The following is a 56,425-nucleotide window of genomic DNA, read 5'->3' as shown; positions in this document are numbered from 1 at the left end:
GAACCCACCGAAGGCATTCAGCCCTCGGTGATCAAGGAAATCGGTGCGGTCATCAGCAAACTTGCCGCACGGGGCGACATGGCGATCTTGTTGGTCGAGCAGTTCTACGACTTTGCCGCCGAGCTGGCCGATCAGTACCTGGTAATGTCCCGAGGCGAGATTGTTCAGGCCGGACGCGGTGAAAACATGGAAGCCGAAGGTGTGCGCGGGCTGGTAACCATTTAACCTGAGCGACACTTCGTAGACGTTCGAGAAACTGCCATGACCTACCTGATTCGTGATGCCGTATCTGCCGATCTGCCGGGCATTCGCGACATCTACAACGATGCCGTGCTCAACACCACGGCGATCTGGAATGAACAACCGGTCGACCTGGCTAATCGCCAGGCCTGGTTTGACGCCCGCCAGGCGCAGCACTATCCGATTCTGGTGGCGGTGGACGCTGCTGATACAGCAGAAGTGCTCGGCTATGCTTCATTCGGTGACTGGCGCCCTTTCGAAGGCTTTCGCCATACCGTCGAACATTCGGTGTATATCCGCAGTGACCAACGCGGTAAAGGCCTGGGGCCGCTGCTCATGCAGCCGCTGATCGAACGCGCCCGCCACTGTCACAAACACGTCATGGTCGCGGCCATCGAAGGCGGCAACAGCGCCTCGATTCGCTTGCACGAACGCCTGGGTTTCACCCTCAACGGGCACATGCCGCAAGTGGGGGTGAAATTCGGTCGCTGGCTCGACCTGACGTTCATGCAGTTGATCCTCAACCCTGGTGCGACCCCACGGTCACTGGAGTGAAGCCTTTATGAATCCTGGGTACCTCAACCGCGTCACCCACGAAAGCCTCGCCCATTACCGCGACGGCCTGGTGGCGTTGCTACTGGATGCTGTGCGCCAGGGGGCTTCGGTTGGTTTTCTGGAAGATATCGATGCCCAACAGGCCAACAGCTACTTCGATGAAGTCAAACAGCGCCTGGCCAGTGGCGAGCTGTTGCTGTGGGTGGTGAGCAAGGATCAGGAGGTACTGGGCAGCGTGCAATTGGGGCTGTGCCAAAAGCCTAATGGCCTGAACCGGGCTGAAGTACAGAAGCTGCTGGTGCACAGTGAAGCGCGACGACGAGGCCTGGGTCAGCAGTTGATGCAAGTACTGGAACTGACCGCGCAGCAGAAACAGCGCGGCCTGTTGTACCTGGATACCGAAGCAGGTTCCGCGGCCGAGGCGTTCTATCAGTCGCTGGGGTACGCCAAGGCTGGGGAGATTCCGCAATATGCCTGCGGGCCGGATGGCACCTACCGGGCGACGGCGTTGTACTACAAATTGATTTAAGGTCCGCGAGGCAAATCGGCCTAATTGATTCGCAGGTACCGCCTTGCCCGATGCGGGGCAAGACGGTACCTGAGGCTTCAAGACTTGTTCATTGCCAACCCCACGTCATCAATGATCGCCTTGGCGAACCCGCTGAGGTAATAGGCTGCCAAAATCGTATCTTCGTCTCTATCCGTGACACCGATCAAGATCAGTTTATGCACACACCCGAGCAGCGTTGAGGCTTCTTCCAGCGCGTAGTCGCAGGGCACGCCCGGTGAAATTCGAAACAGGCCCATGGGTGGATGCTGACTTTGAATGAAGCTCGCAATGCCTACCGTCTCGTCAGTCTTGGCTGATGAATTGGTACTCATGTCATCGCTCCTCTGTCCATGCCTTGCAGCCTGCTCAGCGCATGCTCGACCAAGGCTCTAGCCATTTCAGCCGAATACAGCACATTCACCAGCATGCCCTGGCCGGGTTCATTGGCGTGGACGCGGCAGAATTCGTCGGTGGTTTCGTGTATGCCACGCAGCAGTTCACTGGCGTAGGCCAGGGAGTCTGGGGGGATCAGATCGCTATGGATGGAGAAGTAGGGGGTGGTGATGAGGGGACGAGGTGGATCTGGAACGATCTTTTTCATGACGTAACTCCTATATCTATCAGGAGCTACCTCCGTATCCCTCTCACAGGATAAGGGTGGCAGCCGTACGCGGGGTGAGAGACCGGTAGACATAGGAAACCCGGCCAGACCGAGGTCTGCCCGCGCACAGCTGCCATAACTAGCTGCATCTATTATCTACACGGGCTCTCACACCCGGTCGCCAATGTAGCGACCCGAGGAAACTAGCCCTGTAGCGCCTTTCTAACAACAGAGAAAAGGCGGCAGCGTGCGTAGGATAGTTCCGAAAGTGACTAACACTGAAATTTTCCGAGTGTTTTCAGTTTTAGTCAGTCTTGCTTGGGCGGCCCTCTACGCTATGAGCAATCGAAAAAATCATCTACTGACAAAAATGCTAGGTAGCGCTTCGATTCACCCCTGCACAAAACGCCTCAAACGCTGCTGGAGCATGCTGTTCTCACGGCGCAACTGCTGAACCTCTTCCAACAACTCCAGCGCCAGCGCCACCCCTTCCCACTCCAGTTCCAGCTCGCGCTGCAGCTTCGCTGCACGCTTGGCCAGTACTGGCGCCTGATCGTCAAACAGCCATTCTTCCGGGGTTCGCCCGGAAGGTTCAACAATGCCGTGTTCGACAATTTCGATCACGTAGGCCGCCGGGAGATCGGCTTCCCGACAAAGGGTCTGCATGTCCAGTTGAACGACCAGGGTGCTCATAGTCAGCTACTCCATTGTGTCCTCGGATTGAACGCCGCCTTTTCTGCCAACTTGCTCCACAACTCACGGGTTGTGTCGTCGCTCTGGCTGGGCATCACCACTTTCAGTTGCGCATACAGATCACCACGCTGGCCCTGCTTGTTGGCCAGGCCCATGCCCTTGACCCTCAGGCGTTGGCCGCTCTGGCTGTCTGGACGGATGGTCAGGTTGATCTTGCCAGTCAGGGTCGGCACGGCGACCTTGGTGCCCAACGCTGCCTCCCACGGTGCCAGCGGCACGGTGATGATCAGGTCATGACCTTCGACATCGAACAGCGGATGCGGTGCCATGCGAATGGTCAGGAACAGATCACCGTTGGCGCCCCCGCCAATACCCGAGGCGCCCTGGCCTTTCAGGCGAATCTTCTCACCATCGGTAACGCCGGCCGGGATCTTCACGTTCAGCGTCTTGGTGGTAAAACCGGTTCGCTGGCCATGGGCGTTGTGCTGCGGGACCTGGAAGCTGATCTGCTTCGACTCGGCGGACAAGGTTTCCTCAAGGAAAATCGCCAGTTCCATTTCCACGTCCTGCCCTCGCCGACCGGCGCTGCGTTGCTGGCCGCGGCCAAAAGGATTGCCGTTGCCGTTACCGTTGCGCGCACCAAAGATCGAGCTGAAGAAGTCGGAGAAATCACCGCCTTCAAAACCACCGGAACTGCGGCTTTCCCAGCCTGGCGGGCCCTGGAACGGCCGGCCGTGCTGGCCGTACTTGCGCAGCTCATCGTATTCAGCGCGTTTTTCCGGGCTGCTCAAGGCCTCGTAGGCCTCGTTGGCCTCCTTGAATTTTTCTTCCGCGTCACGCTCTTTGCTAACGTCGGGGTGATATTTGCGCGCGAGCTTGCGGTAGGCGGTCTTGATCGCCTTGTCGTCCGCCGTCGGCTCTACGCCAAGTATCTTGTAATAGTCTTTGAAGTCCATCTAAGGAATCACCATCAAGTTGTTCGATGCTGCTGAAGATTGGGGTCAAGCATAGCCTTTCAAGTCGCCCTTGGGTTTGCTGTAAAGCAGATAATCGGTCTTGATTCTGCTGACAGCTGGCATAAACTGCGCGGCCGTTTTTCCCCCGGACAGTACATCCCATGAGTGACGCATCCCCGGCCCGTGCCTGCGGCATCGACTTTGGCACCTCCAACTCCACCGTCGGCTGGCATCGCCCCGGCGTTGAGTCGTTGATCGCCCTGGAAGACGGCAAGATCACCCTGCCGTCGGTGGTGTTCTTCAACATCGAGGAGCGCCGCCCGGTCTACGGCCGGCTGGCCCTGCACGAATACCTCGAAGGTTATGAAGGCCGGCTGATGCGCTCGCTCAAGAGCCTGCTGGGCTCCAAGCTGATCAAGCACGACACCAGCGTGCTTGGCACCGCGCTGCCGTTCAAGGACTTGCTGGGCATGTTCATCGGTGAGCTTAAAAAGCGTGCCGAAGCCAACGCCGGCCGCCCGTTCGACGAAGTGGTACTGGGTCGCCCGGTGCATTTCGTCGATGACGACCAGGCTGCCGACCAGGAAGCCGAAGACACATTGGCTGAAGTGGCAAAGAAAATCGGTTTCAAGGAAGTCTCCTTCCAGTACGAGCCGATTGCCGCCGCCTTCGACTACGAGTCGAACATCCAGGGTGAAGAACTGGTGCTGATCGTCGACATCGGTGGTGGTACCTCGGACTTCTCCCTGGTACGCCTGGCCCCTGAGCGGCACATGCTCGATGACCGCCATGACGATATCCTCGCCACCGGCGGCGTGCACATCGGCGGTACCGACTTCGACAAGCAGTTGAGCCTGCAGGGCGTGATGCCGCTGTTCGGCTACGGCAGCCGGATGAAAAGCGGTGCCTTCATGCCCACCAGTCACCACATGAACCTGGCCACCTGGCACACGATCAACTCGGTGTACTCGCAAAAATCCCAGCTGGCCCTGAGCAGCATGCGCTACGACATCGAAGACACCGACGGCATCGACCGCCTGTTCAAACTGATCGAACAGCGCGCGGGTCACTGGTTGGCCATGGAAGTGGAAGAAACCAAGATCGAACTGACTCACAACGACCGCCGCCTGGTCGACCTCAAGCGGGTCGAGTCGGGGCTGAACGTCGAGCTGACCCGGGCGTTGTTCGAAGAGTCGATCGACAACCTGCTGGAACGTGTGCGGGGCAGTGTCAGCGAGCTGTTGATCAAAGCCGGCGTGGGTGTGGCCCAGGTCGATACGGTGTTCTTCACCGGTGGTTCGAGCGGTATCCCGGCCCTGCGCCAGAGCGTGGCGGCGATGCTGCCAAATGCGCGCCATGTTGAAGGCAATATCTTCGGCAGCATTGGTAGCGGTTTGGCGATCGAGGCGCGCAAGCGATACGGTTGAGGATATTGGGCCGCTATGCGGCCCTTTCGCCGGCAAGGCCGGCGAAACGCTTCACACCAGCTCAGCCTGCCGCAGTTCACTCTTCAGGTAGGCATAGTAGATCGGCCCCGCCACCACTCCCGGCAACCCGAACGCCGCCTCGCAGACCAGCATCGCCAGCAGCAATTCCCACGACTTGGCACTGATCTGCCCACCAACAATCCGCGCGTTGAGGAAGTACTCGACCTTGTGGATAACAATCAGATAGCCCAGCGCCGCCATAGCCACCCAAATCGACAGCGACAAGCCAACGATAGTGATCAGCGTATTGGACATCAGGTTGCCGATCACCGGCAGCAGACCAAGCAGGAAGGTCAGCACGATCAGGGTCTTGGTCAGCGGCAGGTGCACGTCGAACAGCGGCAATACCACGGCCAGGAAAATTCCGGTAAAGAAGGTGTTGAGCAGGGAAATCTTGATCTGCGCAAAGACGATATTGCGAAACGCCTGAACCAGTAGCGCCAGCCGATTGAACAGCGCCGCCGCCAAAGGCTTGCGCCGAGAAATATCCGGAATCCGCTGCAAGGCAACAATGGCCCCGAGGATCATCCCGATCAGCAGGGTAACGAACATGTGCGCCGCGCCCTTGCCCACCAGTTGCAACTCGCCCAGATGGGTCTTGAGCCATTCGCCGATGGCGACTTTGAACTCCGCCGCACTGGCAGGCAAGTAGGCATCGATAAAGGGCGGCAGCTGGCCGCGGGCTTGATCGACCAGCAGCATGAACTTGTCCAACGAAGCGCCAGGATTCTCGGCTTCGTGCAACAGAAAGCTGATTGCGCCGGCAAACAGCAAGGTCAAGGTGCTGACCACCAGCGTGCCGAGCAACGCCACCGCCACCCAACGCGCGCGCTCCCCGGCGATCAGGTGCTGCAGTTTTGGGGTGAGCATGTTGACCAGTTCGAATACCAGCAGACCGGCCAACAGGCTCGGCAACAGCTTGAGCGGCAACGCCAGCAACAGACCGGCGAAGACAATAATCCAACTGGCCATTTTGATCTGGCGCGGGGTAAAGGTCATACAACCTCAGGGGCAACTGCGGGGGGAAACGCGCAGTCTGCCAGCCTTCACTGGGCAGGCATAGTGGCAGAGCGGGCCTGGCGTCGATATTGCTCCGGCGTGCAGTGGGCATGGCGCTGGAACATGGCAATGAACGCCGAGGGGCTGCTGTAGCCCAGGTCGAAGGCAATCTGCTGGATTGGCAGGTTTTGCTCTAGCGCATCGATAGCGCGCAGAAAACGTAGACGCAGGCGCCACTCTCCAAAGCTGATGCCCAGCTCACGCAAGAACTGACGCGCGAGCGTACGTTCACTGACATGCACAGTCGCCGCCCATTCAGCCAGCGGCCGGTTGTCACCGGGTTCGGCGTGCAACGCTTGCAGTACACCCTCCAGGCCGCCGCTGCGGGCATAGGGCAGAAAGCAGCGCTGGGTCGGCGCTTGGCGCAGTTGGTCGACCAGGACCTGAGCCAGCCGATGATCGGCGGGGTCTTCAGGGATCTTCACGTCGCGCCGGGCAAAGTCGCCAAGAATGGCCTTGAGGATCTCACTGATCACCAGGGTACAGGGCTGCGCCGGCAATGCCTGGCACAAGGCACGGTCCAGATACACCGAGCGGTAGACGATGGCCTGGGGGTTGTAGCAGCTGTGTTCCGTGTCCGGCGGCACCCATACCGCATAGTGCGGGGGCGAGACAAAGCGCTGGCCGTCGATCTCCAGGTGCATGATGCCGTGGGCCGTATAGTTGAGCTGACCCCAGGTGTGACGATGCGCAGCGCTGTGGGTATCGGCGCCAAACTCGTCGTAGCGAAAGTACACTGGCGACGGCAAAGCAGCGAATTGCGGGATATTGAGGTATTTGCGCGACATGCTGTCTGGATCGATGGGTAGGTTGTCTGGATGCAAGTATAACTAACAGGACAGACAAGCGGATAATAGCGCCCTGTATCCTCAAGAGTTGCTGCTTCATGAATTATGCGTTTCCCCTGCTGGCCATTCTGATCTGGGCCGGCAACACCGTGATCACCAAAATGTCGGCCGGTGCGATCTTTCCCGCCGAGATCGGCTTCTATCGCTGGTTGCTGGCCGGGCTGTTGTTCACCCCATTCCTGCTGCGGCCGATGCTGCGCAATTGGCCGCAGATCCGCCCTAACCTGGGCAAGATCTTCGTGCTTGGCGTTCTGGGCATGGCGGTCTACCAGAGCCTGGCCTACTTCGCGGCGGCGATCACCAGTGCCACCAACATGGGCATCATCCTCTCGCTGATGCCATTGATGTCGCTGGCATTGGCCATCATCAGCCTTGGCCAGCGCCTGACTTACGGCGCATTGATCGGTGCAGTGGTGTCGTTTGTCGGCGTACTGCTGGTGGTTTCAGCCGGCAACCTCGCCGCGCTGCTGCAACATGGCGTCAATGGCGGCGATGCAATGATGCTGATCGCTACCCTGGCCTATGCGCTGTACAGCACCTTGTTGAAGAAATGGCAGCTGCGCTTGCCGCCCCTGGTTCTGCTCTACTTGCAGGTACTGGTAGCTATCATCGTGCTGTTTCCGCTGTTTCTGTTCTCGGAGAAGACCGGCCTTGGCATGGGCAACATCGGTTTGGTGCTGTATGCCTGCGTGCTGGCTTCGATGGTTGCGCCGCTGGTGTGGATGCAGGCCGTCAGCCGCCTCGGCCCCAGCCGCACGACGTTGTTCTTCAACCTATTGCCGGCCGTCACCGCAGTGATTGCTGCCCTGGTGCTGGATGAGCAATTAGCCATGTACCACCTGTTCGGAGGCCTGCTGACCCTGGCCGGGGTGATCCTTGCCGAGCGTTGGAAAACTCCGATGCGCCGCGTCAGCGCTACAGTCCCGCAGCCTTGAGCCGCTCGGCATGCTCGGTAAACAGACGCACCGGGTCGGCGCCCTTGCCCACCGCACCGAGTGACTGATTGACGATATCCAGATGGTCGAGCGGATAGTCATCGCCGATCACCTGGCCCAGATGCGAGCTGTAGCGCCCGACCATGCCATCACAGTGCCCCGCCTCACGGACGAAGGTTCGCGCAAACAGCCGACAGAAGCGATTACTGCCATCCAGGCGGTTCAGGCCAGTGTCGGTCAACCCCGGTTGCAACGTGCCTGACCAGGAGTAGTAACGTACGCCGTTGACCTCGGCAGGCCCCTCACCACCCCAAGTGCTCGGCAAGCCCTGTGGATAAGCCTGATTGAACAGGGCAACCCCGGCGCAGGTCAGGGAGTGGTGCGAGGCGTGCACATCAATCGGCAAGCTTGGCCCGCGCCAGCCGGTCTCCAGCCACCCCATCAGTACGCCAAGCGCATGCAATACCGCCTTGAGCAAGCGCCCACGGGCAGAATCGGCCGGGTATTTCTCGTGAAGGTAATCGGCCAGCTCAGAGCCATGATTGGGACCGGCAATGGAGGTCACCGAAGCCACCCATTCCGGCCGTTTGGCTGCCGCATAGCGCGCCGTCAGTGCGCCCTGACTATGGCCGAGCAAATTGACCTTGTCGGCACCGGTGCGCTGGCGGATGTCTTCGATGATCTGCAGCAACTGCTCGCCGCGCACCTCACAGGAGTTGAGCGGCGACACCTGGATGGCAAAGACCTTGGCCCCACCGCGGCGCAACGCCGAGACAATGCCAAACCAATAGGGATACAACAGCAGGCGGACGAAGCCGAGCATGCCTGGCACCAGCACCAGTGGATAACGCGTGGCAAGCCCTTGGGCCATGGCTGCAATCCCCATTCCGTGGTCAATCACCCAACACTACAGGCACTGCAATAACAACCGCAATCGAACTCCCGGCGTTACTTGCGGTTCCAACCTTGTAGACCCTCAGCAAGGAGCTGGACCATGTACAAACAGACCCTGGCAATCCTCCTGACCACCACCGCCCTGGCCGCCTGCGGTAGCCGCCCGGAGAACCCGGTGGACTATGTCACCTACCGTGACGAACCCTTGGTCAAACAGGTAGAAGATGGCATGACCATGCAACGGGTGATCGCCATCGGTGGCAGTCCGTCGACGGTCATCGACCTGCCCCACGGCGGCACCTGCAACAACTACATCCTCAACCGCGATGGTCACCAACAGCCCTACTACGTGCGCTTTGACGCCACTGGCCATGTCGATGCCAAGGGCTTCAAGAGCTGTGAACAACGTCAGCAAGATGACAAGGCCGTCGAGCAAGCCGAATCCAAGGTGTAAACCCGATAGCTACAGCAAATCCCCGTTTTCAGCCTGGAGATGATGATGAGCACCGTCGAACTTACCGATGTCAAAACCCTGCGCGAGCGAGCCCGTCAGCATGTCGAGCAAGGCGCCGTGACCGAGGGCTACAATGCCGACCGGGAAAAAATCCTGCGTCTGCTCAACGAGTCGCTGGCCACCGAATGGGTGTGCGCCCTGCGCTACAAACGCCACTACTACATGGCCAGCGGGATCAAAGCCAGCGTTGCCGCCGAGGAGTTCCTCGAGCATGCCACCCAAGAGCTGGAGCATGCCGACAAGTTGGCCGAACGCATCGTGCAGTTGGGTGGCGAACCGGATCTGAACCCCGACAACCTGAGCAAGAACTCCCACGCTCAGTACGTCGCGGGCAAGAACCTCAAGGAAATGGTGCTCGAAGACCTGGTGGCCGAACGGATCGCCATCGACAGCTATCGCGAGATCATTCAATACATCGGTGAATCAGACCCAACCACCCGACGCATTTTCGAAGATATCCTGGCTCAGGAAGAAGAGCACGCGGACGATATGGCGGATCTGCTCAAGGGTCTTTGAGCCTCTTCGTGGGGCAAGCCCCGCACAGGTCCAAATAGCTTGTTGTGGGTGCGGATTCACCGGGACGTCGGACCGGTGAATCCCCACCCACATAACTTTTAGCCCGCCTTCACCGCCCGCGGTGCTTTCCCCGACTTCATCTGCTCTAGCAATGGCGTGCATTGGTTGGGCACATCACCGCCCGGTGCGACCAATGCCAGCAGCCCCGCCGCCGGGCCGATCACCACCCCTAGCGGCAACCATTCCGGCGCCGCGCAGGGCCAGCGGCACCGCCTGCACACCCGCACTGGGCTTGGCAAACGGACCGCGTACGTACAATGGCGAGCGCAGCGATAACAGGCGCACCCCCTTGGACTCAGGATTGATCTTCAAGTCCAGCTGTTCGCTGGCGAAGTTGGCCGTGCCATTGATGTAGATAATCGCGTTCTCGGTATCGAAGACAAACAAACGGGTGGTCGCCAAGCCATCTTTGATACCGAAATCGGCGGCGGCACAGTTGATCTTCACTTCCTTGTCACCGAACAGTTGACCCACAACATAGTTGCCGACATTAAGCCCGGCGATCTCCATCAAGCCGCGGCTGATGGCGCCATCGTTGATCAACATCTTCAGATTGCCATTGGAGGTGGCCAGCAATGCCGCCACCGAATTACCCCGACCGCTGAGGTCGGCGTCACCGTTGAGTTGACCAAAGCTGGTCTTCATGGGCTCGAAGGTCGGGAACAGTTGCTTGAGCTTGAACCCGCGCGCGCTGAGTTGGGCGCGACCTTGCAAGGGCACCGCTCGCCCGTCCAGACGAACCTGGGCATCCAGCGTGCCACCCGCCACGCCAAAGCGCAGGGGTTCCAGACGCAGGACACCATCGTCCAGAACAAAGTGACTGGAGAGATCGGTGAACGGCAATTCCTCGCTGTGGACGATGCGCTTGCCACTGAAGGTCACGTCGGCATCCATGGTCCGCCAGCGTTCGGTGCGAAATTCCTCGACCGGCAGCACCTTGCCCGCCGGCTGCTTGCTGGCCCCGCCACGCGCCTTTTGCTCGGCGTTGGAGTCGGCACCGATCAGCGGCGCAAGGTCTTTGAACAGCAGCTGATTGGACACCAGCTTGCCACTGAGCTTGGGCCGCGGCTGACTGGAGACAAAACTCAGGTCGCCATGGATATCGCTGTCGCCGATCTTGCCGTTGAAGCCTTGGTAGCGGAACACCGCACCGCCTGGCTCGTGCAGCCTGGCCAACAGATGACCGTCGGTGGAATACGCCGGAGAGTCAGGCAGGGTCACGCCGGTCAATGGATAGAGGTTGCCCAGGCTCGCACCCGATAAACGCAGGCGCAGATCCAGTGCGCCTAAATTGCGCGGATCTGTCAACGTACCGGCCAGAGCGATGCGGGTGTCGGCGATCTGCAGGTCGGCCTGCAGCGGGAACGGCTGCGAGGCATCTTGCAGCGCCAGCAGGCCACCGATCTTGCCATTACCAGAGAGCGGCTGGCCCTTGTAGCGGCCTTTGACCTTGAGACCAAAGGCGTAATCCTGAGCAGCCCCAGACTTCTGCACGGTGGCTTTGCCGACAATGTCGCTGAACGGAATCGGCTTGCCTAACGGGTCGATCACCACATCGATGCTGGATTTCAGCGTCTGGTCGTCAACGCTCACCCGGCCCTGGTCGAATCCGATAGCACCGATATCCAGCACCCATGTCGACGGCTCGGCCTGCTCGTCCTTGGGCCCGAAATCAAACGTCCAGTTGGCCCGGCCATCGGCCAGGCGTTTGAGTTTGGCGCTCGGTTGGTTGAGATCGATGCGCGGGATGACGATCTGCTGGAACAGCAGCGGCAATGGCGCCAGGCGAAACTCGACGCGTTTGAGGCTCACCATTTGCGGCTCTTTGAGCCAGTCCGGGTTGCCCAGAGCCAGGTCCTCGGCGATGAAGTGCGGCCACGGCAGCCAGGCTCGCCAACCGCCCTGCTCTGGCTCCCGTTGCCAGCGCACGTCAAGGTTACCGTTGATGGCAAAAGGGCGATGCAGCGCTTCAGAGACCTTGGCATTGAGGGTCGGTTTGATCCGGTTCCAATCGAACGTCGCGATGACGATTACCAGGAGTGTCAGCACCAGCAGCAGGCTGGTAAGGGTCCAGATGAGGATTCTGGCGGGACGCGTCATTGCAAAATTCTCCTGACGCCCAGACAGCACAACTGGGCGAATTGATGGCACTTAATCATCGGACTGATGAAAACCTGAGGGGTTTAATTGATGAGGGAATTTCGTTGGTTTTTCCCGTTCCCCCATTAACCAGCGCCAGGTCAAACCCTTGCAGCAGCGGCCGAAAACGGCCGGTAGTCAACTTGAAAGCATTGATTTAGAGCCTTAGCCGCAAAGCATCAATTCCATCGATTGTCACCATTATCCTTATGAACTTCTATCTCTCGCCCCCAAGCGTAGCATTGGCCCCGTACCCACTTTCCAGCCCCATCAAGGAGCACCAAACCATGAAACGCCAATTGCTGCTGAGTCTGTCCCTGTCCCTCCTGGCTGCCAATGCCTTCGCCGTTCCCGCCAGCGAACAAAGTCTGACCGCCGAATCCCGCTCCAGTACCACAGTGATCTCGCAACCGCTGAACACCCTGGCCGAAGGTGGCTCGGATCGCTTGCTGGAACGCAATCGTGTCGCCGAAGGTGGCTCTGACCGCCTGCTGGAGCGCAACCGCGTCGCCGAAGGTGGCTCTGACCGCCTGCTGGAACGCAACCGCGTCGCAGAAGGTGGTTCTGACCGTCTGAAAGAGCGCTATCAAGTTGCCGAAGGGGGTTCTGACCGTCTGATCGAAAAGAACCAACGGGCGAGCTGAAGCCTATGCCAGACAACAAGAGATACCAGCGCTGTAGCAGCTCCCCTCCCAGCCCGGTCCATTGACCGGGCTTTGTTTTTCCGCGCGCAGGCTATTAGAGTGCAGGGCTGTTTCACTGCCAGCCGATACTCGCCATGCTGCCGCGCGCCGAACAAAAGCAACAAACCCGCCAAGCCCTGCTGGATGCCGCCCGCCACCTGATGGAAAGTGGCCGAGGCTTCGGCAGCATCAGCCTGCGTGAAGTGAGCAAAAGCGCCGGTATCGTGCCGACCGGCTTCTACCGCCACTTTTCCGATATGGACCAACTTGGCCTGGCCCTGGTCAATGAAGTCGGTGAAACCTTTCGCCAGACCATTCGCCTGGTGCGCCAGAACGAATTCGAACTTGGCGGCATTACCAACGCCTCGGTGCGGATCTTCCTCGATGTGGTGGCGGCCAATCGTCCGCAGTTCCTGTTCCTTGCACGCGAACAATATGGCGGCTCACAACCGGTACGCCAGGCGATTGCCACCCTGCGCCAGGGCATCAGCTCGGACCTTGCCACTGACCTTGCGCGCATGCCGCGTTGGCAGCACCTGGACAGCGACGCGCTGTCGGTCATTGCTGACCTCGTGGTGAAAACCGTGTTTGCGACCTTGCCAGAGCTGATCGATGAACCGGCTGATGGCGGTGCAGAGCCACTGAGCGCCCAGGACAAAATCATCCAGCAACTGCGCTTCATCTTTGTCGGCGCCAAACATTGGCAAGGGCTCAGCACCCTCTAGGGCTGAGCCATTTCCTGCTACCATGCGCGCAAACGCCTTGATTGCGACGATTTTTCTCCATGCCCGACCTTCGTACTGCCCAGCCCGAACTGCCCGCCCTGCTCGAACAGGCCCAGGCGCATTTTACCCAGCGCATAGTGCCGCTCTGGCAAGGCCCTGGCTGGAATGCAGAGATGGCCCTGCCTTACGAAGCGCTCGACCCGCAGCAGCAACCTCTGCCGGTGCAACGCTACCGGGCCATGGCTTGCGCTCGACAGTTGTACCTGTTTAGCAGCCGCATCGAGCAACCCGGGGCTCGTGAGCGCGCTGCAGCGCTGTTTCGTTCGTTGCAACGGCACTTTCACGATGCCGAACATGGCGGTTGGTTCTACAGCATCGATGCCCAGGGCAAACCACTGGATCGACGCAAAGACCTCTACACCCACGCCTTCATCACCTTTGCCTGCGCCCATTACTGGGGACAGGTTCGTGAGCAATTGGTCGAGTCCACCCTCAATGCCGCACTGAGCGTGGTCGCCGAACAATTCGCACGTGATGACGGCTTGTATGAAGCCAGCCTCGCTGAAGACTGGTCGGATCTGGCCAGCGGCCCCTTGCAGAACCCGCTGATGCATTTGGCTGAAGCCTTCCTCGCCACCCTCTCAGTACGCGACGACGCCGCTGTTGAAGACGCCTTGGTAAACCTGGCGACCGCCATGCAAACGCACTTCATCGACCCTGAACATGGGGTGATGCTGGAAAAGCCGCGAGGTGCTGTGGATAACTGGTTCGAGCCGGGCCATCAGTTCGAATGGTTCTACTTGCTGGAGTCTTCGCCGCTGCTGCGCGGTAGCGACCTGCATGCTTCGCTCAGCCGCGCGTTTGCCTACGCCGAACAACACGGCGTGAAACACACCGCAGTGCTGGCCACACTCAGCGCCGACGGCCAGATCCTTGATGCCACTCAGCGTATCTGGGCCCAGGCCGAGTACCTGCGCGCGCTGGCCTTGCGCTCGGACAATGCTGAGAAGGTCCTGGTCCAGCTCCAGGCGCTGCAGCAGCGCTTCCTGCATGCCGGAGGCTGGTATGAGTGCCGCGACGCCAGCGGCGCAGTCAGCCGCAGCGATATGCCGTCGACTACGCCCTACCATTTGGCGACCTGCCTACAAGGATTGCAAAAGCAGGTCTGACGCTATCGCCGGCAAGGCCCTCAAGCCTTGCCGGAACGATCGATCGAAAAACCGGCCCAGGCCTGACTCACCGGCATCAACTCAAGGCTGTTGATGTTGATATGCGCCGGCTGGTTCATGATCCAGAAGATGGTTTCAGCAATATCCTGCGGCTGAATCGCCTCGGCGCCGGCATAGGTTGCGTCATAGCGCGCCTGGTCGCCACCGAAACGCACCAGGGAAAACTCGCTTTCGCACAACCCCGGCTCAATGTTGCTGACACGTACACCCGTGCCTTGCAGGTCACAGCGCAAGCTCAAGGAGAACTGCCCAACAAACGCCTTGGTACCGCCGTACACATGGCTGCCCGGGTACGGATAGTTACCCGCCACTGAGCCGACGTTGAGAATGGTCGCGCCGCGGCCATGGGCGATCAGCCGGGGCAACAGCAGGCGGGTGCTGTACATCAGGCCTTTGATGTTGGTGTCGACCATGGTGTCCCAATCATCCAGATCGCACTGGGGCGCCGGGTCGGCACCCAGGGCCAACCCAGCGTTGTTGATCAGCCCGCGCAGTTTGGCGAATGCGGGTGGCAGCGTGGCAATCGCCGCTTCCATCGCCTTGCGATCACGTACGTCGAGGACCAGGCCATGTACTTCGGTCGTCTTCGACAGCTCTTCGCACAGCGCATCCAGGCGCTCCTGACGGCGACCGGTCAGCACCAGCGACCAGCCGGCTTCGGCGAACCGACGGGCACAGGCTTCGCCAAAGCCCGAGGTCGCACCAGTGATGAAAACGGTAGAGGTCATGCCTAACTCCTTGCAAGTCGAGATCACGGCTGAGCAGCATGCCCGCCGACAACGCCGCCAGCAAGCATAGCCGCACTGTACAAAAAACAATCAAATCCGCCAACACCTTGATTCATATGGCCTGCAGCAAACGTTACGCACCTTATCCACAGGCTCTTGCACACACTCTGGGGGCAACTCCACCCCCTGTAGGTCGGGCCCTCGGCTCGGATCGGCAAGTATTTTCCTTGACCGTCAGCCGGTAATTTGACCTCAACGCCCGCAAGCTTCCCGTTGAGGGATTTCCGATGGTGGCCCAACGCCTGTGAGTACGGCACTTTGCGCGTTCTTTCCAATGCTTGCCCACAGACTTATCCACAGGCTTCAGCGCGTGTTTTCAGGTCGGTTGCGCCACTTACAAAAGACTTGACATCGGCCGCTGAAAATCTTTGCAGAACACTTGGTCAAAAAATAACCATAACGCCGAAAGCCTTGAAAACAAAGGCCTACAGCAAGGTGCTACCAAGTTACCCACAGCCGCTTCCACACCAATGGTGGACAACTCAAACCCTCGAAAAAACAGCTGTTTGCAGCGACTTTGTGTCGCGCCTGAAAGGAAGTGCGCGTAAGGTTTTCCACAAAGTTGTGGAAAAAAAACGCCCTGCAATGCAGGGCGCTTTTAAGCCTGTGAATCAGTGTCCGCCAAGATAGGCGTTACGCACCTCCTCGTTGACCAACAGTTCTTGCCCAGTACCAGTTAGACGGATCTGTCCGTTGACCATCACGTAGGCACGGTCCGACAGCTTCAACGCATGGTTGGCGTTCTGCTCCACCAGGAAGATGGTCATGCCGGTCTTGGCCAGTTCACGCAAGGTAGAGAAGATCTGCTTGACCACGATCGGCGCCAGCCCCAGCGATGGTTCATCGAGCAGCAATAGCTTGGGCCGGCTCATCAATGCCCGGGCGATGGCAAGCATTTGCTGCTCACCGCCGGACATGGTCATGGCCCGCTGGTTGCGTCGCTCCTTGAGCCGTGGAAACAACTCGAACATGCGCTGCATGTCTTCGCCGGCGTGCTTGTCGCCGATAGGGATGGTGCCCATCATCAGGTTCTCTTCCACCGACATGTCCGGGAATACCCGACGCCCTTCCGGCGACTGGGCAATGCCGTTGGAGGCGATGTAATGGGAAGATTTATGGGTGATGTCCGTGCCGCGATAGACAATCTGCCCATTGGCCGCCCGCGGCTGACCAAAGATCGACATCAGCAGGGTCGATTTGCCGGCACCGTTGGAGCCGATCAAGCTCACCGTCTCACCTTCGTCGATATGCATCGAGACTTTCTTCAGCGCCTGGATCGGCCCGTAGAACACGTCCAGGTCCTTGAGTTCGAGAATGGGTGCAGTCATACCAGCTCCTCTTCGTCAGCACCCAGGTAGGCGGCGATCACCGTCGGGTTATTGCGGATGTCCTGTGGCGCGCCTTCGGCAATCACGTTGCCGTGATCGAGGACGACAATATGGTCGGAAATGCTCATGACCATACCCATGTCGTGCTCAATCAGCACAACCGTCAGGTCGTGTTCGTCGCGTAGCACCCGAATCATCTTGCTCAGGGCTTCGGTTTCTTGCGGGTTGAGGCCCGCTGCCGGTTCGTCCAGACAGATTATTTGCGGCCGTGTACACATCGCCCGGGCAATCTCCAGGCGCCGCTGCTGACCGTACGACAGCTCTCCAGCCAGGCGGTTGGCGCAATCGACCAGGTCGACCACTTCCAGCCAATAGAACGCATGATCGAGGGCATCGCTTTCAGCCTTTCGGTAGCCCTTGGTGTTGAGCACGCCAGCCAGCAAGTTGCGGTTGACCCACATGTGCTGGGCCACCAGCAGGTTCTCCACCACCGACATTTCCTTGAACAGGCGAATGTTCTGGAAGGTGCGCGCCAACCCGGCACGGTTGACCAGGTGAGTACCGCCAAACATCTTGTAGTGCAGGCGGCTGATAAAACGCTTGGGCGAAACGAAGTCACCCAACTGGAAGCGCTCGCCAAGCAACTGGATCACGTTGGTACGGGTACCGCGCAGGTTCAGTTCGATCTTGCCGCCACTGGCCTTGTAGAAGCCGGTCAAGCAGTTGAACACGGTGGTCTTGCCTGCACCGTTGGGGCCGATCAGGGCGAAGATCTGGTTGCGCTTGACCTTGAGGCTGACATCGCTGAGCGCCTTGATGCCACCAAAATGCATCATCAGGTGTTCGACCGAAAGAATCACGTCATTGCTCATGGCGCCACTCCTTTACGCGGGACTACACCGGTACGGCTGATACGAATCAGGCCGCGCGGTCTCCAGATCATCATCAACACCATGAGCACACCAAACAGCAGCACCCGGTACTCGGAGAAGCTGCGCAACAGCTCCGGCGCCACGGTCAGGACGAATGCCGCAATCACCACGCCAACCGTCGAGCCCATGCCGCCGAGTACCACGATGGCGAGAATCAGTGCCGACTCGAAGAAGGTGAATGACGACGGATTGACGAAGCCCTGATAGCTGGCGAAAAACACCCCGGCAAGGCCGGCAGTGGAGGCCCCCAGGGTGAATGCCGAGAGTTTGACCAGAACATGGTTCAAGCCCATTGAGCGGCAAGCGATTTCGTCTTCGCGCAGCGCTTCCCAGGCCCGGCCGACGGGCATACGGGTCAGCCGGTGCTTGATGTACAGCACCGCCAGCACCACCAGAAACAGCACGATGTAGATGAACAGGAACTTCACGTTAGGGTTGTAGGCAATGCCAAAGAACTCGTGGAACGGTATCCCCCCATCCTTGGCCCGGCGCCCGAACTCCAACCCCATGAAGGTCGGAGATGGCACCGGCATACCATTCGGGCCACCGGTAAACGACAGCCAGTTGTTCAGTATCAAGCGAATGATTTCGCCGAAGCCCAGGGTCACGATGGCCAGGTAGTCGCCGTGCATCCTCAACACAGGGAAGCCCAATATGCACCCGGCTAATGCGGCGGCGATTGCGGCCAGTGGCAACACGGTCCAGAAACCCAGGCCCAGGTACTGGTAGCCCAAGGCAAGGCCGTAGGCACCGATAGCGTAGAAAGCCACATAACCCAGGTCGAGCAAGCCGGCCAGGCCCACCACGATGTTCAGGCCAAGCCCCAGCAGGACATAGATCAGGCCGAGGATAACCACCGTCAGCAGGTACTTGTTGGCAAAGAACGGGAAGACAATGGCGATCACAATCAATGCCGGAATGATCCAGCGCAGCCGCGACTTGTAGTCCGGCGCCAGCACATGCACGCCGGAACCGCTGCCCTCAAAACCTTGCAGGATCGACTGGCCCTTGGGGGTCTGCAGGAACAGGCTGAGCAGGAAGCGCCCGGCCATGACGCCAGCCACCAGCCAGGCGACGCGGGTCGGTTCCATATTGAAGCTGTAGCCGTCGAGCACCACGCCGACGATGGGCCCGAAAACAATCAGGGAAATCAGCCCGGCGAGAATCGCATCGATCAGGCTGCGCTTTAGATCGAATGAAGCGGTTTTGGCAGCAGACATACTTACACCTTCGCCACGAGAGGGCGACCCAGCAGGCCTTGGGGACGGAAGATCAGAATCAGCACCAGCAGGGAGAAACTGAACACGTCTTTGTAGTCGGAGTTGATCAACCCGGAGAACAACGACTCGGAGATACCGAGGATGATCCCGCCGAGCATCGCGCCTGGCAGCGAACCGATGCCACCCAGTACCGCTGCGGTGAAGGCCTTGATACCGATGATGAAGCCGGCATAGAAGTCGAAGGTGCCGTAGTTCATGGTGATCAGCACACCCGCCAGCGCGGCCATCACCGCACCAATGACGAATACGTAGGAGATCACTCGGTCAGTGTTGATCCCCAGGATCGAGGCCATCTTGCGGTCCTGCTGGGTAGCACGGCACATGCGCCCCAACTTGGTGAACTTGATGATGTAGGTCAGCGCGGCCATACCGACGAACGCGGCAATCAGGATGAAGATCTTGGTGTAAGTCAGCTGAACGAAACCGCTACCCACTTCCAGGCGCCAGGCACCTTCGAGCAGCGTCGGTACGCCTTGCTGGCGTGCACCCTGGCTGATCTGCGCGTAGTTCTGCAGGATCAGCGAAATACCGATGGCACTGATCAAGGGCGCCAGGCGGGTGGAGTTGCGCAGGGGTTTATAGGCGATGCGCTCGATGGTCCAGCCATAAACGCCTGTCACCACGACCGTGAAGATCAGCGTCCCGAGCATCAACAACGGGAAGGATTCGATACCGAAGTACGCCAGCAATGCCAGGCTGATCGCCGCCAGGTAAGCGGAAATCATATACACCTCGCCGTGCGCGAAGTTGATCATGCCGATAATGCCATAGACCATTGTGTAGCCGATGGCGATCAGACCATAGACAGACCCCAGGGTCAGTCCATTGATCAGTTGCTGCAAAAAAATACCATCCATAACGCAATCTCACGTATTTGAGATTGCACAAGCGCCGACTACGGTGAGCCCCGGATGAAGCGGCCCTCGCAGCGCAGGGTTGTGCATATCTACGAGAAAAGACAGGTACGGCGCAAAACCGGGTAGCGACCCGGGCAAGCGCCCGGGTCGGATACCGTTGTTATTTTTGTTTTTCCAGCTGGTGGTATTTGCCGTCTTTGTCCCACTGGTAGACCACGTAGTCGGAAACAGTCAGGTCGCCTTTGGCGTCCCACTTCTTCTCGCCCATCACGGTTTTCACCGGGTTGGCCTTGAGCCACTTGGCAGCGTCTTCGCCCTTGTTCGACTTGGCGCCATTGAAGGCTGCAGCCAAGGCTTGAACCGACGCGTAGGCGTACAGGGTGTAGCCTTCAGGCTCGGTCCCCGCTTTGCGGAAGGCATCCACCACTGCCTTGCTCTCTGGCAGCAGGCGTGGGTCGGCGCCGAAGGTCATGTACACGCCATCGACGTACTGCGCGCCACCGGCAGTGGTGACCAGTTCGTCGGTAACGATGCCGTCGTCGGACATGAACTTGACGTCTTTCAAGCCCTGCTCACGCATCTGCCGAACCAGTGGACCGGCTTCCGGATGCAGGCCACCGAAGTAAACGACGTCGGCACCGGCGGCGCGGATCTTGGTGACCACGGCGCTGAAATCCTTCTCGCCGCGGGTCAGGCCTTCGTACAGCACCGGGGTTACGCCACGCTTGGCCAGTTGCGCTTTGGTGGCATCCGCCAGGCCCTGGCCGTAGGTGTCCTTATCGTGCAGGACCACCACTTTCTTGCCTTTGAGCACGTCAACGATGTAGTCGCCAGCTACGATGCCTTGCTGGTCGTCACGCCCGCACATGCGGAACATGCCGGTGAGGCCGCGCTCGGTAACCTGTGGGTTGGTCGAACCCGGGGTGATCGCGATGATCCCGGCTTCGTCATACACCTCGGAAGCGGGAATGGTGTTGGACGAGCAGAAGTGCCCAACCACGCCAGCCACCTTGTCCTGGTCAACCAGACGGTTGGCGACGGCGACGGCCTGCTTCGGTTCACAGGCGTCATCGCCTTTGACCAGAACAATTTTCTCGCCATTGACCCCACCCGCGGCGTTGACAGCATCTGCCGCCGCTTGGGCACCTTTCATGTACTGCTCACCAAACGCTGCGTTGGCACCGGTCATCGGGCCTGCTACACCGATCTTGATGTCGGCCTGAACATACGAAGAAACACCCAGCGCCGTAGCTACGGCAAGGGCCAAAAAGCCTTTCTTGTAAAACGTCTGCGACATGAGGTGGTGCTCCTTGGAGTTTTTTTGGTTGGCACTACAACTTTCAGCAATTGCTCTGAGCAAGGGCCGTGCCATTGGTTTTTTATTCTGGAAAAACTCATGAAGAACTTACCGCAGCCCTGATCGCGTCCCTTTTTTACTGGCTGTGCAACCGTCTGCCGCAAGGCAAGCGCCACCGCACGCAAGGCAAAAGAGCAACCATCAAGTGCCATCATTGCAACCCCAGTAAGTGTTTACGTGCAACCAGCCTGTAACAGCATGCGTAACCGAACTGCACATCCTTGGTGCGTGACTGCTACAGCGGGCACCCTTACAGGCTAGTCGCTGATTGCAAAAGCGCCGCTCGCGCATGGCTGCTACGGATGTACCCGAAGCCCAGCCGCCCACCTGCGGAAAAAGGCTGGCACAATGACCTGGTCTGTGTGTCATTGCTGCTGGCAGTTGATGGCGCGCGCCCTTTACGGAGCCCCTTATGAGCGAGAGCGCCTTCGCCGATCGCATCGTGCAGAACCTGCTCGACACGGATTTCTACAAGCTGAGCATGATGCAGGCGGTACTGCACAACTACCCCAACGTCGAGGTTGAATGGGAGTTCCGCTGCCGCAATGGCGAAGACCTGCGCCCCTATCTGGCGCAGATACGCGAGCAGATCGAGAAACTCTGTGAACTGAGCCTGGCTAATGGTCAATTGGACTTTCTGGAACAAATCAGCTTCATCAAGCCGGACTTCCTGCGTTTTCTCGGCTTGTTCCGCTTCAACTTGCGTTACTTGCAACTGGGCATCGAGAACGATCAGTTTTACCTGCGTCTACGTGGCCCGTGGCTACATGTCATCCTCTTCGAGGTGCCGCTGCTGGCGATCATCAGCGAAGTGCGCAACCGCCATCGCTACCCCCAGGTCAAGCTCAGCGAAGCCCGCGACCAGCTCTACCGCAAGTTCGACTGGCTCAGGGCACATGCCAGCAGCGAGGAACTGGCTGAGTTGCAAGTGGCAGACTTTGGCACCCGCCGACGCTTCTCCTACAAGGTTCAGGAAGAAGTCGTGCGGGTGCTTAAGGAAGACTTTCCGGCACGCTTCGTCGGCACCAGCAACGTCCACCTGGCACGAAAACTGGATATCAAGCCCTTAGGGACTATGGCCCATGAGTGGATCATGGCCCACCAACAATTGGGCCCACGGCTGATCGACAGCCAGATTGCCGCCCTCGACTGTTGGGTCCGTGAATACCGTGGCCTGCTCGGTATCGCTCTGACCGACTGCATCACCATGGATGCCTTCCTCGGCGATTTTGACCTGTTCTTCGCCAAACTGTTCGACGGTCTGCGCCATGACTCGGGGGATCCGGTGCTCTGGGCGGAAAAGGCCATCGCCCACTACCGCAAGCTGGGAATCGACCCGATGACCAAGACCCTGGTGTTCTCCGACGGCCTGAACCTGACCAAGTCCCTGGAGATTTTCCGTGCCCTGCGTGGGCGGATCAACGTCAGCTTCGGTATTGGCACCAACCTCACCTGTGACATTCCCGGGGTGGCGCCGATGAGCATCGTGCTTAAAATGACCGACTGCAACGGCCAGCCTGTCGCCAAGATTTCCGACGAGGCCGCCAAGACTCAATGTCGCGACGAAAACTTCGTTGCCTACCTGCGCCACGTCTTCAAAGTGCCCAAGGAGTAATTCATGCAAGCCGTCCAGCGAGAGATTGCGCAAGCGCTCAAGGTCCAGCCGCCGTTCGCCGACCGCGCCGCGCTAGATGCCGAAGTGACCCGGCGCGTGGCGTTCATCAAGCAGTGCCTGAACAACGCGCGTCTGAAAACCCTGGTGCTGGGCATCAGTGGTGGTGTCGATTCGCTGACCGCAGCACTGCTGGCGCAACGGGCGATCAACGAGCTGCGCAGCGAGACCGGTAACCCGGACTATCGCTTCATCGCCGTTCGCTTGCCTTACCACGTGCAGCATGACGAGCATGACGCCCAGGCTTGTCTGGAGGTGATCAAGCCGGATGAACTGCACACGGTGAACATTGCGCCTGCCGTCCAGGCGTTGAGCAAAGAGGTGCAAGCACTGGAGAACGGCCAGCCGGCCATGGTCGACTTCGTGACCGGCAACACCAAGGCGCGCATGCGCATGGTCGCGCAGTACACCATCGCCGGTGCTCGTCAGGGCCTGGTAATCGGCACAGACCATGCTGCCGAAGCGGTGATGGGCTTCTTCACCAAATTCGGTGATGGTTCCTGCGACCTGGCACCCTTGAGCGGGCTGGTGAAAAACCAGGTACGCGACATCGCGCGCAGCTTTGGCGCCCCAGAGTCCCTGGTAGAGAAAGTACCGACCGCCGACCTCGAAGACCTCGCGCCAGGCAAACCGGACGAAGCGTCGCATGGCGTGACCTACGCGCAGATCGATGCCTTCCTGCACGGCGAGCCGGTCAGTGAGGAGGCGTTTGCAATTATCAAGGGGACGTACGAGAAGACCCAACACAAGCGCGAGATGCCGTTCGCACCGTAAGGCATCTAATTCTGTGGGAGCGGAGGAATCCGCTCTCACAGGTTCAAACCATTACTTCAGCGTAACAGTGCCTTTCATCATCGAGATGTGGCCTGGGAACGAGCAGAAGAAGCCATATTTTTCGTTGGCGTCGAGCTTGGATACATCAAAGGTCACCGAATCGCTTTCCTTGGCGCCGATCACTTTGGTGTGAGCGATAACACGAGTATCGCCTTCTTTCAGGTACTGCTTGTCGATACCAGCGCTCAGGCCGTCGGTGGCAATCGGCTGCATGTCAGCCTCTTTACTGATTACCAGGTTGTGGCCCATCACGTTCTTCGGCAACGAGCCGGAGTGCGTCAGTTCAACAGTAAAAGTCTTGCAGCTCTTGTCGATTTCGATGGCCTTGGTGTTGAAAGACATCTGATCGGTGGAGTCGACCGTGACCTTACACTCAGCGGCAAATACCTGAGTGCTGGCGAGGGTCAGCAAGGATACGGCTACAACTTTGGCAAACATCGTGAATCTCCTTGGCAGGGTTTTATCAGTTTGCAGACTGCCTGAAAGCGTGAGGCGAACCCATGATATGGATCAAGTGCTGGCCAAGCGCCATAGGCGGTAAATTCGGTCTATGGATTGTATACATGAAATCTAAGTGCCCATCATGCACCTTTGCGGGAGGATGAGACAACCTCTCACTAAGGAGTCAATGAACATGACTTTCGCAAACTTCATGAACAGCCTATTGGCCGCCTATGCCTGCGGCGCTGCAGGGGCGTCCTGCGAATTTGCTCGAACAGAGTAGCTGCATTAGCCAAACGACAGACTTGGAAGCGACCGGCCAGCGCCTTACTCTGTGCGCGCTTGTAACCGGAGAAAAGCAATGCCTGTACGTTCCGTTTGTGTGTTCTGTGGCGCCAGCACCGGCGTCAACCCGGCCTATCGTGAAGCCGCAATCGCCCTCGGCCAAACGATTGCCCAACGCGGCCTGACCTTGGTGTATGGCGGCGGCGCGGTTGGCCTGATGGGCATCGTTGCTGACGCCGCCATGGCGGCCGGCGGCGAAGTGATCGGGATTATCCCCGAAGCGCTGAAAAACGCCGAGGTCGGCCATACCGGTCTGACGCGCCTGGAAGTCGTCGATGGCATGCATGCGCGCAAAGCACGCATGGCTGAACTGAGTGACGCGTTCGTAGCCTTGCCCGGTGGCCTGGGCACCCTGGAAGAACTGTTCGAAGTCTGGACCTGGGGCCAACTGGGCTACCACGCCAAGCCATTGGGCCTGCTCGACGTCAATGGTTTCTACAGCAAGCTGGGCAGTTTCCTCGATCACGTGGTGGAAGAAGGCTTCGTCCGCCCACAGCACCGCGCCATGTTGCAATTGGCCGATTCACCCAGCGAGCTGTTGGATGCCATGGACAGCTTCCAAGCCCCCGTCGTACCTAAATGGGTCGACAAGAAACCGGATTAAAACTGCCCCTCCTCCACCGGCATGACCGTGACCTGCACCTGCGGGTCATGGTTGCCCCCGCCGAGGATCACCCCGCGCAAGGGCGACACATCGGAAAAATCCCGGCCCCAGGCCAGAGTGATGTGCTCCAACCCAGGCCGCAGGTTGTTGGTCGGGTCGAAATCAACCCATCCCTGCGTTGGACAGAACACCGAAACCCAGGCATGGGACGCATCAGCACCGACCAACCGGGGTTGCCCTGGCGGCGGCCGAGTCAACAGATAGCCACTGACGTAGCGCGCTGCCAGGCCTCGCGAGCGCAGGCAAGCGAGCATGAGGTGGGCGAAGTCCTGACAGACACCGCGACGGCGCTCCAGCACCTGCACCAACGGCGTAGCAACCTGGGTCGCCTCGGCATCGAAGGTGAACTCGGTATAGATCTTTTCCATTAATGCCTGGGCGCCAGTCAGTAACGGTTGCCCAGGGGCAAAGCACGACGCACTGAACGCTACGAAGCGCTGCTTGAGACGCACATAGGGCGACTCGAATCGGTAGCGACAGGCCTGCAGATGTTCATCCGATCGCGGTTGAGCGGCATAGCTCAGCGCATCACGCACCTGCTCCCAGGCGGGAGAGGCACTCAACTGCGGCTCGGCACGCGGCAAGACTTCAATCTGCAAGCGCGCCACCACCCGCAACTGATCATGCTGACGTTCAAAGGCCAGCCGCGTAAGCGGGTTACCGAAGACATCCCATTCATCACGTCGCTGGGTCGGCATCGGGCTGACCTGTAAGACCTGCGCCGTGCAACGTTGCCAAGCACAGGGCCGCGGCCATAGATGCGCCAGTTGTTGGGCCAGCGAGACCGGGCTGTCATAACGGTAATGGGTGTCGTGAATGACCTGGTAATGAGCGCTCATCAGACCGACACCGTTTGCTGGCTGACATCGTCGACATGGGCGAAATGACGCAAGGCCAGGCGCTCGGAAATCTCACCGCTGGCCACGGCGATGTCGTGTAACAGATCGGCCAGGCCAAGCAGCACCGCGTGAATGCTGGCACTGCCGAACAGCGAATCCTCGAGGCTGCGCAAATCAAAATGCTTGAGTTGTTCGGCCAGCAACGCCAGACCAGGATCCACGCTGCCAGCGAACTCGGCGCACAAACGTCGATAGGCGCGCACCAGCAATTTGAGCTGGAACAGCACCGCATGAGGGTTCTGCTCATCGAGCAGCAAGAGGTCGAGCACCGGAATCAACTGGGCCACCGCCAGGTAGCGTGAGCGATAGGTAATACTGCTGTTACCCAACTCCAGCAGCCACTCCAGCCCGGCCTGATCGAACACCGCAGGCCCCCGCAGAAAGGCCGCCAAGCTGCTGCACAGAGACTGCAGACGCTCGATGCGCCGGCCGATCATCAAGAAGCGCCAGCCCTCGTCGCGGGTCATGTCATCCAAGGCAAACCCGGACAGCGCCGCCATGGACATCACCAGGCGGTTGAGAAAATCCACCTGTTCACCAAAGTCTGCAGCGTCATCATCAAGGCTGCGCGATTCGCGCTGTAACTCCACCAGCGCCTGCCAGTTTTCGCGCGAAAGCTTGCCGCGTACTTGCGAAGCCGCCCACTGCAAACGCTGCAAATTGGCATTGAGGCTGAAAGCCCAGTCGCTGTCGGCCAGAGCTGTACGCAAGCGCTCGGGCAATGTGCCCTCCTCTGGCAGTAACGCCAGTTCATCGGCCAGACTCACCGCGGCCTGCAGTGCCAAGGGGTCATCGCCGTCCAGATACCGGGTGAGAATGATCCGCAGCAAGCGAGCGCTGGCGTCGCAGCGTTCGCAATAGCGCCCGTACCAGAACAGGTTCTCCACCACGCGCGAAGGCAGGAATGGGTCCTGGCGAACCAGGTCTGCCACCCGCAAATCACGCTGACTGCGCCACGGCTCACCGACCGCTGCCGCTTCACCCAGCACCCACGTGTCTTTGCTGGCACCGCCGCGCTGCATTGACACCACCTCAGCGTCGGCAAGGGCCGCGACCCGCGTCAAGCCACCAGGCAACACGCGGTACCCTTGCGCCGACGCCACTGCATACACGCGCATGCCGATAGCCCGAGACTGCAACTGGCCCGTGTCCTGCTGCCAGACCGGCGCCTGGGACAGCTGCGCCAGCTCCTGGGCAACATAGGCATAGGGACGCGCCTGAATCCGCTCGGCCAAGGCTTGGCGCTGAGCACTGTCCAGGTCACGGCCGAACACCGGCCTGAAGCTCTGGGAAGGAAACGCCGACTTGACCAGTAACTGCGGTAATTGCTCCAGCGCCCGCGCCATCACTGCAGGTTCCCCGCACCACCAGGTGGCAATCGATGGCAGGCTGAGCGCTTCGCCAAACAGACGCTGATTGATCGCAGGTAAAAAGCCGAGCAATCCGGGCGACTCCAGCACGCCGCTGCCCAAGGCATTAGCCACCAACACCCGACCCTGGCGCACTGCATCGAGCAGTCCCGGCACACCCAGAGCGGAATCGGTGCGCAGCTCCAGCGGGTCGCAGAAGTCATCATCCAGGCGGCGCATGATCGCGTGAACACGGCGCAGGCCGCTGAGCGTCTTGAGGTACACCGTGGCATCGCGCACGGTCAGGTCACTGCCCTCTACCAACGGATACCCCAGCTGACGCGCCAGATACAAATGTTCGAAATAGCTTTCGTTGAACCGCCCCGGTGTCAGCAGGACCACCAAGGGTGGCTCTGTATCGTTGGGTGCCAGGCGGATCAGGGTTTGCTGCAAAGTCCGGAAAAAACCCGCCAGATGCTGCACCTGCAGATCCCGGTACAACTCCGGCAAGGCCCGTGAAACGATGGTGCGGTTCTCCAGCGCATAGCCGGCCCCGGACGGTGCCTGGGTGCGGTCGGCGGTCACCCACCAACGTCCGTCCGGCGCCCGCGCCAGATCAACCGCATACACATGCAGAAACGTCCCGTCGGGCGGGCATATACCTTGGCACGGCCAAAGGAAATTGTTATGCCCGTAAACCAGTTCAGCCGGCAGCATGCCGTCGCTGATCAGGCGTTGTGGCCCGTAGATGTCTGCCAGTACGGCATTGAGCAACCGAGCGCGCTGGGCGACGCCTGCAGCCAGCTGCTGCCATTCGCCAGCAGGCAACACATGCGGCAAAAGATCGAGTTCCCAGGGGCGATCAGCGCCCTTGGGGTCGGCATAAATGTTGTAGGTGACGCCGTTTTCCTGCAACTGCCGGGTCAACGAAGCCTGGCGCTGTGCCAACTGCGCCGGACCGCTGCGTTGCAGATAGTCGCACACCGGCTGCCAATGGCCACGAACCTTGCCTTGGGCTGCGAGCATTTCGTGGTAAGCACCCGCTTGCAGCGGGTAGGCATCAAACAAGTCAGGCATGGCAGTGCTCGAAGGCCACAGGTCAATGTCAGAGTAGCGCTCAGTGACGGCGCAGATCCAGAGTAAAGGGCATTTGTGGATCGATCTGGAGCATCGGCACCGGCAACTTGCCGGGACTGTGCCCAAGGCGGAAAAAACGTGCCTGGCGCCGGCTCTGGGCTTCGTTGGCATTAACCGGTTGGCTGTCGTAATTGCGCCCGCCAGGATGGGCTACGTGGTACTGACACCCGCCCAACGAGCGCCCCATCCAGGTGTCGAGCACATCGAAGACCAGCGGCGCATGCACCGGGATGGTCGGCTGCAGGCAGTTGGCCGGTTGCCAGGCGCGATAACGCACGCCCGCAACGAATTCACCGACTCGCCCGGTAGCCTGCAACGGCACGGCGACACCGTTACACGTCAGCCGATAGCGCTCGGCGCTCATGCCAGTGACCTTGACCTGCAGGCGTTCCAGCGACGAATCGACATAGCGCACGTTGCCACCTGCACCGCCCTCCTCACCCAGCACATGCCAGGGCTCCAGGGCCTGGCGGAACTCAAGTTCGATGCCATTGACCGCGTAGTCGCCCACCTTGGGAAAACGGAACTCAAAATGCGCGGCGAACCATTCGGCACGCAAGGGGTAACCGGCGGCATTGAGCTCGACCAGCACATCGGCAAAATCCTGCTCAATGAAATGCGCCAGCATGAAGCGATCGTGCAACTCAGTACCCCAACGGACCAAGCGGGTCGGTGCATAGGGCTCACGCCAGAAACGCGCCACCAATGCCCGCAGCAACAGCTGCTGGAGCAGGCTCATGCGCGCATGCGGCGGCATCTCGAAAGCCCGCAACTCCAGCAGGCCCAAGCGCCCGGCCGGGCCATCCGGCGAATACAGCTTGTCGATGCAGAATTCGGCGCGATGGGTGTTGCCGGTCACATCAATCAGCAAGTTGCGCAGCAGTCGGTCCACCTGCCACGGTGCGCAGGACTCACCAGGCTCGGGCATCTGCGCGAAGGCAATTTCCAGTTCGTACAGCGCGTCGTTGCGCGCCTCATCCACCCGTGGCGCCTGAGACGTCGGACCGATGAACAGGCCAGAAAACAGATAGGACAACGACGGATGGTTGTGCCAATAACTGATCAGGCTGCGCAACAGGTCTGGCCGACGCAGAAACGGTGAGTCCTGCGGTGTTGCACCGCCAAGCACCAGGTGATTGCCGCCCCCCGTGCCGGTGTGGCGACCGTCGATCATGAATTTTTCACTGATCAATCGCGTCTGCCGGGCCTGTTCGTAAAGAAATTCGGTGCGTTCGACCAGCTCATCCCAACTGGCTGACGGCTGCACGTTGACCTCGATCACGCCTGGGTCCGGGGTCACCTTGAAGTTAACCAGCCGCGGGTCAGCGGGCGGTTCGTAGCCTTCGAGGATCACCGGGCAATTGAGTTCAGACGCGCTTGCCTCAATCACTGCCACCAGCTCAAGGTAGTCTTCCAGTCGCGAGAGTGGCGGCATGAACACGTACAGGCGCCCGTCCCTGGGTTCGGCACATAACGCCGTACGGGTCAGCCAGTCGGCTGAGGCATCGGCCTTCGGCGCCGGCAGCTCCTGTTCATCCACTTCATGAGCCACACTGGCCGCGGCCAATACGTCACGGCCGGGCAAGTCACCGAGTAGCTGATTAGGATCAGTCGGATGTACATAGGGATACTCTGCCGCACTGACCCAAGGCTGCGCCGCCAGCGGCAGGCGATAACCCAACGCTGAATCACCGGGCACCAGCCGGCAATGTTCATCGCGCAGGTACCAACGCCCGCTCTGCCAGCGTTGCTCATCGGCACTGCGCGCCAGCGGCAGGACCTGACCGATGACCTGATCGAGGCCCTGGCCAAACACCTTGCGCAGCCGTACGCGCTCCATCTCATCATCCAGCCGCGCATCCTCGACGCTGACATTGGACGGCAACCCACCTTCGCGCCATAGGTAGTACAGCGCATCTTCGTAGGCTGGGAATACGTAACGGCCGGGCAACTTCAGCCGTTCGGCAACGCTGGCGAGAAAGCGCCCGGCCAACTGACTGTCGGCACCATAGTCTTCCTGCTCTCGGGCAATCAGTGCTGGATTGCGCCACACTGGCTCGCCGTCACGGCGCCAAAAGCAGTTCAACGACCAACGCGGCAGTTGCTCACCCGGGTACCACTTGCCCTGCCCAAAGTGCACCAGCCCCTTGGGTGCATAGTGCTGATACAGACGCTGGAACAACTCACTGGCCAGGCGACGCTTGTTCGGCCCCAGCGCCGTGGTGTTCCATTCAGCGCCGTCGGGGTCATCAAGGGCAACGAAGGTCGGCTCACCGCCCATGGTCAGGCGCACATCCGCCGCTTTTAGATCCGTGTCGACCTGACGCCCAAGGGTGACGATCGCCTGCCACTGCTCATCGCTATAAGGCAGCGTTACCCGCGGTGACTCCCACAACCGCTCGACACGCATGTCATGGGTGAAAGTACAGTCACAGGGTTCGACCAGCCCGCTGATAGGCGCCGCAGAGGTTGGGTCAGGGCTACAGGCCAATGGGATATGGCCTTCACCGGCAAATAGCCCGGACGTCGCATCCAGGCCGATCCAGCCCGCGCCGGGCAGGTAGACCTCGCACCAGGCGTGCAGGTCGGTGAAGTCTTCATCGGCACCAGAGGGCCCATCAAGGGCTTTGATATCGGCACTCAGTTGAATCAAATACCCGGAAACAAAGCGCGCCGCCAGGCCAAGATGACGCAGCAGTTGCACCAACAGCCAGGCCGAGTCGCGGCAGGAGCCCGAGCCAAGCTCCAGGGTCTGCTGCGGTGTTTGTACACCGGGTTCGAGCCGGATCAGGTAGCTAATGTCCAGACTCAGGCGCTGATTGAGGGCAACCAGAAAATCGACGCTGGGCTGAGGGCTGCGATCAATGCTCTGCAGGTAATCGGCGAACGCGGGGGTCAGCGGCAATTGCTCCAGGTAGGGCATCAGCTCGTGGCGTTCGTCCTTGGCATAGTTGAAGGGAATCTGCTCAGCGTAGGGCTCAAGAAAGAAGTCGAAGGGGTTGAACACCGCCATTTCGACAACCAGGTCGACTTCTATCCGTAGCTGGTCGGTTTTCTCCGGGAACACCAGGCGAGCCAGGTAATTGCCCTGGGGGTCTTGCTGCCAGTTGATGAAATGCCCGTCCGGCTGCACGTTCAACGCATAGGAGAGAATCCGTGTACGACTGTGGGGCGCCGGACGCAGACGGACGATCTGTGGCCCCAACTCGACAGCGCGGTCGTAACGGTACTCGGTGACATGGTGCAAGGCGACATGGATCGACACGGCGGGCCTCCTGCGAGCCTGGACGGTAGCAGAGCCGCGCAAGACCTGTGCCAGGTGACCAGTTCCACGATTGCTCCGCGCAACCTGCTCAGGTGCGCCAGAAACGCACCGCAACGAAGCTGCCGTGCAAGCCTTGCACAGATTTGAGGCTTTGCCAGCAGCGACGAGTGGGTCGTTGGCCCCCCATTGAGGGTAGCGACGCAAAACCACGGTGGTCAGTAGGCTATCGCTATGGCGCGACATACGGATTACCGGCGAACGGAGTGGCAATGAACAACAACAAAAAACCAAAGGCAAGCCCTGAGCGACAGGCTATCGGTATGCCTCGCGTATTGCGCGCCCAGCAACCCGACCGAGAAGCGCGGGCATTTTTGCGCCTGGTCAACTTCTCCACCCGCTTGCGCCCTGCAGAAACCTATTCTCTGCCCAGACTGCGTCAGGGGTGGCGCTTGACCGCGCTTGCGCTCGGACGCAACCCAGCAGTGGGCTCAGTAACGGAGCAACTGATCGACGGTCCCGGTGGGGCCATCACCCTGCGCGTGTTCAAACCTGGCCATACTGAGCCGCTGCGGCCTGCGTTTATGTGGTTTTTCGGCGGCGGGTTCATCATCGGCGATCTGGACACCGCTGATGGCATCTGCCGCAGCATTGCGCTGGCCGCCAACTGCATCGTCATTGCCGTGCGCTATCGCCTGGCGCCGGAGCACGATCTGTCAGCAGGCCGTGCCGATGCCCTCGCTGCGTTCGAATGGGTGGCTAAACAGGGAGCTCAGCTGGGTATCGATACCACTCGTCTGGCCATTGGCGGTGATTCGGCAGGCGGCAATCTCTGCGCTGCCATCGCCCAGGAAAACGTGCGCCGCCGCGGGTCGGCACTGAGCCTGCAAGTGCTGGTGTACCCGGCCACTGAGCTGGTGGACAAGTTCCCCTCCTACGCGGAGAACGCGCACAGCAGTGCCCTGCTGACTGATCAAGCCGTTCAGTGGATTGAGCAGACCCTCGCCCCCTCGCTCAGCACACTGGACCTGCTTGACCCTTGGTATTCGCCACGCCGTAACCCCGACCTGCACGGCCTGGCGCCAGCGGTTATCGTCAGTGCCGGTTTCGATCCGATCCGCGACGACGGCCTGGACTATGCCGCGCGTCTGCGTGCAGCCCAGGTGCCGGTGGAACTGCTGCACTACCGAGGTCAGTTCCACGGCTTCATCAATTTCGACTCGGTCAATAGCGCCAGCCGTGACGCGCTGCAGCGCATCGCCGATGCACTGAGCAATGCGTTCGCCCAGCAGTCGCCGGCCGACCGCACGATCGAGATCGCCGACAGAATGCCCCGCAAACACTCGCGACTACGCGCCAGCGCTGGTGAACTGGCCAGCTCGACCCTGACCGCGTGGGTTGTTACCGAACGCTGGGGCAGCGCCTTGCTACGCCTGTTGTCGCCCAAGGCGGCCGACACCTGTGGGCTGTTGATCAAACCTTTGTTCGTGCCCACCGCTCTGAACCGCCGCAAAGCGATTTCCGGTCTTGATCAATTGGCCGCACGCCAAACCTATCCGATAGAAAAAAACTGCTCTGTTAACCGTTGAGTGAGGACCACGTCATGGCATTACCTGATCCGTTAAAACTGTATCGCGAGGCCATCACTCGGTTCGAGGACGGCATCAATGCCCTGGCTGCCCGCAACAACGACTCGAAACAGCTGGGTCTTGTGATCGACCAGTATTCCAAGGTCTCGCTCGGCCTCCAGCACCTGTCGCAAACGTCGCTGGAGCGTTTGCACAGAAGTCTGGACCTGCCCAGCCGTTCCGAAATCGCGGCGCTCGCTGCGTCGTTACAGCGAGTAGAGGACAAACTTGATCAGTTACTGCCGCCCCCCAGCAGTACGCCGATTGCAACACGCCCGCCCCGTACTCGACGTCCGCTGGCTGAAGTTTCCCCTGCGCCGCTCAAACCGGCATCCAAACGTAAAAGCAAGGAAGGAAATCTCGATGCCTCGGCCGCATGAAAACCCGGTAGCCGACGCGTCGTTGGCCAATAGACTGCGCTCGGAGGTCAGCATGATGATCCAGCGTAGCCGCAAGGGTCTTGAGTACCTGAGCACACCCCCGCCAGCCGTTGGTTTGACCCCCAGGACGCTTCTGCACCGACGCGGTACGGTAAGCCTGTACCACTATCACGCAACATCAGATGAGATTTACCGCGTGCCGCTGTTGTTCGTGATGGCGACGACCAACAAGGCTGCCATTTTCGATCTGGCGAAGGGGCAGAGCCTGATCGAGTTTCTGCTCGCGCGCGGTTACGACGTGTATGTCATTGACTGGAATGCGCCAACTCGGGAGGAGTCACACCTGAAGTTCGAGCATTATGTGCTCGACTTCATTCCCGACTGTATTCGCCGCGTACAGCAGGATTCAGGCGTGGATGACGTCACGCTGGTTGGCTACTGCATGGGGGGCGTGCTCGCAACCCTGTACGCCGCCCTACATCCGGACGGTCCCCTGAAAAACCTGGTGTGCTTCACCACGCCCATCGACTGGACGAAAATGCCGTTGGCCAGCCAACGTCATTTCCAGGCTGAGCGCTTGATCAATGCGACAGGCATTGTCCCGCCCCAGACCATCGTCAAGGCAATTGAACTGCATCGACCAGCAGGCCGTATTGCCAGCCAGGTCCGGCTTTGGGACAACATGTGGAACGACGACTACGTTAAAGGTCACCGCATGATGGCTCGCTTCAGTGACGAAACCCTGCCGCTTCCAGGCGAATACTTTCGACAGATCAATCAGGACCTGGGAAAAAAGAACGCGCTGTTTGAAGGGGGGTTGCGCATCGCTGGCCAAGAGGTCGACTTGAAGAACATCAAGGTCTCGTTGCTGCATGTCATCGCACAGTACGATTCGCTCGTGCCGCCAGACTGCGCACAGCCTTTGGTGGCGGGAGTGGGTTCGCACGACAAGGCAGAGCTGGTGCTGCCCGGTGGCCATATCAGCCTGGTGGCGGGACCGGCGGCGGTCAAGCGGATGTGGCCCAAGCTTGATCAATGGCTAGGGGAAAGGTCCCTCTAGCCCAACCAAAATGTAACGTGCAAAAAAATACCCCTCACAGAGGGGTATTTATGGGCTGATTACCTGAAACGCTCCGATGGAGAAAACCGCTCAATCAGCGTGGAATCACCGGCTGGCGGGCAGGCTTCTTCTTGCCCTTGCCCCCCTTGGCAGCTTCCTTGCGTTCTTTCGCTGCCTGCTGATTGCGGGCAAACGCCGCAGCCTTGGCCTGCTCACGCTTGTCCCACGGATTGGTGCCGTCACTACCGCGTGGTGGCAAGCCCGTATGCTGGGTAAGGATCTTCTGCTCTTTGGCCACCTTGTGGCTACCCGCTGGCGTCGAGTTCTTGCGACGCGCGCTCTGGTAGCTGTCAGTTGCAGGCTGGTGCAGCGGGATCAGCTGGTGCTTGCCCGGACCGATCAGGTCCGCGCGACCCATGCGCTCCAGCGCTTCACGCAACATCGGCCAGCCCTTCGGATCGTGATAGCGCAGGAAAGCCTTGTGCAGGCGGCGTTGCTGCTCGCTCTTGACGATGGTGACCGGGTCGCTCTTATAAGTGACCTTGCGCAGCGGGTTCTTGCCCGAGTGGTACATGGCTGTGGCCGAGGCCATTGGCGACGGGTAGAACGCCTGCACCTGATCAGCACGGAAACCGTTGCCCTTGAGCCACAGGGCCAGGTTCATCATGTCTTCATCGGTGGTACCCGGGTGCGCCGCGATGAAGTACGGGATCAGGTACTGCTCTTTGCCCGCCTCTTTCGAGTACTTCTCGAACATGCGCTTGAAGCGGTCATAGCTACCGATACCCGGCTTCATCATCTGATTCAGCGGGCCTTCCTCAGTGTGCTCCGGAGCAATCTTCAGGTAGCCGCCGACGTGGTGGGTGACCAGCTCCTTGACGTACTCCGGCGACTCCACCGCCAGGTCATAGCGCAGGCCCGAGGCAATGAGGATCTTCTTCACCCCCGGCAGCTCACGAGCACTGCGGTACAGCTTGATCAGCGCCGAGTGGTCAGTGTTCAGGTTCGGGCAGATCCCCGGGAACACGCACGATGGCTTGCGGCACGCCGATTCGATCTCGGGGCTCTTGCAGGCAATACGATACATGTTCGCGGTCGGGCCGCCGAGGTCGGAGATAACCCCGGTAAAACCTGGCACCTTGTCGCGAATTTCTTCGATTTCACGAATGATCGACTCGTGCGAACGGTTCTGGATGATCCGCCCCTCGTGCTCGGTAATCGAGCAGAAGGTGCAGCCACCAAAGCAGCCACGCATGATGTTCACCGAGAAACGGATCATGTCGTAGGCCGGGATTTTTTCCTTGCCGTACGTCGGGTGCGGAATACGCGCATAGGGCATGCCGAACACGTAGTCCATTTCTTCAGTGGTCATCGGAATGGGCGGTGGGTTGAACCACACGTCCACCTCGGCGTGCCGCTGCACCAGAGCACGGGCGTTGCCCGGGTTGGTCTCCAGGTGCAGCACACGGTTGGCGTGGGCGTAGAGCACCGGGTCGTTACGGACCTTCTCGAACGATGGCAGGCGAATCACCGTCTTGTCGCGGGTCATGCGCGGGCTGGCCAAGATCTGCACAACCTTGGCTTCGTTCGGGTCTTCAACCGGGCCCTTCTCCTGCTCGATTGCGCAGGCCTGGGTGTCTTGGGTGTTGACGTACGGGTTGATGATCTTGTCGACCTTGCCCGGACGGTCGATACGCGTGGAGTCGACTTCGTACCAGCCTTGCGGGGTGTCCCGACGAATGAAGGCAGTACCGCGAATATCGGTGATGTTTTCGATCTTCTCACCAAACGCCAGGCGCTGGGCCACTTCGACGATAGCCCGCTCGGCGTTGCCGTACAGGAGGATATCGGCGCAGGCGTCGATCAGGATCGAGTGACGAACCTTGTCCTGCCAGTAGTCGTAATGGGCGATACGGCGCAGCGAAGCCTCAATGCCACCGAGAACGATCGGCACATGCTTGTAGGCTTCTTTGCAACGCTGGCTGTAGACCAGGCTGGCCCGATCCGGACGCTTGCCGGCCAGACCACCTGGGGTATAGGCATCGTCGGAACGAATTTTCTTGTCGGCGGTGTAACGGTTGATCATCGAGTCCATGTTGCCGGCAGCGACACCGAAGAACAGGTTCGGCTCGCCGAGCTTCATGAAGTCGTCTTTGGACTGCCAGTTCGGCTGGGCAATGATACCGACGCGAAAGCCTTGGGCTTCCAGCAGACGGCCGATGATCGCCATGCCGAACGACGGATGGTCGACATAGGCGTCGCCGGTCACGATGATGATGTCGCAGGAATCCCAGCCGAGCTGATCCATCTCCTCCCTGCTCATCGGCAGGAACGGTGCTGGTCCGAAACATTCGGCCCAGTACTTGGGATAGTCGAAAAGTGGTTTGGCTGCTTGCATGTCAGTGACCGGTGGCTAATCGATGAAAAATCGCGGGCGCGGAATATAGCACAAAATTTGACCAATTCCGACGTTAAAGGTCGGAATAGGCGGATTTGGCTTTATTCGTCGTCGTCGAAGTTGTAACTACCCGGCGCGAGGTTTTCGAAGCGTGTGTACTTACCGATGAAGGCCAGGCGGATAAAGCCGATCGGGCCGTTCCGCTGCTTGCCGATGATGATTTCGGCGATGCCTTTGTGCTCGGTTTCCGGGTGATAGACCTCATCCCGGTACACGAACATGATCACGTCGGCGTCCTGCTCGATCGCACCCGACTCACGCAAGTCGGAGTTCACCGGACGCTTGTTCGGCCGCTGTTCGAGGGAGCGGTTGAGCTGTGACAACGCCACTACCGGGCAGTTGAACTCTTTGGCCAGGGCCTTGAGCGATCGGGAGATCTCGGAGATTTCGTTGGTACGGTTGTCACCACTGGAACCCGGGATCTGCATCAACTGCAGGTAGTCGATCATGATCAGACCGACTTCGCCGTGCTCACGCACGAGGCGACGGGTCCGTGCACGCATTTCCGACGGGCTGATGCCAGCGGTATCGTCGATGAACAGCTTACGATCGTTGAGCAGGTTGACCGCCGAGGTCAGGCGCGGCCAATCGTCGTCTTCGAGCTGACCGGAACGTACCTTGGTCTGGTCGATGCGGCCCAGGGACGAAAGCATACGCATGATCAGCGATTCACCTGGCATCTCCAGGGAGTACACCAATACGGCCTTGTCGCTGCGCAACACGGCGTTCTCCACCAGGTTCATGGCGAAGGTGGTCTTACCCATGGACGGACGCCCGGCAACGATGATCAAGTCGGCGGGCTGCAAGCCACTGGTCTTCTCGTCGAGGTCGGTGTAACCAGTGGACAGGCCGGTGATCGCACTGTCGGTATTGAACAGCGTGTCGATACGGTCGATGGCCTTGGTCAGCAGGTCGTTGACGCCCACCGGGCCGCCGGTTTTCGGTCGCGCTTCGGCGATCTGGAAGATCTGTCGCTCGGCTTCATCGAGGATTTCGGCAGCGTTACGTCCCTGGGGATTAAAGGCGCTGTCAGCAATCTCGTTGCTGATGCTGATCAACTGCCGCAGGGTCGCCCGTTCGCGGATGATCCCCGCATAGGCCTTGATGTTGGCCACCGACGGGGTGTTCTTGGCCAGCTCACCGAGGTAGCCAAGACCACCGATTTGGGAACTGAGACCTTCCTTGTCCAGCTGCTCGTGCAGGGTCACCACGTCGAACGGGGCGTTCTGGTCAGCGAGCTTGTGGATTGCACGGAAGATCAGGCGGTGGTCATGTCGGTAGAAGTCGCCGTCGGAGACTTGATCAAGCACTCGCTCCCAGGCGTTGTTGTCCAGCATCAGGCCACCGAGCACGGCCTGTTCGGCCTCGATGGAATGCGGCGGCACCTTCAGCGCGGAGGTTTGCAGATCATATTGCTCGGGGGCGGTTATCTCGTTCATGGCCACGCAGGAATCAGGGTGATGAAAAAGACAAAGGGCACGACCTGCAAAGCAGGATCGTGCCCGATGTTAACCGGCTGACACTCAAGGTGCCAGCCGATTGGTACAGCTTAGGCTGCGACAACAACCACGCGAACGGTGGCTTCAACGTCGCTGTGCAGGTGCACGGCAACGTCGTATTCGCCGACGTTACGGATGGTGCCGTTCGGCAGACGAACTTCAGCTTTGGCCACTTCAACGCCGGAGGCGGTCAGGGCGTCAGCGATGTCGTGGGTGCCGATCGAACCGAACAGCTTGCCTTCGTCACCGGCGGTGGCAGTGATGGTCACTTCCAGCTCGGCCAGTTGGGCAGCGCGGGTTTCAGCCGAAGCTTTTTTCTCTGCAGCCAGTTTTTCCAGCTCAGCACGACGCTCTTCGAACGCAGCCAGGTTGGCAGCGGTAGCAGCGGTGGCCTTGCCGAATGGCAGCAGGTAGTTACGGCCGTAACCAGCCTTAACATTTACCTTATCGCCCAGGTTGCCCAGGTTAGCGATTTTTTCCAGAAGGATCAGTTGCATGTGAAAATCCTCTTACTTTTAACCTTCACCGTTCGCAGAATCGTTATCGGCACCTTTCGGGGGTACCTTGCGACCGCGAAAATCAATCAGGCTGTCGACAATGGCCAAAACCACGAGCAACGGATAAGTCAGCTGCATGAACAGCAGCAGCGTCACGTACATCCCGACCAACCAGAACTTGCCCAGTCGTCCTTGTGCCACCAGCCCATGCATCAGGGCGAGCCCTGCAAACATCAGCGGTATGCTGCACAGTGGCGTCAACATCGCCAGTTCAGGACCGAAGTTCGGCCCCACCAGCATGAGCACCACCAACACCAGCGTTGGCACCAAGGGGAGCCTGACCGCTTGAAACTCGCGACCAAAACCACCCGGGTTATACAGTAACGCCTGCCAGTACCGTCCCAACATCAGGGCCAGTACACTGACGGCTTGCAACAATGCCGCTATGAGGCCGTTGAGCACCGGTGCAATCAGGCTTCCCAGGCGGGCCCGTTCCTCTACCGATAACTGCTGGTAGAGACCGTCGAGCATCTGCGGCAGGGCTTTTTCAAGCGCTCCAGCCAGAGCTTCAATCGGTTCGCGGAACACCGAACCCAGGATGACGCCATACACCAGGCCCATGGCGATGCTGAACAACAGCACCCGGCTCCAGGACTGTCCGGCACGCAGTAGCGCAGCCAGCCCCAGCGTTCCCAGCAACACCATCAAGGTGCGCGGCTCGCCGAAGAACCACCAGGCCAACGCCGGCAATAATGCCCAGGCGAGGACTCCGGAGGCGTCCTTGAAACCACGCCGCAGGAACACCAGGCTCCCGGCGGCGGCACTCAACCAGAACAACAGCGGCAATGCCGCACAACCCACCACCACCAGGGTGGCTTGCACGCGACCGCGCATGATGAAATCAGCTAAGGCGCGCATGCACTTTATCCTTTGCTACTTGTCGACGACCCGGTCTCAGCGGCCGTGGCTGTCGGTGTAGGGCAGCAGGGCCAGGAAGCGGGCGCGCTTGATAGCGGTAGCCAGCTGACGCTGATAACGGGCTTTGGTACCGGTGATACGGCTTGGAACGATTTTGCCGGTTTCGGATACGTAAGCTTTCAGGGTGTTGAGATCTTTGTAATCGATCTCTTTCACGTCTTCAGCAGTGAAGCGGCAGAATTTACGACGACGGAAGAAACGTGCCATGTAATAGGCTCCTCAAAAGGTCCGTGGATTACTCGTCAGCGTTATCGCTGTTGTCGCTGTCATTGCTGTCGTCGCCATCGGCGCTGTCAGCATGCTCAGGACGGTCGCGACGCTCACGGCGCTCACTGCGGTTTTCTTCAGCCTTGAGCATCTCGGATTGGCCGGTAACGGCTTCGTCGCGACGGATGACCAGGTTACGGATCACGGCATCGTTGTAGCGGAAGTTGTCTTCCAGCTCGGCCAGGGCCTTGCCAGTGCACTCAACGTTCAGCATCACGTAGTGAGCCTTGTGAACATTGTTGATTGCGTAGGCCAGTTGACGACGGCCCCAATCTTCCAGACGGTGGATCTTGCCGCCGTCTTCTTCGATCAGCTTGGTGTAACGCTCAACCATGCCGCCGACTTGCTCGCTCTGGTCAGGGTGGACCAGAAAGATGATTTCGTAATGACGCATGAATGCTCCTTACGGGTTGTAGTCTGCCACCAGAGTGGTCAGACAAGGAGTGAATGACACTGTATGTCTTGCCTTGACTGGGGGCGCGTGAGCGCCTGCCAACATGGCAAGGGGCGCAATTGTAGAGAAGCGCTCGGGGACAAGCAAGGGAATTGGTGAATATTTGAGCAGCCCACGGAGGGGACCAGGAACACCTGTGGGAGCGAATTCATCCGCTCCCACAGGCGCAGGGGTCAGGCTTTGGCTTTAGTCTGGCGCTGACGAACGGCCTCGAACAGGCACACGCCAGTAGCCACAGACACGTTCAGACTGCTGACGCTACCGGCCATCGGCAGCTTGACCAGAAAATCACAGTGCTCGCGAGTCAAGCGGCGCATACCTTTGCCTTCGGCCCCCATGATCAGAATGGTTGGCCCGGTCAGGTCTTGCTGATACAGCTCCTGCTCAGCCTCACCGGCGGTGCCGACAACCCACAAGCCACGCTGCTGAAGCTTCTCCAGTGTGCGTGCAAGGTTGGTCACAGCCACCAACGGGATCACTTCGGCAGCGCCGCAAGCCACTTTACGTACCGCAGGCGTCAGGGTTGCCGACTTGTCCTTGGGCACGACCACCGCCAGCGCACCTGCCGCATCGGCAGTGCGTAGGCAGGCGCCGAGGTTGTGCGGGTCAGTGACACCGTCGAGCACCAGGATCAACGGCGCGCCTTCAGTGCGATCAAGCAGCTCTTCGAGCATAGCCTCGCCCCACACCTGGCTTGGGCTGACCTCAGCCACAACGCCCTGGTGGACACCCTCAACCCAGGCGTCCATCTCGCGACGCTCAGCCTGGCCCACAGCAACACGACTCTGCGCAGCCAGTTCAAGCAAGACCTGCAACCGCGGCTCACTGCGCCCTTCGGACAACCAGATCTGCTTGACCCGCTTCGGGTGGTGACGCAACAGGGCTTCTACGGCATGAACGCCGTAGATTTTTTCCAACTGACTCATGACTTGGCCTTGGGTTTACGTGATCCAGAGCCTGCTTTTGGCGGCCCTTTGCGATGCTTGCTCGGTTTCTCCGACGACTTGCCAGCAGCCTTGGAAGACGGCTTGCCACCGGCGCTCTTGGCATCGGACATCAGCGCCTTCTTCATTTCCCGACTTTTACGTACTTCGGCGTTTTTCGCCGCAGCGTGCGAAGGGAAATAAGCTTCAGCGGTTTCGTTCTTCTTGCTGCGGCGCGCGGGCTCAGCGGCCTTGGTCGTTTCGGCCTTGTCGAGCACCGGGACCGGCTTGCCATCCTGCGGACGTACGCCCTCGGAACGCTGCTTGCGACCGATCGGCGCCTTCAGGGTGTTCTCGGCCATCTCGAAGTCGATCTTGCGCTGTTCGAGATCAACGCGCATGACCCGTACTTCCACCGTGTCGCCGAGGCGGAAGCTGCGACCGGTACGCTCACCGGCCAGGCGGTGGTGCACAGGATCGAAATGATAGTAATCGCCCGGCAAGGCGCTGACATGCACCATGCCCTCGACGTAGATATCGGTCAGCTCGACGAACAGGCCAAAGCCGGTCACCGCGGTGATCACACCCGGGAAACTCTCGCCGACTCGGTCTTTCATGTACTCGCACTTGAGCCAGTTGACCACATCGCGGGTGGCCTCGTCAGCGCGTCGTTCGCTCATCGAGCACTGCTCGCCGAGCTGCTCCAGGGTCGCCTCGTCGTACGGATAGATCCGCGCCTTGGGAATGCTCATCGCCCCTGCGCGCTTGACGTGCGGGGTTTCCTGGCGCGAACGGATCACGCTACGGATGGCCCGGTGGGTCAACAGGTCCGGATAACGGCGAATCGGCGAGGTGAAGTGAGTGTACGCCTCGTAATTCAGACCGAAGTGGCCGTTGTTCTCGGCGCTGTACACCGCCTGGCTCAGAGAACGCAGCATCACCGTCTGGATCAGGTGGAAGTCCGGCCGGTCGGCGATCTGCGACAACAGCGCCTGATAGTCCTTCGGCGACGGGCCATCTTTACCTTTGTGCAGTGACAAGCCCAGCTCGCCAAGGAAGGCGCGCAGTTTTTCCAGGCGCTCCGGTGGCGGGCCATCATGCACACGGTACAGCGCAGGAATTTCGTGCTTCTTGAGGAACTCGGCAGTGGCAACGTTGGCCGCCAGCATGCACTCCTCAATCAGCTTGTGAGCATCGTTGCGCACAGTCGGGCGGATTTCCGCGATCTTGCGCTCGGAGCCGAAGATGATCCGGGTTTCCTGGGTTTCGAAATCGATCGCGCCACGGGTGTGACGGGCGGCCAGCAGCACTTTGTACAGTGCATAAAGCTGCTTGAGGTCCGGCACCACTTCGCTGTACTGCTCGCGCAGGGCTTTGCCTTCGCGGGTACGGGCGTGCTCGAGCATGCTGCTGACTTTGTTGTAGGTCAGACGCGCGTGCGAATGGATCACCGCTTCGTAGAACTGGTAATCAACCATCTGCCCGGACTTGTTGATGGTCATTTCACAGACCATCGCCAAGCGGTCGACGTGCGGGTTCAGCGAGCACAGGCCGTTGGAGAGTTCTTCCGGCAGCATCGGCACGACGCGCTCGGGGAAGTACACCGAGTTGCCACGCACCTGGGCTTCGGCATCCAGGGCAGAGCCCAGACGCACATAGCTGGAAACGTCGGCGATTGCCACGTACAGGCGCCAGCCCCCGGAGAACAGGCGCAGCTTGCCCAGGCTCTCGCAATAGACCGCATCGTCGAAGTCGCGTGCATCTTCGCCGTCGATGGTCACGAACGGCAGATGACGCAAGTCGATACGGTGCTCTTTGTCTTTCTCTTCGACTTCCGACTTGAGCTTGCGCGCTTCCTTGACCACCGCTTCCGGCCAGACGTGCGGAATGTCGTAGCTGCGCAAGGCAACGTCGATTTCCATGCCCGGGGCCATGTAGTTACCGATCACTTCGGTGACATCGCCCTGGGGCTGGAAGCGCGGGGTCGGCCAGTGAGTAATCTTCACTTCGACGAACTGACCGATCTTCGCGCCACCGTTACGACCCGGGGTGATCAGCACTTCCTGCTGTACCTTGGGATTGTCGGGGGTGACGAAGCCGATACCGCCTTCTTCGAAATAGCGGCCGACGATGCTTTCGTGGGCACGCGAAATCACTTCGACCACTACGCCTTCGCGGCGGCCACGCCGGTCAAGGCCGGAGACGCGGGCCAGGGCACGGTCGCCATCGAACACCAGACGCATCTGCGCTGGGCTCAGGAACAGGTCGTCGCTGCCGTCATCCGGGATCAGGAAGCCGAAACCGTCGCGGTGGCCGGCGATGCGGCCGAGGATCAGGTCGAGCTTGTCTACCGGGGCATAAGTGCCGCGCCGGGTATAGATCAGCTGACCGTCACGCTCCATTGCCCGCAGACGGCGGCGCAGGGCTTCGATCTGGTCTTCGGTGGTCAGGCCGAACTCTTCGACCAACTGCTCACGGGCAGCCGGCGAGCCGCGCTCGTCCAAGCGCTGCAGGATCAGCTCACGGCTAGGAATAGGGTTTTCGTATTTTTCCGCTTCACGAGCGGCCTCGGGATCGAGGGTCTGCCAATCGGCCATTAGGAGGGGTTCACCTTGTCTATATAAGGGTTAGTTTGGCATAGGCGTATTGAAACCGGAAATTTCAGGCTTGGACAGCCCTCTCAGAGCCCCCTGGATGCTGCCAAAACCATCATAAGGAACAACGACTTGAAATTTTTAAGATTTTTTCTGAACGGGGCTTTACAGCCTTTGGAGGCATCCGTATAGTGCGCACCACAACGACGGCCACCGTCGTTATAGTTGAGAAGCAACGTGATGTGAAGCATCATGTGACCTCAGCGAAATGCCCAGATGGTGAAATTGGTAGACACGCCAGCTTCAGGTGCTGGTGACCTTACGGTCGTGGAAGTTCGAGTCTTCTTCTGGGCACCAATTCAGATCAAACCCGCGAAAGCGGGTTTTTTCGTTTCTACCCCTCCTCATTTCTTACCCCCTCGCGAACTAACCGATAGCCAGCTCATGAATTTCCCTTCACAAGGGCATTTGAGAAGCAATATCGCTTATCATTGTTTCCAGATATGTAGCCGCAAGCGAGGAAACACCCGCATGATGTTCCGCAATAACCCCCTGTTGCGCGGCCTGGCCGTTTCTGTTTTTGCCCTGGTGCTGGGCGCTCCCACCGCCATGGCCGCCGACCCGGTATCGCTGACCCTGTACAACGGTCAGCACAAGGAAATCGGCGACGCCATCGCCAAGGCCTATGAGACCAAGACTGGCGTCCACATCAATATCCGCAAGGGTAGCAGCAACCAGCTGGCCAGCCAGATCATTGAAGAGGGCGAGCGCTCGCCAGCCGATGTCATTTACACCGAAGAGTCACCACCTCTGAACAACCTGGGTGAACTCGGCCTGCTGGCGAAGATCGACGACTCCACTCTGCAGATGCTGCCCAAGGAATTTGTCGCCGGTAATGGCACCTGGATGGGCGTGACTGCACGCACCCGCGTTGTCGCCTTCAATCCCAAGGTCATCGACGAGAAAGAGCTGCCACCTTCGGTCATGGACTTTGCCAGCCCGGAATGGGAAGGCAAGATCGGCTTTGTGCCGACCAGCGGCGCCTTCCAGGAACAGGCCGTGGCCATCCTCAAATTGCACGGTCGTGACGCCGCCGAAGAATGGCTGACCGGCCTCAAGGCCTTCGGCAAGACTTACACCAACAATATGGTTGCCCTCAAAGCCGTAGAGAACGGGGAAGTAGCGGCCGTACTGGTCAACAACTACTACTGGTATGCGCTGAAAAAAGAACGCGGCCAGCTGGACTCGAAACTTTACTACCTGGCTGATGGTGACGTCGGTGGCCTGATGACCATTTCCGGTGCTGCAGCGGTCAAGGCCAGCAAACATCCCAAGGAAGCCCAGGCGCTGCTGGCCTGGATGGCCAGCGAAGAAGGCCAGCGCGTGATTACTCAGACCACCGCCGAATATCCGCTGCACAAAGGCATGGTCTCAGACCAGGGCCTGAAGCCGTTCGAAGACCTGCGTCCGCCGAAAATTACCCCGGCCGACCTGGGTAACGCCGAAGAAGCCCTGGAACTCGAACGCGAAGTTGGCCTGCTGTAATGAGCGCAGCCCTGCCCGCGATCAAACCGACCAGTCGCTATATTCCCAAGCGCAAGCGCCCCTCCATCTGGGTCGTGCTGCCGGTTCTGCTGCTGGTTGCCCTGAGCCTGCTGCCACTGCTCTACGTCGCCCTGAAAACGTGGGAAGCTGGCTGGCGCGAAGCCTTACACCTGCTCTGGCGCCCATTTGTCTGGGGCCTGATGCGCAATACGTTGCTGCTGATGGCAGGAGTCACCCTGGCCTGCATGGCCCTCGGCGTGGCACTGGCCTGGTTGCTTGAGCGTAGTGACCTGCCCGGGCGACGCGTGTGGGGTGTGATCCTCTGCCTGCCATTTGCTGTACCAGCCTTTGTCAGCGGCTTTACCTGGGTATCTCTGAGCCCGCGCTTCGAAGGCCTGGCCGGCGCCATCCTGGTGATGAGCCTGTCCAAGTACCCGCTTGTGTTCCTGCCAGTGGCCGCGACCCTGCGCAATCTCGACACCTCACTTGAAGAGTCGGCGCGCACCCTGGGGCAAAATCGCTGGGGGGTGTTCTTCAAGATCACGCTGCCGCTGCTGTGGCCATCGATTCTCGGCGGCAGCCTGTTGATTGCCCTGCACATGCTGGTCGAGTTCGGCGCCCTGTCGATCCTCGGTCTGCAGACCTTCACCACGGCGATCTACCAGCAATTCGAACTGGAATTCAGCAACGCCAATGCCGCCATGCTCTCCGCCGTGCTGCTGTTCATGTGCCTGTTGCTGCTGTGGTTTGAGCTGCGCGTGCGCGGTAACGCCCGCCACGTGCGGATTGGCCAAGGTGTGGCGCGGCGCGGTGCGCCGATTCGCCTGCGAGCATGGATGCCGGCGGGCCAGCTGTTTTGCCTGACGCTAGCAGTGTTGGGCAGCGGGATTCCTTTGGGCATGCTCGGCTACTGGCTGAGCGTCGGTTCATCTGCAGCCTTCCCGGTTGCCGACATCAGCCGGGCCTTATTCTCGTCGCTGTCACTGTCGCTGGGTGGTGCAGGTCTGAGCCTGCTGCTGGCGCTGCCGGTGAGCTTTCTGGTGGTGCGCTACAAAGGTCGCCTGGGGATCTGGGCCGAGCGCCTGCCTTATTTGCTGCACGCCCTACCCGGCCTGGTGATTGCCCTGACCCTGGTGTATTTCGCCCTGCACTACGTGCCTGCGCTGTACCAGACCACCGGGCTGTTGCTGCTGGCCTATGCGCTGCTGTTTTTGCCACTGGCCCAGGCCCCGGTGCGCACAGCCCTGCACAAGGCGGCACCGCAACTTGAAGAAGCGGCTCGGACACTCGGGGCCAGCCAGTTCAGTGCCTTCTGCCGGGTGACCCTGCCGATCATCTTCCCTGCCCTGGCGGCGGCGTTTGCTCTAGTGTTTCTGGATGCCATGAAAGAACTGACGGCAACCTTGCTGCTCAGTCCGACAGGCATGACTACGCTGGCTACCGAGGTGTGGGCGCATACCGCAAACGTTGAGTTTGCTGCTGCCGCCCCGTATGCCGCTTTGCTGATTCTGGTGTCTGGGCTGCCGGTGTATCTGCTGACAACACGGATGTACCTGAACCGCGCCTGAGCAGTGTCACCAGCCCCCACAGGCTCGAGGCGCACGAAATCAGGCGCGGAACTGCCCCAGACTAGCCTTGAGCTGCCCCGCCAGATCATCCAGCACCTTGCTGCTGGCGGTGGTTTGCATTACCACCTCAGCAGCCCGCTCGGCCTGGGCATGGATGGTCTGCACCCGCCCACGCACCGCCTGCGCACCTTGCGCCTGCTGCTCGGCCGCACGAGTAGCCAAGCCAATTGCCGCGTGCACCTGCTCAACCGAGGCCTGCACCGATTGCTGCAAGCGCGCACTGTCACGCAGCACCAGCAACCCTTCGCTGGCCTGACGCCCAGCCTGGCTGATCGCTGCGACCGCCTCTTTCGCACCCTGCTGCAACGCACCAATATGCGCCTGGATATCGCCCGTAGAGCTCTGGGTCTTGCTGGCAAGGGCCCGTACTTCATCCGCCACCACGGCAAAGCCGCGCCCGGTCTCGCCCGCCCGCGCCGCCTCAATGGCAGCATTGAGCGCAAGCAAGTTGGTCTGCTCGGCGATACCGTGAATCACGGTCAGCACCACCTCAATCTGTTCACTTTGCTGCGCCAGGCGTTCGATCACTTTCGAGCCGGTCTGCACCTGCCCAGCCAGCTCTTCAATAAGTTTGGCCACCTGAGTCGAGGTGCGGGTGTTTTCATCCGTGGCCTGGCGGATATCCACCACCTGTTGCAGCGCCGACTGCATGGCCTCGCTCTCGGCCTGGGCTTCATCGGCCATGGCCGACAAGTCGCGCAAACTCGCCGCTACTTCGTCACGCTGCAGTTCGGCAGCCGCATCGGCCCCCGCATTGCGCTGAGCCATGGCGCCAATCTCGATACCCGTACGCTGAGCCACCTCGCCCGCCTCACGCACGATCGGCTGCAGCTTGTCGACAAACTGGTTAACCGCTGCTGCCATGTCGCCAATCTCGTCGCGACTGTCGATGCTGACCCGCTTGGTCAGATCACCCTCGCCGGCGGCCAGATCGTTCAGCGCAGCAATCAACAGGCGTAGCTTGTTGACGACCCGCCGCCCCAGCACCACCGCCACCACCAGGAGGACGCCAAGACCGACCAAGGCCAGACCGACGCCGATGTTCCAGCGCAGGGTTGTCGCGGCATTCTGAACGCTCTGTGAGGTATTAGCCTGCATGCCAGCGGCACTCGCCTGCGCAGCCTCCAGGCGCGCGCGCAAGGCCTTATTGCTATCGGCCGCCGCCCCTACCAGGCTGTCGCCGACCAATTGATCCCCACTGGCGATCAGCGCCGAGAAACGCTTGTCGAGCGCCACCAATTCGGCATCCACCGCGGCGGTGGATACACCCATCAGCACCTTGCCGATTTCTACACCATTGGGGCTGATCGAGGCTTCGACGAAGTACACCGACGGGTCATTGCGCGCAGCATCCAGAACCTTGTCCAGCGCCCTCTCACCCTGCCCTCTCTCCAGCAAGGCCTGATTGATCGGGTTCTGACGATTCAAGTAGCGGGTCAGGTGTTGGCCCTGGGCATCGTCATACACCACGAACAACACATTGGGGTTGCGCTGGGCGCGTCGGGAGAACTCGGACAACGTCGGCACATCATTGTCCCACATGGCTCTAGGGGCAACCGAGGCCAGCAGTTCAGCCATGTCATTGGCCGAGTCCTTGAGGTTCTTCTCCAAGGTTGCGCGCAACTGGGCCTGTTCGCCTTGCAGGCGGGTCGAGAGCCCGGCAGTCAGACGCTGGCGGGTACTGGCGGACAGGCTATCGAGCCCGGCACTGACTTCCTGCCCGGCCTGCTCAAGCTCAGCGGCCAATTTCTGGCTGTCGACACCCAAGCGCTTGTCCAGGTCGGACTCAAGTGTGGTGACCGTGCTCCGGGTCAGCGCAACCGCAACCAGCACCTGCACCAAAAGAGCGATACCAAGGGCAACAAAGACAGGCCGCAATAGGCGGCTTCGTAACAGTGAGAGAACGGCTGACACGTAAGAACCCTCTACTACTGGGGCCATTAAAATGATGGCAACCCTGAAGCGATTCTTACAGCAAAGGTTGTGCCGAACAGCCGACAGAAACGACAAAGGCCCCTAAAAAGGGGCCTTTGCTTTTACATCATTCGCGGATCAGGCGAACGGATGACGCAGCACGATGGTCTCGTTGCGGTCCGGGCCGGTGGAGATGATGTCGATCGGCGCGCCGACCAGCTCTTCCACACGTTTGATGTAAGCACGGGCATTGGCCGGCAGCTCTTCCAGGGTCTTGGCACCCAGGGTCGACTCGGTCCAGCCCGGCATTTCTTCGTACACTGGCTCCAGGCCGATGTAGCTGTCGGCGTCGGTTGGCGCGTCGATAACAGCACCGTTCTCGTTCTTGTAGCCAACGCAGATACGGATGGTTTCCAGACCGTCGAGCACGTCCAGCTTGGTCAGGCACAGGCCGGAGATGCTGTTGACGTCGATAGCGCGACGCAGGATGACAGCATCGAACCAGCCACAACGACGGGCACGACCGGTGGTAGCACCGAACTCGTGGCCACGCTTGGCCAGGAAGGCACCGACGTCATCGAACAGTTCGGTCGGGAACGGGCCCGAGCCAACGCGAGTGGTGTAGGCCTTGGTGATACCCAGGATGTAGTCCAGGTACATAGGGCCAACGCCCGAACCGGTCGCGATGCCACCAGCGGTGGTGTTGGAGCTGGTAACGAACGGGTAGGTGCCGTGGTCGATGTCCAGCAGCGAACCCTGGGCACCTTCGAACATGATGTCCTTGCCCGCGCGACGCAGGTTGTGCAGCTCAGCGGTGACGTCGAGCATCATTGGCTTGAGCAGCTCGGCGTACTCCATGCACTCGTCCAGGGTCTTCTGGAAGTCGATTGCAGGCTCTTTGTAGTAATTGACCAGCACGAAGTTGTGGTAGTCCAGCAGCTCGCCGAGCTTGGCAGCGAAACGCTCGCGGTGGAACAGGTCACCGATGCGTAGGCCGCGACGGGCAACCTTGTCTTCGTAGGCTGGGCCAATACCACGACCGGTAGTACCGATCTTCGCCTCGCCACGGGCTTTTTCACGAGCCTGGTCGAGCGCCACGTGGTAGGACAGGATCAGCGGGCAGGACGGGCTGATACGCAGGCGCTCGCGCACCGGTACACCCTTCTCTTCGAGCTTGTTGATCTCACGCAGCAGGGCGTCCGGTGCAACCACCACGCCGTTGCCGATCAGGCACTGCACGCCTTCGCGCAGCACGCCCGACGGGATCAGGTGCAGCACGGTCTTTTCACCGTCGATCACCAAGGTGTGACCAGCGTTGTGGCCACCTTGGTAGCGCACTACGGCGGCAGCATGTTCGGTCAGCAGATCAACGATCTTGCCTTTGCCCTCATCACCCCACTGGGTGCCCAGGACTACGACATTCTTACCCATAACACTTGTCCTCATTCGCGCAAACTTGGCGCCGGCTCGTACCGGCGGGGAATCTCAAATGGCCAGCGGCAGTACCTGCCAAAGCCCGTTTTGCTGAATCAATTGCCGATCGCAATCCGCCTCGATGGCGGCAGTCAATGGCTGCCCAGGCAAGGCCTGAACCACCCGCTGACCTTCACTGCGCAATTGGCAGACCAACTGCCAGAGTGCTGTATCGCTGCTGTCGGGCATCCAGATCCCGCCAGACGGCAACACAACCTCGGCCCGCCCCAGTGTGACCAGGGTCTTCAAATCCGTGGAGAAACCAGTGGCCGGGCGTGCCCGACCAAAGTCTGCTCCGATGTCGTCGTAACGACCGCCCTGGGCGATCGACTGACCGACGCCCGGGACAAATACCGCAAACACCACACCGGTGTGGTAGTGGTAACCGCGCAGCTCGCCCAGATCGAAATACAGGGGCAGCTCGGGGTAACGCGTCGCCAAGCGCTCAGCAATTGCCATCAGGTCATCCAGGGCCGCCAGCACAGCTGCTGGTGCACGCCCCAGACGTACGCGCGCCTCGGCCAGCACTTCACGCCCACCGCACAGCTCGGTCAGTGACCGCAGCATGCCGGCGAGGTCTACTGACAGATTGGCGGTCAGCTCGATCACTTCATCGATAGCCTTGCGCTGCAAGGCATCGAACAGCTGCTGCTCGACCGCACCGGACAAACCAGCCGCACGGGCCAGGCCGCGGTAGATACCGACATGCCCCAGATCCATGTGCACATCCGGCACATCGGCCAACTGCAGCATGGCCAACATCAGACTGATCACTTCAACGTCGCTGACCGGGCTGGCGTCGCCATACAGCTCGGCACCGAGCTGGATCGGGCTACGCGAAGTCGACAGCGCTCGTGGCAGGGCATGCAGCACGCTACCGGCGTAGCACAGGCGGCTCGGACCTTCACGGCGCAAGGTGTGCGCATCGATGCGCGCGACCTGCGGGGTGATGTCAGCCCGAAAACCCATCTGCCGACCCGACTGTGGGTCGATAACCTTGAAGGTCCGCAGATCCAGGTCCTGCCCGGCACCGGTGAGCAGCGATTCCAGGTACTCGATATGCGGGGTCACGACGAACTCGTAACCCCAGCTCTGGAACAGATCCAACACCTGACGACGCGCGATTTCGATGCGCGCCGCCTCAGGTGGCAGTACTTCTTCGATGCCATCTGGCAGCAGCCAGCGGTCTACCGTTGCCATTACGCCATTTCCCCTTTGGTCCGGGCGGCCTGCCCGCAGGCTAGCCTTGAGTGAAGCAGGTATCGCCAAACAATAGCGCGCAGCACTGATTCCAGCGTTACCGCCGTGCCGATACCCTCAAATACCTTGGGCTGCTCTGTAGACCGGAGACCGCTTGCGGCCGTTCGATCTTGCAGACGCAAAAAAGCCGGGAATTTCCCGGCTGCCGCATCATACACCCGTTTTCTCGCAGTATCACCCCGCCAAGCGTTTTAGCCGCCCGGCGGGGTGCATGCTTACGGCTTGGGCTTGTCCATGAAGCGGAAGAACTCGCTGCTCGGATCGAGCACCAGTACATCGCTCTTATTGGCAAAGCTTTCGCGGTAGGCCTTGAGGCTGCGATAGAACGCGTAGAAGTCCTGATCCTGACCATAGGCTTTGGCGTAGATCGAAGCCGCCTGGGCATCACCATCACCGCGGGTCTCTTCCGATTCCCGATAAGCTTCGGCCAGCAGTACACGGCGCTGACGGTCGGCGTCGGCGCGAATACCTTCGGCCAACTCGTTACCCTTGGCACGGTGCTCGCGGGCTTCACGTTCACGCTCGGTGCTCATACGTTCGAACACGCTGCGGTTTACTTCTTTAGGCAGGTCGATGGCCTTGACGCGAACGTCGACCACTTCGATGCCCAGCTCCTTGCTGGCCATGCGGTTCAGCGAAGCAGTGATGTCAGCCATCAGTGCGTCACGCTCACCAGAAACCACTTCGTGCAAGGTGCGCTTACCGAACTGGTCACGCAGCCCGCTTTCCAGACGACGCGACAGACGTTCGTCAGCGATCTGCTTGAGGCCCGACGTCGCGGTGTAGAAACGCTCAGCGTCTTTGACCCGCCATTTGGCGTAGGCATCGACCATCACGGCTTTCTTTTCCAGGGTCAGGAAGCGCTGGGTTGGAGCGTCCAGAGTCATCAGGCGAGCGTCGAACTTGCGCACCTGGTTGACGTACGGAACCTTCATATGCAGGCCCGGCTGAACATCGGCCTGAACCACGCGACCAAATCGCAGCATTACCGCGCGCTCGGTCTGGGACACGATGTAGAAGCTGTTCCAGGCCACGATCGCCAGCACCACGCCAACGATCAGGGCGATCAGCGATTTATTGCTCATCAGCGGCTCTCCCTAGAACGCAACTGTGTTTGCTGCTGTTGCAGCTCCGCTGCCGCGCGATTGGCTGCGTCGTTGGCCGAAGCCGGGACGCTGACCGGGGCACTGCTGGTACGGCTGCCTTCAACCATCTTGTCCAACGGCAGGTACAGCAGGTTGCTCTGGCCATCCTTACCGGAAACCAGGACCTTGCTGGTGTTGCTATAGACTTCCTGCATGGTGTCCAGGTACAGGCGCTGACGGGTCACTTCAGGGGCCTTGCGGTACTCGGCAACCAGCTTGGTAAAGCGATCAGCCTCACCCTTGGCGCGCGAGACGACTTCGTCGCGGTAACCGTTGGCATCCTCGATGATCCGCTGGGCCTGACCACGGGCTTCTGGCACCACGCCGTTGGCGTAGGACTCGGCCTGGTTGCGGGCGCGCTGCTCGTCTTCACGGGCACGGATCACGTCATCGAAGGCTTCCTGTACTTCACGCGGGGCTGCTGCGCTCTGTACGTTGACCTGCGTGACGGTGATACCGGTACGGTAAGTATCAAGGAAACGCTGCAGGCGCTCCTTGATTTCCACGGCCATCTGCTCACGACCTTCGGTCAACACTTTGTCCATGGCGGTGGAACCCACTACATGGCGCAGGGCGCTGTCGGTCGCGTGCTGCAGGCTGACTTCCGGCTGATCAACGTTCAGCACGAAATCCTGCAGGTTGGTGATCTTGTACTGCACGGTCAGCGGCACTTCGACGATGTTCTCGTCTTCAGTGAGCATCTGCCCCTGCTTGGTATAGGCACGCTCACGCGTGACGTTTTCCATGTACTTGCGATCGATTGGCGGGAAGTAGATGTTCAGGCCCGGCCCTACGGTTTCGTAGTATTTGCCGAAGCGCAGCACTACTGCCTGCTCCTGTTCGTCGACCACATACACGGCGCTGTACAGCCAGATAGCTGCCAGCACGGCCAGGCCGACGCCGAGCAGGCCGAAGCCACCGCCCTTGCCGATGCCGCCGTCACCGCCGCGTTTTTTACCACTGCCGAACATGCCGTTCAGGCTGTCCTGCAGCTTGCGGAAGGCCTCGTCGAGATCCGGTGGTCCTTTCTTGTCGCCACCACGGCGCCCGCCCCAAGGATCCTGATTGTTCGAGTTGCCACCCGGCTCATTCCAAGCCATAGCGCTCTCCATCTGATAAAGCAAAGACGCACCCACGGCGCGCCGTCCAATGCTACAGAATGCCTGTCACGGCTGCCCGACCGCGTCGCCGGGCTTTTATTGCAAAGTGTGTTGCTCGATGAATTCCGCCGGCTTCAAACCTTCGCGACTGACCAGGCGATTGAACTCGACCCGAGACACCCGCACGGCCAGAAGACTGCTGCCCTCATCGTCGTGCTCTTCGCCCTGCACTGCGCCTAATGCAAAGAATTGCGCGCGCAAACGCGCAAAACGCTGCTCAAGGCGCAAGGTTCCGATAAACAGGTCATCCCCCAGCAACTCGGCAATTGCCTGCCCCACCAGTTCCAGGCCACGCCCATCACGCGCCGAGACCCAGACCCGCTGCGGCTTGCCGTCGGCATCGCGCTGAATCTGCGGCTCGACACCTTCAAGCAGGTCGAGTTTGTTATAGACCTCGAGGATCGGCAAGCCTTCTGCACCAATCTCCCCCAGTACCGCCATGACCTGCTCGATCTGTTCCATCCGATCAGGCTCATGGGCGTCGATCACATGCAGCAGCAGATCCGAGTTGCTCGACTCCTCGAGCGTAGCCCGAAAAGCCTCGACCAGCTTGTGTGGCAGGTGACGAATGAAACCCACGGTATCGGCCAGCACAATCGGCCCGACATCGTCGAGCTCAAGCCGGCGCAAGGTCGGGTCAAGTGTCGCAAACAACTGATCGGCCGCGTAGACCTCGGATTGGGTCAGGGCATTGAACAGCGTCGACTTGCCGGCGTTGGTATAGCCGACCAGCGACACCGACGGGATATCTGCGCGCTTACGCCCACGGCGAGCCTGCTCGCGCTGGCTACGGACCTTTTCCAGGCGTGATTTGATCTGGCGCAGGCGTACCCGCAACAGACGACGGTCGGTTTCCAGCTGGGATTCACCCGGACCGCGCAGACCGATACCGCCTTTCTGCCGCTCAAGGTGCGTCCAGCCGCGTACCAGCCGCGTACTCATGTGCTCAAGCTGGGCCAGTTCGACCTGCAGCTTGCCTTCATGGGTGCGCGCCCGTTGGGCGAAGATATCGAGAATCAAACCGGTGCGGTCAAGCACGCGACACTCGAAGACTCGTTCGAGGTTACGTTCCTGACTGGGGGTAAGGGTGTGATTGAAAATCACCAAATCTACCTGTTCGGCTTTGACCAGGTCGCGTAATTCCTCGACCTTGCCGCTGCCAATCAGGTATTTGGCGGTGGGCTGATGTCGCGCCACATTGGCGAACACGACAATATCGGCCCCAGCCGACAGTGCCAGCTCCCGAAACTCCTGCGGATCTTCGCGCGCCTCAGGGTTCTGACCTTCCAAGTGAACGAGGATCGCTCGCTCACCACCACCGTGGCGCTCAAAGAACAAAGCAGACTCCTATCAGGCGTTACCTGGCTCAGCGTCGCCTTGCTCAGATTCGGTTGCGCTTGGCAGACGGATCGGACGCACAGGCACAACTGTCGAGATAGCGTGCTTGTAAACCATCTGGCTTACGGTGTTTTTCAGCAGAATCACGAACTGGTCGAAGGATTCGATCGTGCCTTGCAGCTTGATGCCGTTAACCAAATAGATCGAAACCCCAACTTTTTCTTTTCTCAAAGTATTCAAGTAAGGGTCTTGTAGCGAATGCCCTTTTGACATATGCCGCACTCCTGTAAGGATCAATAGTAAAAAAATCAAAGAAAAACTGATGGCTCAAGCCGCCCCACCCCAAGGATAGACGGCAATTGCAAGGACTCAGCTCAATATGGAGACCGATCCCA

At 59.9% G+C, this 56,425-nt stretch carries 51 protein-coding genes, 1 tRNA gene and 1 pseudogene (2 of these 53 only partly in view); 19 read left to right on the top strand and 34 right to left on the bottom strand.

The annotated features are described in order from the left end of the window. The 3 genes in view from urtE to ACQRAX_RS18130 are tightly spaced (at most 36 nt apart) and all read left to right on the top strand, a layout consistent with a single transcriptional unit that may run on beyond the window. On the top strand, positions 1–225 hold the end of the coding sequence (urtE, locus tag ACQRAX_RS18140; RefSeq protein ID WP_412040631.1) for an urea ABC transporter ATP-binding subunit UrtE. The gene continues 474 nt to the left of window position 1, outside the view; 225 of the gene's 699 nt are visible here — the last part of the coding sequence; its start codon lies beyond the left edge, outside the window; the stop codon is at positions 223–225. A 36-nt stretch (positions 226–261) separates the two neighbouring features. Further along, a complete protein-coding gene (locus ACQRAX_RS18135; protein ID WP_412040630.1) occupies positions 262–795 on the top strand; it encodes a GNAT family N-acetyltransferase in 534 nt (177 codons plus the stop codon). Positions 796–802: 7 nt separating this feature from the next. Then, positions 803–1,324, top strand: coding sequence for a GNAT family N-acetyltransferase (locus ACQRAX_RS18130; RefSeq protein ID WP_412040629.1), 522 nt, complete (start codon positions 803–805; stop codon positions 1,322–1,324). Positions 1,325–1,401: 77 nt separating this feature from the next. Here the strand turns inward: ACQRAX_RS18130 and ACQRAX_RS18125 are convergent, their stop codons facing one another. The 4 genes from ACQRAX_RS18125 to cbpA all read right to left on the bottom strand — a co-directional run bounded on the left by ACQRAX_RS18125 (position 1,402) and on the right by cbpA (position 3,595). Beyond that, positions 1,402–1,677 (bottom strand): DUF3077 domain-containing protein, encoded by a 276-nt coding sequence (locus ACQRAX_RS18125; RefSeq protein WP_412040628.1) that lies wholly within the window; start codon positions 1,675–1,677, stop codon positions 1,402–1,404. Further along, positions 1,674–1,946: a hypothetical protein gene (locus ACQRAX_RS18120; RefSeq protein WP_274071306.1), complete on the bottom strand. Its 273-nt coding sequence runs from the start codon at positions 1,944–1,946 to the stop codon at positions 1,674–1,676. Before ACQRAX_RS18120 ends, ACQRAX_RS18125 begins: the two co-directional genes overlap by 4 nt. 390 nt (positions 1,947–2,336) lie before the next feature. Continuing rightward, positions 2,337–2,639: a chaperone modulator CbpM gene (locus ACQRAX_RS18115; RefSeq protein WP_412040627.1), complete on the bottom strand. Its 303-nt coding sequence runs from the start codon at positions 2,637–2,639 to the stop codon at positions 2,337–2,339. 2 nt (positions 2,640–2,641) lie between these two features. After that, on the bottom strand, positions 2,642–3,595 hold the full coding sequence (cbpA, locus tag ACQRAX_RS18110; RefSeq protein WP_045182232.1) for a curved DNA-binding protein: 954 nt from the start codon (positions 3,593–3,595) through the stop codon (positions 2,642–2,644). A 161-nt stretch (positions 3,596–3,756) separates the two neighbouring features. Here cbpA and ACQRAX_RS18105 point away from each other — a divergent pair, with 161 nt between their 5' ends. Further along, positions 3,757–5,022, top strand: a complete 1,266-nt coding sequence (locus tag ACQRAX_RS18105; protein ID WP_412040626.1) for an Hsp70 family protein — start codon at positions 3,757–3,759, stop codon at positions 5,020–5,022. A 51-nt stretch (positions 5,023–5,073) separates the two neighbouring features. On the opposite strand, the gene ACQRAX_RS18100 is transcribed toward ACQRAX_RS18105, so the two are convergent. Both ACQRAX_RS18100 and ACQRAX_RS18095 read right to left on the bottom strand, forming a co-directional pair. Next, positions 5,074–6,081: an AI-2E family transporter gene (locus tag ACQRAX_RS18100; protein WP_412040625.1), complete on the bottom strand. Its 1,008-nt coding sequence runs from the start codon at positions 6,079–6,081 to the stop codon at positions 5,074–5,076. Between the two features lie 47 nt (positions 6,082–6,128). Beyond that, positions 6,129–6,929 carry an AraC family transcriptional regulator gene (locus tag ACQRAX_RS18095; protein ID WP_412040624.1) on the bottom strand — a complete coding sequence of 267 codons (801 nt, stop codon included), beginning with the start codon at positions 6,927–6,929 and terminating at the stop codon, positions 6,129–6,131. A 98-nt stretch (positions 6,930–7,027) separates the two neighbouring features. Between ACQRAX_RS18095 and ACQRAX_RS18090 the strand changes: the two genes are divergently transcribed. Continuing rightward, entirely contained in the window at positions 7,028–7,924 is an 897-nt protein-coding gene (locus ACQRAX_RS18090) for a DMT family transporter (RefSeq protein ID WP_412040623.1), read from the top strand. Here ACQRAX_RS18090 and ACQRAX_RS18085 read toward each other — a convergent pair. Continuing rightward, complete coding sequence (locus ACQRAX_RS18085) at positions 7,905–8,795, bottom strand: lipase family alpha/beta hydrolase (RefSeq protein ID WP_412040622.1); 891 nt, start codon at positions 8,793–8,795, stop codon at positions 7,905–7,907. The genes ACQRAX_RS18090 and ACQRAX_RS18085 overlap by 20 nt on opposite strands. Positions 8,796–8,918: 123 nt before the next feature. On the opposite strand from ACQRAX_RS18085, the gene osmE reads away from it, so the two are divergent. Both osmE and ACQRAX_RS18075 read left to right on the top strand, forming a co-directional pair. Beyond that, positions 8,919–9,272 (top strand): osmotically-inducible lipoprotein OsmE, encoded by a 354-nt coding sequence (gene osmE / locus ACQRAX_RS18080; protein ID WP_412040621.1) that lies wholly within the window; start codon positions 8,919–8,921, stop codon positions 9,270–9,272. A 45-nt stretch (positions 9,273–9,317) separates the two neighbouring features. Beyond that, entirely contained in the window at positions 9,318–9,848 is a 531-nt protein-coding gene (locus ACQRAX_RS18075) for a ferritin-like domain-containing protein (RefSeq protein ID WP_400172227.1), read from the top strand. Between the two features lie 98 nt (positions 9,849–9,946). Here the strand turns inward: ACQRAX_RS18075 and ACQRAX_RS18070 are convergent. After that, positions 9,947–12,008, bottom strand: a pseudogene (locus ACQRAX_RS18070) (AsmA family protein). Positions 12,009–12,334: 326 nt separating this feature from the next. Between ACQRAX_RS18070 and ACQRAX_RS18065 the strand changes: the two are divergent. From ACQRAX_RS18065 to ACQRAX_RS18055, 3 genes are all read left to right on the top strand, one after another. After that, a complete protein-coding gene (locus tag ACQRAX_RS18065) occupies positions 12,335–12,691 on the top strand; it encodes a hypothetical protein (protein WP_412040620.1) in 357 nt (118 codons plus the stop codon). Between the two features lie 134 nt (positions 12,692–12,825). Continuing rightward, positions 12,826–13,455 carry a TetR family transcriptional regulator gene (locus ACQRAX_RS18060; RefSeq protein ID WP_412040619.1) on the top strand — a complete coding sequence of 210 codons (630 nt, stop codon included), beginning with the start codon at positions 12,826–12,828 and terminating at the stop codon, positions 13,453–13,455. A gap of 59 nt (positions 13,456–13,514) precedes the next feature. Next, positions 13,515–14,624 carry an AGE family epimerase/isomerase gene (locus tag ACQRAX_RS18055; protein ID WP_412040618.1) on the top strand — a complete coding sequence of 370 codons (1,110 nt, stop codon included), beginning with the start codon at positions 13,515–13,517 and terminating at the stop codon, positions 14,622–14,624. Between the two features lie 20 nt (positions 14,625–14,644). Here the strand turns inward: ACQRAX_RS18055 and ACQRAX_RS18050 are convergent, their stop codons facing one another. The 6 genes from ACQRAX_RS18050 to ACQRAX_RS18025 form a co-directional block, all read right to left on the bottom strand. After that, complete coding sequence (locus ACQRAX_RS18050) at positions 14,645–15,412, bottom strand: SDR family oxidoreductase (protein WP_412040617.1); 768 nt, start codon at positions 15,410–15,412, stop codon at positions 14,645–14,647. A 671-nt stretch (positions 15,413–16,083) separates the two neighbouring features. Continuing rightward, a complete protein-coding gene (locus ACQRAX_RS18045; RefSeq protein WP_412040616.1) occupies positions 16,084–16,800 on the bottom strand; it encodes an ABC transporter ATP-binding protein in 717 nt (238 codons plus the stop codon). Continuing rightward, a complete protein-coding gene (locus ACQRAX_RS18040) occupies positions 16,797–17,672 on the bottom strand; it encodes an ABC transporter ATP-binding protein (RefSeq protein WP_412040615.1) in 876 nt (291 codons plus the stop codon). The genes ACQRAX_RS18045 and ACQRAX_RS18040 overlap by 4 nt, the downstream gene beginning before the upstream one ends. After that, on the bottom strand, positions 17,669–18,952 hold the full coding sequence (gene livM, locus ACQRAX_RS18035) for a high-affinity branched-chain amino acid ABC transporter permease LivM (RefSeq protein ID WP_412040614.1): 1,284 nt from the start codon (positions 18,950–18,952) through the stop codon (positions 17,669–17,671). The genes ACQRAX_RS18040 and livM overlap by 4 nt, the downstream gene beginning before the upstream one ends. A 2-nt stretch (positions 18,953–18,954) precedes the next feature. Next, a complete protein-coding gene (locus ACQRAX_RS18030; protein WP_045182200.1) occupies positions 18,955–19,869 on the bottom strand; it encodes an ABC transporter permease subunit in 915 nt (304 codons plus the stop codon). A gap of 160 nt (positions 19,870–20,029) precedes the next feature. Then, positions 20,030–21,166, bottom strand: a complete 1,137-nt coding sequence (locus tag ACQRAX_RS18025) for a branched-chain amino acid ABC transporter substrate-binding protein (protein WP_412040613.1) — start codon at positions 21,164–21,166, stop codon at positions 20,030–20,032. A 472-nt stretch (positions 21,167–21,638) separates the two neighbouring features. Here ACQRAX_RS18025 and pncB point away from each other — a divergent pair, with 472 nt between their 5' ends. Further along, positions 21,639–22,841, top strand: a complete 1,203-nt coding sequence (gene pncB / locus ACQRAX_RS18020; protein WP_412040612.1) for a nicotinate phosphoribosyltransferase — start codon at positions 21,639–21,641, stop codon at positions 22,839–22,841. Positions 22,842–22,844: 3 nt separating this feature from the next. Next, the gene (gene nadE / locus ACQRAX_RS18015) at positions 22,845–23,672 is read left to right on the top strand and encodes an ammonia-dependent NAD(+) synthetase (protein WP_412040611.1); all 828 of its coding nucleotides are present in this window, start codon (positions 22,845–22,847) and stop codon (positions 23,670–23,672) included. Between the two features lie 51 nt (positions 23,673–23,723). Here nadE and azu read toward each other — a convergent pair whose 3' ends face one another. Continuing rightward, positions 23,724–24,170, bottom strand: coding sequence for an azurin (gene azu, locus ACQRAX_RS18010; RefSeq protein WP_412040610.1), 447 nt, complete (start codon positions 24,168–24,170; stop codon positions 23,724–23,726). A gap of 364 nt (positions 24,171–24,534) precedes the next feature. Here azu and ACQRAX_RS18005 point away from each other — a divergent pair, with 364 nt between their 5' ends. Next, on the top strand, positions 24,535–25,122 hold the full coding sequence (locus tag ACQRAX_RS18005; RefSeq protein ID WP_412040609.1) for a TIGR00730 family Rossman fold protein: 588 nt from the start codon (positions 24,535–24,537) through the stop codon (positions 25,120–25,122). Here ACQRAX_RS18005 and ACQRAX_RS18000 read toward each other — a convergent pair. Genes ACQRAX_RS18000 through ACQRAX_RS17990 form a run of 3 tightly spaced genes read right to left on the bottom strand, consistent with a single transcriptional unit; the run spans position 25,119 to position 31,832 of the window. After that, a complete protein-coding gene (locus ACQRAX_RS18000) occupies positions 25,119–26,021 on the bottom strand; it encodes a transglutaminase family protein (RefSeq protein ID WP_412040608.1) in 903 nt (300 codons plus the stop codon). The two genes, ACQRAX_RS18005 and ACQRAX_RS18000, sit on opposite strands and share 4 nt — an antisense overlap. Then, complete coding sequence (locus ACQRAX_RS17995; protein WP_412040607.1) at positions 26,021–28,507, bottom strand: circularly permuted type 2 ATP-grasp protein; 2,487 nt, start codon at positions 28,505–28,507, stop codon at positions 26,021–26,023. Before ACQRAX_RS17995 ends, ACQRAX_RS18000 begins: the two co-directional genes overlap by 1 nt. 40 nt (positions 28,508–28,547) lie before the next feature. Further along, positions 28,548–31,832 (bottom strand): DUF2126 domain-containing protein, encoded by a 3,285-nt coding sequence (locus tag ACQRAX_RS17990; protein ID WP_412040606.1) that lies wholly within the window; start codon positions 31,830–31,832, stop codon positions 28,548–28,550. A 269-nt stretch (positions 31,833–32,101) separates the two neighbouring features. Here ACQRAX_RS17990 and ACQRAX_RS17985 point away from each other — a divergent pair, with 269 nt between their 5' ends. From ACQRAX_RS17985 to ACQRAX_RS17975, 3 genes are read left to right on the top strand one after another with little or no spacing between them, the layout of a single operon-like run. Further along, positions 32,102–33,418: an alpha/beta hydrolase gene (locus ACQRAX_RS17985; protein WP_412040605.1), complete on the top strand. Its 1,317-nt coding sequence runs from the start codon at positions 32,102–32,104 to the stop codon at positions 33,416–33,418. A 14-nt stretch (positions 33,419–33,432) separates the two neighbouring features. After that, on the top strand, positions 33,433–33,837 hold the full coding sequence (locus ACQRAX_RS17980) for a hypothetical protein (protein ID WP_412040604.1): 405 nt from the start codon (positions 33,433–33,435) through the stop codon (positions 33,835–33,837). Positions 33,838–33,889: 52 nt separating this feature from the next. Continuing rightward, the gene (locus ACQRAX_RS17975) at positions 33,890–34,897 is read left to right on the top strand and encodes an alpha/beta fold hydrolase (protein ID WP_354363684.1); all 1,008 of its coding nucleotides are present in this window, start codon (positions 33,890–33,892) and stop codon (positions 34,895–34,897) included. Between the two features lie 94 nt (positions 34,898–34,991). Here ACQRAX_RS17975 and ACQRAX_RS17970 read toward each other — a convergent pair whose 3' ends face one another. From ACQRAX_RS17970 to rnr, 8 genes are all read right to left on the bottom strand, one after another. Further along, entirely contained in the window at positions 34,992–37,295 is a 2,304-nt protein-coding gene (locus ACQRAX_RS17970; protein WP_412040603.1) for a YgiQ family radical SAM protein, read from the bottom strand. A gap of 101 nt (positions 37,296–37,396) precedes the next feature. Beyond that, positions 37,397–38,794 carry a replicative DNA helicase gene (dnaB, locus tag ACQRAX_RS17965; RefSeq protein WP_412040602.1) on the bottom strand — a complete coding sequence of 466 codons (1,398 nt, stop codon included), beginning with the start codon at positions 38,792–38,794 and terminating at the stop codon, positions 37,397–37,399. A gap of 110 nt (positions 38,795–38,904) precedes the next feature. After that, positions 38,905–39,351: a 50S ribosomal protein L9 gene (gene rplI / locus ACQRAX_RS17960; RefSeq protein ID WP_028945689.1), complete on the bottom strand. Its 447-nt coding sequence runs from the start codon at positions 39,349–39,351 to the stop codon at positions 38,905–38,907. 18 nt (positions 39,352–39,369) lie between these two features. Further along, positions 39,370–40,269: a hypothetical protein gene (locus tag ACQRAX_RS17955; RefSeq protein ID WP_412040601.1), complete on the bottom strand. Its 900-nt coding sequence runs from the start codon at positions 40,267–40,269 to the stop codon at positions 39,370–39,372. A gap of 36 nt (positions 40,270–40,305) precedes the next feature. Further along, positions 40,306–40,536 carry a 30S ribosomal protein S18 gene (gene rpsR, locus ACQRAX_RS17950; protein ID WP_009403887.1) on the bottom strand — a complete coding sequence of 77 codons (231 nt, stop codon included), beginning with the start codon at positions 40,534–40,536 and terminating at the stop codon, positions 40,306–40,308. 28 nt (positions 40,537–40,564) lie between these two features. After that, positions 40,565–40,990 (bottom strand): 30S ribosomal protein S6, encoded by a 426-nt coding sequence (gene rpsF, locus ACQRAX_RS17945; protein ID WP_010221605.1) that lies wholly within the window; start codon positions 40,988–40,990, stop codon positions 40,565–40,567. 233 nt (positions 40,991–41,223) lie between these two features. Beyond that, positions 41,224–41,976 carry a 23S rRNA (guanosine(2251)-2'-O)-methyltransferase RlmB gene (rlmB, locus tag ACQRAX_RS17940; RefSeq protein WP_412040600.1) on the bottom strand — a complete coding sequence of 251 codons (753 nt, stop codon included), beginning with the start codon at positions 41,974–41,976 and terminating at the stop codon, positions 41,224–41,226. Beyond that, a complete protein-coding gene (gene rnr, locus ACQRAX_RS17935; protein ID WP_412040599.1) occupies positions 41,973–44,570 on the bottom strand; it encodes a ribonuclease R in 2,598 nt (865 codons plus the stop codon). Before rnr ends, rlmB begins: the two co-directional genes overlap by 4 nt. A gap of 267 nt (positions 44,571–44,837) precedes the next feature. Here rnr and ACQRAX_RS17930 point away from each other — a divergent pair. The 3 genes from ACQRAX_RS17930 (at position 44,838) to ACQRAX_RS17920 (ending at position 47,680) form a co-directional block, all read left to right on the top strand. After that, positions 44,838–44,924, top strand: a tRNA-Leu gene (locus tag ACQRAX_RS17930). Positions 44,925–45,098: 174 nt separating this feature from the next. Next, on the top strand, positions 45,099–46,112 hold the full coding sequence (locus tag ACQRAX_RS17925) for an extracellular solute-binding protein (RefSeq protein WP_412040598.1): 1,014 nt from the start codon (positions 45,099–45,101) through the stop codon (positions 46,110–46,112). Next, on the top strand, positions 46,112–47,680 hold the full coding sequence (locus tag ACQRAX_RS17920) for an ABC transporter permease (RefSeq protein WP_412040597.1): 1,569 nt from the start codon (positions 46,112–46,114) through the stop codon (positions 47,678–47,680). The genes ACQRAX_RS17925 and ACQRAX_RS17920 overlap by 1 nt, the downstream gene beginning before the upstream one ends. 39 nt (positions 47,681–47,719) lie before the next feature. Here the strand turns inward: ACQRAX_RS17920 and ACQRAX_RS17915 are convergent, their stop codons facing one another. From ACQRAX_RS17915 to miaA, 8 genes are all read right to left on the bottom strand, one after another. Next, positions 47,720–49,654, bottom strand: coding sequence for a methyl-accepting chemotaxis protein (locus tag ACQRAX_RS17915; RefSeq protein ID WP_412040596.1), 1,935 nt, complete (start codon positions 49,652–49,654; stop codon positions 47,720–47,722). 138 nt (positions 49,655–49,792) lie between these two features. Next, positions 49,793–51,085 (bottom strand): adenylosuccinate synthase, encoded by a 1,293-nt coding sequence (locus ACQRAX_RS17910; RefSeq protein WP_045182160.1) that lies wholly within the window; start codon positions 51,083–51,085, stop codon positions 49,793–49,795. A 54-nt stretch (positions 51,086–51,139) separates the two neighbouring features. Next, on the bottom strand, positions 51,140–52,327 hold the full coding sequence (locus tag ACQRAX_RS17905; protein WP_412040595.1) for an ATP phosphoribosyltransferase regulatory subunit: 1,188 nt from the start codon (positions 52,325–52,327) through the stop codon (positions 51,140–51,142). 275 nt (positions 52,328–52,602) lie between these two features. Continuing rightward, positions 52,603–53,472: a protease modulator HflC gene (gene hflC, locus ACQRAX_RS17900; protein WP_412040594.1), complete on the bottom strand. Its 870-nt coding sequence runs from the start codon at positions 53,470–53,472 to the stop codon at positions 52,603–52,605. Beyond that, on the bottom strand, positions 53,472–54,632 hold the full coding sequence (gene hflK, locus ACQRAX_RS17895) for an FtsH protease activity modulator HflK (protein ID WP_045182152.1): 1,161 nt from the start codon (positions 54,630–54,632) through the stop codon (positions 53,472–53,474). Before hflK ends, hflC begins: the two co-directional genes overlap by 1 nt. Before the next feature lie 96 nt (positions 54,633–54,728). Then, a complete protein-coding gene (hflX, locus tag ACQRAX_RS17890) occupies positions 54,729–56,030 on the bottom strand; it encodes a ribosome rescue GTPase HflX (protein ID WP_412040593.1) in 1,302 nt (433 codons plus the stop codon). Positions 56,031–56,042: 12 nt separating this feature from the next. Further along, entirely contained in the window at positions 56,043–56,303 is a 261-nt protein-coding gene (hfq, locus tag ACQRAX_RS17885; RefSeq protein ID WP_010221594.1) for an RNA chaperone Hfq, read from the bottom strand. Positions 56,304–56,399: 96 nt separating this feature from the next. After that, positions 56,400–56,425: the 3' portion of a tRNA (adenosine(37)-N6)-dimethylallyltransferase MiaA gene (gene miaA / locus ACQRAX_RS17880; RefSeq protein ID WP_412040592.1), read on the bottom strand. The gene runs 946 nt beyond the window's last position; the window shows 26 of its 972 coding nt (coding positions 947–972); its start codon lies off the right edge, out of view — the gene reads right to left on this strand; it ends in the stop codon at positions 56,400–56,402.

The sequence above is a fragment of the Pseudomonas sp. UM16 genome (genome assembly GCF_050312595.1).
Taxonomy (GTDB): Bacteria; Pseudomonadota; Gammaproteobacteria; order Pseudomonadales; family Pseudomonadaceae; genus Aquipseudomonas.
This window is presented reverse-complemented; position numbering and strand designations above follow the sequence as displayed.

What these genes read in the sequence shown, in the direction of transcription:
- ACQRAX_RS18135 (WP_412040630.1), top strand. Translation starts at nt 262, where the DNA reads ATGACCTACCTGATTCGTGATGCCGTATCTGCCGATCTGCCGGGCATT.
- ACQRAX_RS18130 (WP_412040629.1), top strand. Translation starts at nt 803, where the DNA reads ATGAATCCTGGGTACCTCAACCGCGTCACCCACGAAAGCCTCGCCCAT.
- ACQRAX_RS18125 (WP_412040628.1), bottom strand. Translation starts at nt 1,677, where the DNA reads ATGAGTACCAATTCATCAGCCAAGACTGACGAGACGGTAGGCATTGCG.
- ACQRAX_RS18120 (WP_274071306.1), bottom strand. Translation starts at nt 1,946, where the DNA reads ATGAAAAAGATCGTTCCAGATCCACCTCGTCCCCTCATCACCACCCCC.
- ACQRAX_RS18115 (WP_412040627.1), bottom strand. Translation starts at nt 2,639, where the DNA reads ATGAGCACCCTGGTCGTTCAACTGGACATGCAGACCCTTTGTCGGGAA.
- cbpA (WP_045182232.1), bottom strand. Translation starts at nt 3,595, where the DNA reads ATGGACTTCAAAGACTATTACAAGATACTTGGCGTAGAGCCGACGGCG.
- ACQRAX_RS18105 (WP_412040626.1), top strand. Translation starts at nt 3,757, where the DNA reads ATGAGTGACGCATCCCCGGCCCGTGCCTGCGGCATCGACTTTGGCACC.
- ACQRAX_RS18100 (WP_412040625.1), bottom strand. Translation starts at nt 6,081, where the DNA reads ATGACCTTTACCCCGCGCCAGATCAAAATGGCCAGTTGGATTATTGTC.
- ACQRAX_RS18095 (WP_412040624.1), bottom strand. Translation starts at nt 6,929, where the DNA reads ATGTCGCGCAAATACCTCAATATCCCGCAATTCGCTGCTTTGCCGTCG.
- ACQRAX_RS18090 (WP_412040623.1), top strand. Translation starts at nt 7,028, where the DNA reads ATGAATTATGCGTTTCCCCTGCTGGCCATTCTGATCTGGGCCGGCAAC.
- ACQRAX_RS18085 (WP_412040622.1), bottom strand. Translation starts at nt 8,795, where the DNA reads ATGGCCCAAGGGCTTGCCACGCGTTATCCACTGGTGCTGGTGCCAGGC.
- osmE (WP_412040621.1), top strand. Translation starts at nt 8,919, where the DNA reads ATGTACAAACAGACCCTGGCAATCCTCCTGACCACCACCGCCCTGGCC.
- ACQRAX_RS18075 (WP_400172227.1), top strand. Translation starts at nt 9,318, where the DNA reads ATGAGCACCGTCGAACTTACCGATGTCAAAACCCTGCGCGAGCGAGCC.
- ACQRAX_RS18065 (WP_412040620.1), top strand. Translation starts at nt 12,335, where the DNA reads ATGAAACGCCAATTGCTGCTGAGTCTGTCCCTGTCCCTCCTGGCTGCC.
- ACQRAX_RS18060 (WP_412040619.1), top strand. Translation starts at nt 12,826, where the DNA reads ATGCTGCCGCGCGCCGAACAAAAGCAACAAACCCGCCAAGCCCTGCTG.
- ACQRAX_RS18055 (WP_412040618.1), top strand. Translation starts at nt 13,515, where the DNA reads ATGCCCGACCTTCGTACTGCCCAGCCCGAACTGCCCGCCCTGCTCGAA.
- ACQRAX_RS18050 (WP_412040617.1), bottom strand. Translation starts at nt 15,412, where the DNA reads ATGACCTCTACCGTTTTCATCACTGGTGCGACCTCGGGCTTTGGCGAA.
- ACQRAX_RS18045 (WP_412040616.1), bottom strand. Translation starts at nt 16,800, where the DNA reads ATGACTGCACCCATTCTCGAACTCAAGGACCTGGACGTGTTCTACGGG.
- ACQRAX_RS18040 (WP_412040615.1), bottom strand. Translation starts at nt 17,672, where the DNA reads ATGAGCAATGACGTGATTCTTTCGGTCGAACACCTGATGATGCATTTT.
- livM (WP_412040614.1), bottom strand. Translation starts at nt 18,952, where the DNA reads ATGTCTGCTGCCAAAACCGCTTCATTCGATCTAAAGCGCAGCCTGATC.
- ACQRAX_RS18030 (WP_045182200.1), bottom strand. Translation starts at nt 19,869, where the DNA reads ATGGATGGTATTTTTTTGCAGCAACTGATCAATGGACTGACCCTGGGG.
- ACQRAX_RS18025 (WP_412040613.1), bottom strand. Translation starts at nt 21,166, where the DNA reads ATGTCGCAGACGTTTTACAAGAAAGGCTTTTTGGCCCTTGCCGTAGCT.
- pncB (WP_412040612.1), top strand. Translation starts at nt 21,639, where the DNA reads ATGAGCGAGAGCGCCTTCGCCGATCGCATCGTGCAGAACCTGCTCGAC.
- nadE (WP_412040611.1), top strand. Translation starts at nt 22,845, where the DNA reads ATGCAAGCCGTCCAGCGAGAGATTGCGCAAGCGCTCAAGGTCCAGCCG.
- azu (WP_412040610.1), bottom strand. Translation starts at nt 24,170, where the DNA reads ATGTTTGCCAAAGTTGTAGCCGTATCCTTGCTGACCCTCGCCAGCACT.
- ACQRAX_RS18005 (WP_412040609.1), top strand. Translation starts at nt 24,535, where the DNA reads ATGCCTGTACGTTCCGTTTGTGTGTTCTGTGGCGCCAGCACCGGCGTC.
- ACQRAX_RS18000 (WP_412040608.1), bottom strand. Translation starts at nt 26,021, where the DNA reads ATGAGCGCTCATTACCAGGTCATTCACGACACCCATTACCGTTATGAC.
- ACQRAX_RS17995 (WP_412040607.1), bottom strand. Translation starts at nt 28,507, where the DNA reads ATGCCTGACTTGTTTGATGCCTACCCGCTGCAAGCGGGTGCTTACCAC.
- ACQRAX_RS17985 (WP_412040605.1), top strand. Translation starts at nt 32,102, where the DNA reads ATGAACAACAACAAAAAACCAAAGGCAAGCCCTGAGCGACAGGCTATC.
- ACQRAX_RS17980 (WP_412040604.1), top strand. Translation starts at nt 33,433, where the DNA reads ATGGCATTACCTGATCCGTTAAAACTGTATCGCGAGGCCATCACTCGG.
- ACQRAX_RS17975 (WP_354363684.1), top strand. Translation starts at nt 33,890, where the DNA reads ATGATGATCCAGCGTAGCCGCAAGGGTCTTGAGTACCTGAGCACACCC.
- ACQRAX_RS17970 (WP_412040603.1), bottom strand. Translation starts at nt 37,295, where the DNA reads ATGCAAGCAGCCAAACCACTTTTCGACTATCCCAAGTACTGGGCCGAA.
- dnaB (WP_412040602.1), bottom strand. Translation starts at nt 38,794, where the DNA reads ATGAACGAGATAACCGCCCCCGAGCAATATGATCTGCAAACCTCCGCG.
- rplI (WP_028945689.1), bottom strand. Translation starts at nt 39,351, where the DNA reads ATGCAACTGATCCTTCTGGAAAAAATCGCTAACCTGGGCAACCTGGGC.
- ACQRAX_RS17955 (WP_412040601.1), bottom strand. Translation starts at nt 40,269, where the DNA reads ATGCGCGCCTTAGCTGATTTCATCATGCGCGGTCGCGTGCAAGCCACC.
- rpsR (WP_009403887.1), bottom strand. Translation starts at nt 40,536, where the DNA reads ATGGCACGTTTCTTCCGTCGTCGTAAATTCTGCCGCTTCACTGCTGAA.
- rpsF (WP_010221605.1), bottom strand. Translation starts at nt 40,990, where the DNA reads ATGCGTCATTACGAAATCATCTTTCTGGTCCACCCTGACCAGAGCGAG.
- rlmB (WP_412040600.1), bottom strand. Translation starts at nt 41,976, where the DNA reads ATGAGTCAGTTGGAAAAAATCTACGGCGTTCATGCCGTAGAAGCCCTG.
- rnr (WP_412040599.1), bottom strand. Translation starts at nt 44,570, where the DNA reads ATGGCCGATTGGCAGACCCTCGATCCCGAGGCCGCTCGTGAAGCGGAA.
- ACQRAX_RS17925 (WP_412040598.1), top strand. Translation starts at nt 45,099, where the DNA reads ATGATGTTCCGCAATAACCCCCTGTTGCGCGGCCTGGCCGTTTCTGTT.
- ACQRAX_RS17920 (WP_412040597.1), top strand. Translation starts at nt 46,112, where the DNA reads ATGAGCGCAGCCCTGCCCGCGATCAAACCGACCAGTCGCTATATTCCC.
- ACQRAX_RS17910 (WP_045182160.1), bottom strand. Translation starts at nt 51,085, where the DNA reads ATGGGTAAGAATGTCGTAGTCCTGGGCACCCAGTGGGGTGATGAGGGC.
- ACQRAX_RS17905 (WP_412040595.1), bottom strand. Translation starts at nt 52,327, where the DNA reads ATGGCAACGGTAGACCGCTGGCTGCTGCCAGATGGCATCGAAGAAGTA.
- hflC (WP_412040594.1), bottom strand. Translation starts at nt 53,472, where the DNA reads ATGAGCAATAAATCGCTGATCGCCCTGATCGTTGGCGTGGTGCTGGCG.
- hflK (WP_045182152.1), bottom strand. Translation starts at nt 54,632, where the DNA reads ATGGCTTGGAATGAGCCGGGTGGCAACTCGAACAATCAGGATCCTTGG.
- hfq (WP_010221594.1), bottom strand. Translation starts at nt 56,303, where the DNA reads ATGTCAAAAGGGCATTCGCTACAAGACCCTTACTTGAATACTTTGAGA.